Origin of the sequence: Streptomyces mesophilus, assembly GCF_040300965.1 — a bacterium.
GTDB lineage: Bacteria > Actinomycetota > Actinomycetes > Streptomycetales > Streptomycetaceae > Streptomyces > Streptomyces mesophilus_A.
Genome location: NZ_JBEPEW010000006.1, coordinates 55,769 through 113,439, shown reverse-complemented (window position 1 = coordinate 113,439; position 57,671 = coordinate 55,769). Strand labels below are relative to the sequence as shown.

45 protein-coding genes (2 of these 45 running past the window's edge) are annotated in these 57,671 nt (G+C 70.6%); 18 read left to right on the top strand and 27 right to left on the bottom strand.

The features are described from left to right. Positions 1–339, top strand: the 3' portion of a protein-coding gene (locus ABT367_RS04290; RefSeq protein WP_352249446.1) for an autotransporter. Its footprint begins 1,770 nt before the window's first position; 339 of the gene's 2,109 nt are visible here — the last part of the coding sequence; its start codon lies beyond the left edge, outside the window; its stop codon occupies positions 337–339. A gap of 138 nt (positions 340–477) precedes the next feature. Here the strand turns inward: ABT367_RS04290 and ABT367_RS04285 are convergent, their stop codons facing one another. Further along, the gene (locus ABT367_RS04285) at positions 478–2,301 is read right to left on the bottom strand and encodes a helix-turn-helix domain-containing protein (protein ID WP_352249411.1); all 1,824 of its coding nucleotides are present in this window, start codon (positions 2,299–2,301) and stop codon (positions 478–480) included. Positions 2,302–2,619: 318 nt separating this feature from the next. Here ABT367_RS04285 and ABT367_RS04280 point away from each other — a divergent pair, with 318 nt between their 5' ends. The 3 genes from ABT367_RS04280 (at position 2,620) to ABT367_RS04270 (ending at position 6,046) form a co-directional block, all read left to right on the top strand. Continuing rightward, positions 2,620–4,080, top strand: a complete 1,461-nt coding sequence (locus ABT367_RS04280; protein ID WP_352249409.1) for a long-chain-fatty-acid--CoA ligase — start codon at positions 2,620–2,622, stop codon at positions 4,078–4,080. Further along, positions 4,077–5,108, top strand: coding sequence for an extracellular catalytic domain type 2 short-chain-length polyhydroxyalkanoate depolymerase (locus ABT367_RS04275; RefSeq protein ID WP_352249408.1), 1,032 nt, complete (start codon positions 4,077–4,079; stop codon positions 5,106–5,108). The genes ABT367_RS04280 and ABT367_RS04275 overlap by 4 nt, the downstream gene beginning before the upstream one ends. 62 nt (positions 5,109–5,170) lie before the next feature. Then, a complete protein-coding gene (locus ABT367_RS04270) occupies positions 5,171–6,046 on the top strand; it encodes an alpha/beta hydrolase (RefSeq protein WP_352249406.1) in 876 nt (291 codons plus the stop codon). Between the two features lie 303 nt (positions 6,047–6,349). Here the strand turns inward: ABT367_RS04270 and ABT367_RS04265 are convergent, their stop codons facing one another. Continuing rightward, positions 6,350–6,961 (bottom strand): class I SAM-dependent DNA methyltransferase, encoded by a 612-nt coding sequence (locus ABT367_RS04265; RefSeq protein ID WP_352249404.1) that lies wholly within the window; start codon positions 6,959–6,961, stop codon positions 6,350–6,352. An 86-nt stretch (positions 6,962–7,047) separates the two neighbouring features. After that, positions 7,048–7,770 (bottom strand): TetR/AcrR family transcriptional regulator, encoded by a 723-nt coding sequence (locus tag ABT367_RS04260; protein ID WP_352249402.1) that lies wholly within the window; start codon positions 7,768–7,770, stop codon positions 7,048–7,050. A 154-nt stretch (positions 7,771–7,924) separates the two neighbouring features. Here ABT367_RS04260 and ABT367_RS04255 point away from each other — a divergent pair, with 154 nt between their 5' ends. Beyond that, positions 7,925–9,241: a saccharopine dehydrogenase family protein gene (locus ABT367_RS04255; protein ID WP_352249400.1), complete on the top strand. Its 1,317-nt coding sequence runs from the start codon at positions 7,925–7,927 to the stop codon at positions 9,239–9,241. A 159-nt stretch (positions 9,242–9,400) separates the two neighbouring features. Here the strand turns inward: ABT367_RS04255 and ABT367_RS04250 are convergent, their stop codons facing one another. From ABT367_RS04250 to ABT367_RS04220, 7 genes are all read right to left on the bottom strand, one after another. Continuing rightward, complete coding sequence (locus tag ABT367_RS04250; protein ID WP_352249398.1) at positions 9,401–10,102, bottom strand: winged helix-turn-helix transcriptional regulator; 702 nt, start codon at positions 10,100–10,102, stop codon at positions 9,401–9,403. Between the two features lie 145 nt (positions 10,103–10,247). Then, the gene (pstB, locus tag ABT367_RS04245; protein ID WP_352249396.1) at positions 10,248–11,096 is read right to left on the bottom strand and encodes a phosphate ABC transporter ATP-binding protein PstB; all 849 of its coding nucleotides are present in this window, start codon (positions 11,094–11,096) and stop codon (positions 10,248–10,250) included. Positions 11,097–11,131: 35 nt separating this feature from the next. Next, positions 11,132–12,034, bottom strand: a complete 903-nt coding sequence (gene pstA, locus ABT367_RS04240; RefSeq protein ID WP_352249394.1) for a phosphate ABC transporter permease PstA — start codon at positions 12,032–12,034, stop codon at positions 11,132–11,134. After that, entirely contained in the window at positions 12,034–12,984 is a 951-nt protein-coding gene (pstC, locus tag ABT367_RS04235; RefSeq protein ID WP_352249392.1) for a phosphate ABC transporter permease subunit PstC, read from the bottom strand. Before pstC ends, pstA begins: the two co-directional genes overlap by 1 nt. After that, positions 12,981–13,967, bottom strand: coding sequence for a PstS family phosphate ABC transporter substrate-binding protein (locus tag ABT367_RS04230; protein ID WP_352249390.1), 987 nt, complete (start codon positions 13,965–13,967; stop codon positions 12,981–12,983). The genes pstC and ABT367_RS04230 overlap by 4 nt, the downstream gene beginning before the upstream one ends. A 273-nt stretch (positions 13,968–14,240) precedes the next feature. Next, positions 14,241–14,456 carry an EF-hand domain-containing protein gene (locus tag ABT367_RS04225; protein WP_352249388.1) on the bottom strand — a complete coding sequence of 72 codons (216 nt, stop codon included), beginning with the start codon at positions 14,454–14,456 and terminating at the stop codon, positions 14,241–14,243. A gap of 65 nt (positions 14,457–14,521) precedes the next feature. Continuing rightward, on the bottom strand, positions 14,522–15,436 hold the full coding sequence (locus ABT367_RS04220; protein ID WP_352249386.1) for a MerR family transcriptional regulator: 915 nt from the start codon (positions 15,434–15,436) through the stop codon (positions 14,522–14,524). Between the two features lie 81 nt (positions 15,437–15,517). Between ABT367_RS04220 and ABT367_RS04215 the strand changes: the two genes are divergently transcribed. Beyond that, positions 15,518–16,159 carry a GNAT family N-acetyltransferase gene (locus ABT367_RS04215; RefSeq protein WP_352249384.1) on the top strand — a complete coding sequence of 214 codons (642 nt, stop codon included), beginning with the start codon at positions 15,518–15,520 and terminating at the stop codon, positions 16,157–16,159. Positions 16,160–16,256: 97 nt separating this feature from the next. Here the strand turns inward: ABT367_RS04215 and ABT367_RS04210 are convergent, their stop codons facing one another. The 7 genes from ABT367_RS04210 to ABT367_RS04180 all read right to left on the bottom strand — a co-directional run bounded on the left by ABT367_RS04210 (position 16,257) and on the right by ABT367_RS04180 (position 24,747). Beyond that, on the bottom strand, positions 16,257–17,456 hold the full coding sequence (locus ABT367_RS04210; RefSeq protein ID WP_352249382.1) for a YncE family protein: 1,200 nt from the start codon (positions 17,454–17,456) through the stop codon (positions 16,257–16,259). Then, on the bottom strand, positions 17,453–18,217 hold the full coding sequence (locus ABT367_RS04205; protein ID WP_434975396.1) for a polysaccharide deacetylase family protein: 765 nt from the start codon (positions 18,215–18,217) through the stop codon (positions 17,453–17,455). Before ABT367_RS04205 ends, ABT367_RS04210 begins: the two co-directional genes overlap by 4 nt. Before the next feature lie 396 nt (positions 18,218–18,613). Next, positions 18,614–20,158 (bottom strand): choice-of-anchor I family protein, encoded by a 1,545-nt coding sequence (locus ABT367_RS04200; protein ID WP_352249378.1) that lies wholly within the window; start codon positions 20,156–20,158, stop codon positions 18,614–18,616. Positions 20,159–20,297: 139 nt separating this feature from the next. Next, positions 20,298–20,801, bottom strand: coding sequence for an ATP-binding protein (locus ABT367_RS04195; RefSeq protein WP_352249376.1), 504 nt, complete (start codon positions 20,799–20,801; stop codon positions 20,298–20,300). A 290-nt stretch (positions 20,802–21,091) separates the two neighbouring features. Next, positions 21,092–21,859 carry an enoyl-CoA hydratase/isomerase family protein gene (locus ABT367_RS04190; RefSeq protein ID WP_352249373.1) on the bottom strand — a complete coding sequence of 256 codons (768 nt, stop codon included), beginning with the start codon at positions 21,857–21,859 and terminating at the stop codon, positions 21,092–21,094. A gap of 97 nt (positions 21,860–21,956) precedes the next feature. Beyond that, entirely contained in the window at positions 21,957–23,213 is a 1,257-nt protein-coding gene (locus tag ABT367_RS04185) for a L,D-transpeptidase (RefSeq protein WP_352249371.1), read from the bottom strand. Positions 23,214–23,505: 292 nt separating this feature from the next. Next, complete coding sequence (locus tag ABT367_RS04180) at positions 23,506–24,747, bottom strand: L,D-transpeptidase (protein WP_352249369.1); 1,242 nt, start codon at positions 24,745–24,747, stop codon at positions 23,506–23,508. Between the two features lie 169 nt (positions 24,748–24,916). Between ABT367_RS04180 and glgX the strand changes: the two genes are divergently transcribed. Next, positions 24,917–27,229, top strand: coding sequence for a glycogen debranching protein GlgX (glgX, locus tag ABT367_RS04175; RefSeq protein WP_434975395.1), 2,313 nt, complete (start codon positions 24,917–24,919; stop codon positions 27,227–27,229). A 7-nt stretch (positions 27,230–27,236) separates the two neighbouring features. On the opposite strand, the gene ABT367_RS04170 is transcribed toward glgX, so the two are convergent. The 4 genes from ABT367_RS04170 to ABT367_RS04155 all read right to left on the bottom strand — a co-directional run bounded on the left by ABT367_RS04170 (position 27,237) and on the right by ABT367_RS04155 (position 31,039). Further along, a complete protein-coding gene (locus tag ABT367_RS04170) occupies positions 27,237–27,887 on the bottom strand; it encodes a response regulator transcription factor (protein WP_352249367.1) in 651 nt (216 codons plus the stop codon). Beyond that, a complete protein-coding gene (locus ABT367_RS04165; RefSeq protein ID WP_352249365.1) occupies positions 27,874–29,256 on the bottom strand; it encodes a sensor histidine kinase in 1,383 nt (460 codons plus the stop codon). The genes ABT367_RS04170 and ABT367_RS04165 overlap by 14 nt, the downstream gene beginning before the upstream one ends. A gap of 83 nt (positions 29,257–29,339) precedes the next feature. After that, the gene (locus ABT367_RS04160; protein WP_352249363.1) at positions 29,340–30,098 is read right to left on the bottom strand and encodes an ABC transporter permease; all 759 of its coding nucleotides are present in this window, start codon (positions 30,096–30,098) and stop codon (positions 29,340–29,342) included. Then, a complete protein-coding gene (locus ABT367_RS04155) occupies positions 30,095–31,039 on the bottom strand; it encodes an ABC transporter ATP-binding protein (protein ID WP_352249361.1) in 945 nt (314 codons plus the stop codon). Before ABT367_RS04155 ends, ABT367_RS04160 begins: the two co-directional genes overlap by 4 nt. A 199-nt stretch (positions 31,040–31,238) precedes the next feature. Here ABT367_RS04155 and ABT367_RS04150 point away from each other — a divergent pair, with 199 nt between their 5' ends. The 4 genes from ABT367_RS04150 to ABT367_RS04135 all read left to right on the top strand — a co-directional run bounded on the left by ABT367_RS04150 (position 31,239) and on the right by ABT367_RS04135 (position 38,279). Next, positions 31,239–33,095: an ABC transporter ATP-binding protein gene (locus tag ABT367_RS04150; RefSeq protein WP_352249360.1), complete on the top strand. Its 1,857-nt coding sequence runs from the start codon at positions 31,239–31,241 to the stop codon at positions 33,093–33,095. Further along, positions 33,092–34,933, top strand: a complete 1,842-nt coding sequence (locus ABT367_RS04145; RefSeq protein WP_352249358.1) for an ABC transporter ATP-binding protein — start codon at positions 33,092–33,094, stop codon at positions 34,931–34,933. The genes ABT367_RS04150 and ABT367_RS04145 overlap by 4 nt, the downstream gene beginning before the upstream one ends. Positions 34,934–35,273: 340 nt before the next feature. Then, entirely contained in the window at positions 35,274–37,298 is a 2,025-nt protein-coding gene (locus ABT367_RS04140; RefSeq protein WP_434975394.1) for a M4 family metallopeptidase, read from the top strand. A 189-nt stretch (positions 37,299–37,487) separates the two neighbouring features. Next, a complete protein-coding gene (locus tag ABT367_RS04135) occupies positions 37,488–38,279 on the top strand; it encodes a hypothetical protein (RefSeq protein WP_352249354.1) in 792 nt (263 codons plus the stop codon). Between the two features lie 241 nt (positions 38,280–38,520). Here the strand turns inward: ABT367_RS04135 and glgP are convergent, their stop codons facing one another. Next, positions 38,521–41,133, bottom strand: coding sequence for an alpha-glucan family phosphorylase (gene glgP, locus ABT367_RS04130; RefSeq protein ID WP_352249352.1), 2,613 nt, complete (start codon positions 41,131–41,133; stop codon positions 38,521–38,523). A 353-nt stretch (positions 41,134–41,486) separates the two neighbouring features. Between glgP and ABT367_RS04125 the strand changes: the two genes are divergently transcribed. The 5 genes from ABT367_RS04125 (at position 41,487) to glgB (ending at position 50,813) form a co-directional block, all read left to right on the top strand. Next, positions 41,487–42,689, top strand: a complete 1,203-nt coding sequence (locus ABT367_RS04125) for a S8 family peptidase (protein WP_352249349.1) — start codon at positions 41,487–41,489, stop codon at positions 42,687–42,689. 280 nt (positions 42,690–42,969) lie between these two features. Further along, a complete protein-coding gene (locus ABT367_RS04120; RefSeq protein WP_352249442.1) occupies positions 42,970–44,994 on the top strand; it encodes an alpha-1,4-glucan--maltose-1-phosphate maltosyltransferase in 2,025 nt (674 codons plus the stop codon). A gap of 19 nt (positions 44,995–45,013) precedes the next feature. After that, complete coding sequence (gene treS / locus ABT367_RS04115; RefSeq protein WP_352249347.1) at positions 45,014–46,714, top strand: maltose alpha-D-glucosyltransferase; 1,701 nt, start codon at positions 45,014–45,016, stop codon at positions 46,712–46,714. A gap of 122 nt (positions 46,715–46,836) precedes the next feature. Then, positions 46,837–48,246, top strand: coding sequence for a maltokinase N-terminal cap-like domain-containing protein (locus ABT367_RS04110; RefSeq protein ID WP_352249345.1), 1,410 nt, complete (start codon positions 46,837–46,839; stop codon positions 48,244–48,246). Between the two features lie 47 nt (positions 48,247–48,293). Then, the gene (glgB, locus tag ABT367_RS04105; RefSeq protein ID WP_434975393.1) at positions 48,294–50,813 is read left to right on the top strand and encodes a 1,4-alpha-glucan branching enzyme; all 2,520 of its coding nucleotides are present in this window, start codon (positions 48,294–48,296) and stop codon (positions 50,811–50,813) included. A 75-nt stretch (positions 50,814–50,888) separates the two neighbouring features. On the opposite strand, the gene ABT367_RS04100 is transcribed toward glgB, so the two are convergent. The 3 genes from ABT367_RS04100 to ABT367_RS04090 form a co-directional block, all read right to left on the bottom strand. Beyond that, positions 50,889–52,202 carry an SUKH-4 family immunity protein gene (locus ABT367_RS04100; RefSeq protein WP_352249343.1) on the bottom strand — a complete coding sequence of 438 codons (1,314 nt, stop codon included), beginning with the start codon at positions 52,200–52,202 and terminating at the stop codon, positions 50,889–50,891. A 68-nt stretch (positions 52,203–52,270) separates the two neighbouring features. Further along, a complete protein-coding gene (locus ABT367_RS04095; protein WP_352249438.1) occupies positions 52,271–54,526 on the bottom strand; it encodes a HelD family protein in 2,256 nt (751 codons plus the stop codon). Positions 54,527–54,688: 162 nt separating this feature from the next. Further along, positions 54,689–55,468, bottom strand: a complete 780-nt coding sequence (locus ABT367_RS04090; RefSeq protein WP_352249341.1) for an NAD(P)H-dependent oxidoreductase — start codon at positions 55,466–55,468, stop codon at positions 54,689–54,691. A gap of 202 nt (positions 55,469–55,670) precedes the next feature. On the opposite strand from ABT367_RS04090, the gene ABT367_RS04085 reads away from it, so the two are divergent. Further along, complete coding sequence (locus ABT367_RS04085; protein ID WP_352249339.1) at positions 55,671–56,561, top strand: helix-turn-helix transcriptional regulator; 891 nt, start codon at positions 55,671–55,673, stop codon at positions 56,559–56,561. 43 nt (positions 56,562–56,604) lie between these two features. Here ABT367_RS04085 and trxA read toward each other — a convergent pair whose 3' ends face one another. Next, a complete protein-coding gene (gene trxA, locus ABT367_RS04080) occupies positions 56,605–56,937 on the bottom strand; it encodes a thioredoxin (protein WP_352249337.1) in 333 nt (110 codons plus the stop codon). A gap of 5 nt (positions 56,938–56,942) precedes the next feature. Further along, on the bottom strand, positions 56,943–57,410 hold the full coding sequence (locus ABT367_RS04075) for a MerR family transcriptional regulator (RefSeq protein WP_352249335.1): 468 nt from the start codon (positions 57,408–57,410) through the stop codon (positions 56,943–56,945). A 167-nt stretch (positions 57,411–57,577) separates the two neighbouring features. On the opposite strand from ABT367_RS04075, the gene ABT367_RS04070 reads away from it, so the two are divergent. Further along, on the top strand, positions 57,578–57,671 hold the start of the coding sequence (locus ABT367_RS04070; RefSeq protein ID WP_352249333.1) for a hypothetical protein. 275 nt of this gene lie beyond the right edge of the window; the window shows 94 of its 369 coding nt (coding positions 1–94); its start codon is at positions 57,578–57,580; its stop codon lies beyond the right edge, outside the window.

The following is a 57,671-nucleotide window of genomic DNA, read 5'->3' as shown; positions in this document are numbered from 1 at the left end:
CTGGACATCACGGGCAAGCACCGCGCCACCGGCACCTTCAGCGGACTGCGGGAGGGGTCCCGTATCACCGTCGCGTCGACGCGATACCGCCTCACCTACCAGGGCGGCGACGGGAACGACGTCGCGCTCGTACGGGACTCAAGCAACGGAAAGCCGGAGGGCGGCGCGCACTCGGCCGCCTCGGGGAGCGGCCCCGCCCGCGCCGGCGACGGAACCGGTCCGTGGGTCTGGGCGGCGGGAGGTGTAGTGGCGACAGCAGCCCTGGCCTTCGCGGTCCTGCGCCGCCGACGCCGCGCCGGCGACGGGGCGCTGGCGCCGGGGCGGCACCGGGCAGGCTGAGCGGTCAACGCCGGTGCGCATACGGGGCGTTCGCCCGGTCCCGGGAAACTGCCCAACGCATGCAGGGAGTTCGGCCACCCCGCGGGCACCTGCTCACCCCTGCGTATACGGGAGTTCGGCCGCTCCTCGGGCCACTCCTCACCCCGACGTCCGATGCGTCTTGAGCGCCAAGTGCACCTGAAGCGCCTGGTCCCCGTGGCGCCACTGCGGGCCGAGGAGCGCCGAGATGCGGTCGATGCGCTGGTAGAGGGTGTTGACGTGGACGTACAGGTACGCGGCCGTGCGCGTGAGGCTGCCGTCGCAGGTGAAGTACGCGAGGGCCGTACCGGTGAGGTCGCTGCCGCGGGACGCGTCGTGGTCGAGCAGCGGACCGATGGTGCGGCGCACGAAACGGTCGAGCTCGCCGCGGTCGGCCCGGCCGATCAACAGGCCGTGGATACCGAGGTCGTCACGGCAGGCACCCTCGCCCACCCGGTCGAGCGCCACGAGGGCGTCCACGCAGCGGGCCGCGTCCCGGTGGGCGCCCGCCACGCCTGCGGCGCCCGGAGCGGCGCTCTCGGCGCCGACCGTCACCGCCCCCGAGGCCCCCGCACCCAGCGCTCCGGCGAGGTGGCGGGCGGCTTCGCCGGGCCCCGTACCGGCCTCGGCGCCTGGTGCCGGGGCCGGGGCCGGATCCCGCTCCACCGGCAGCACCACCACCGCATCGCCCCCGGCCTCCCCCGCGATCCCTCCCCTGCGCAGGGCATACGCGCCCGCCAGATCGGCTATCCGGCGCCGCCGCCCGGTGTCCTCGGCCCGTGCCACCAGGACGACATGGGGGCGGTGCAGATCGAGCCCGACAAGGGCGGCGCGGCGGGTGAGGCCCTCGGGGTCGCGGTGCGGGGCGCCGAGGAGTTCGTCGAGGAGTTCGCCGCGCAGGCGCTGTTCCGCCGCCGCGACCGAGCGCTCGTGCAGGAGCATCAACGCGACGGCCTGGGCGGCGCGTTCGAGCGCGTGCACATCGGAGGCGTCGAGACCGCCCCGTACGAACAACAGCGTGCCGAGGTGTTCGTCGGCGGCGATGACCGGGGTGGCGCACGCCGTACCCCGGGTCGCCGAGGCGCGCCGGGCGCGTGCCGTCGCCAACTCCCGTACGAACTCGTCTGGTCGGGGTGGATCGACACCCGCGCCCGCCAGGGGACGTCCCTCCGCGTCCAGTACGGAGACAGTCCCCCGCAGCACCTCGGCCAGCGCTCGGGCGAGTTCCGCAGGTCCGCCGCCGTCGAGAGCGACCGCGGTGAGGCGCTCATGGACGGTGGCCGCCTTGCGTACCTCCTCGAAGAGCGTCGCGTTCTCGATGGCGAGCGCCGCGTGGTTGGCGAGGGAGATCAGAAGCTCGACCTCGTCGGGCGAGAAGGGGCGTACGCGGCGGTTGGCGGCGAACAGCACGCCGTAGACCTGGTCCCCGAACTTCAGCGGCACCCCCTGGATGGCGACCAGGCCCTCGGCGCCGATGACCGAGTCCACGTAGTCGGAGTGCGCGAAGCGTTCGTCGTTGGGGTAGTCGGCAGTGTGGTACGGCTGGGCGGTCTCGGCGACGAGGCCGCCGAGACCCGTACCGACCGCGAGCCGCCCGGTCTTGAAGGCCTCCGTGGTGATCCCCTCGGTGACGTGGACATAGGTGTCGCCCTGCTCCTGGTCGTACAGGAGCAGATACGCGACATCCGTACCGACCAGGGTGCGGGCGCGGCGGACGATGGCCTGGAGCACGTCCTGCAGAGCGCGCAGGGACGCGAGGTCCCCGGCGGTCTCGTACAGCGCGGCGAGCGCGGCCTCGCGGCTGCGGTGGGCGGCGAGCCGGGCGCGTATCTCCAGGGCGTCGCCGACCAGGGAGTCCTCGGCGCCGCTCGCGCGCAAGGCGTCCTCGCCGGCCTCCTCGCACAGGAGCCGCAGGAGCGCGCCGTCGCCGGGTGGGGTGGTCACCCGGCCAGTGATACCGCACCGGCCGGGCTCCGATGCGGCGGTGTGGCGACCGTCACGCGACGTGGAGGATCTCCACTCATGGCCCCGGTGCGGTGTGGCCATCCTCCATGGCGGCGGACGCCGCGTCCCGAGACCGTTGCTTGCGCAGCACCTTGTGTCCGTCCTGTCCACCGCCGCCGTGTCTGCCGTCGCGCCTCGACTCCCGCCGCCCGTCTTCCGCCGCCCGTCTTCCGCCGCCCGTCTTCCGCCCATCCCGTCTTCCGCCCCACCTCGACTCCCGCCGGCTCTCGGCGTTCCACCCTCGTTCCTGGAGCCCCCGTGAACCTCGTCCGACTCCTCACCGACACCGCCGCCCGCCACCCGGACCGTCCCGCCCTGCGGCTCGGCGGCAAGGTGGTCACGTATGCCCGGCTCGCCCGGGACTCCGCCCGCGCCGCCTCGTATCTCCTCTCGTACGGTCTCGAGCCCGGCGACCGCGTCGGCCTGAGCCTGCCCAACGTGCCCGAGTTCGCCGTCCTCTACTACGGCATCCTGCGTGCGGGCGGAGTCGTCGTCCCGATGAATCCGCTGCTCAAGGAGCGTGAGCGGGAGCATCTGGTGGCGGACTCGAGGGCGTTGATCACTCTGGACGCCGACCGCGACTGGGGAGCGGAGCTCGCCGCGCACACGCCCCTGGAGATCGTCGCCGAGCGTGCGGCCGACGACACCGCGGTGCTGATCTACACCTCGGGCACGACGGGCCGGCCCAAGGGCGCCGAGCTGACGCACGCCAACCTGCTGCGCAACGTCGAGGCCACCAACTCCTCGCTGCTCCATCTCACCGAGCACGACGTGCTGTTCGGCGGTCTGCCGCTGTTCCACTCGTTCGGTCAGACCTGCGTCCTGAACACCGCGGTCGCGGCGGGCGCGAGCGTCACCCTGCTGCCGCGGTTCGATGCGGGTGAGGCGCTGGATCTGCTCGTACGGGACGCGGTGACCGTATGGGCCGGAGTACCGACGATGTTCGGCGCCCTGCTCGGGCATCCGTCGCTCGGGCCCGCACACCGGGGGCGGCTGCGGCTCGCGGCCTCCGGTGGGGCGGCGCTTCCCGTGGAGGTCCTGCACGCCTTCGAAGAGGCCTTCGGCTGCCCGCTTCTGGAGGGGTACGGCCTGTCGGAGACCTCTCCGGTCGCCTCGTTCAACCGGCTCGAAGGACCCCGGCGGCCGGGCACGATCGGGCTGCCGATCGACGGCGTGCGGATCCGCATCCAGGACGAGTCGGGGCGTGAACTGCCCGACGGGCGCACCGGCGAGGTGGCGGTCAGCGGCCACAACGTGATGAAGGGCTACTGGAACCGGCCCGCGGACACCGCCGAGGTGCTGCACGACGGCTGGCTGCGCACCGGCGATCTCGGAGTGCGCGAGGCGGACGGCCTCTTCCGGATCGTCGGGCGGAAGAAGGAGCTGATCATCCGCGGCGGGTTCAACGTCTATCCACGGGAGATCGAGGAGGTGCTGTACGAGCATCCGGCCGTCGCCGAGGCGGCCGTACTCGGCACTCCGCACCCGGAGTTGGGCGAGGAGGTCACCGCCGTCGTCGCCCTCAAGTCCGGTCGTGCCGTCGCCACTGCGCCCGACGAACTGCTCGCGTTCGTCAAGGCGCGCGTCGCCCCGTACAAGTACCCGCGCGTCGTGGCGATCGCCGACGCACTGCCCAAGGGACCGACCGGGAAGATCCTCAAGCGGGAGATCACTCCGCCGGTCCTGACGCCCCGAGGCCTGAAGGAGACCGTCCGATGAGATTCCCCAGTCCCATGCGCTGGGCCATCCTCGCCCGCAGTGCCCTGACCGCGGCCCTCGCCCTGGTGGCCGTGACGGCCGCGCCGACCCCCGCCGGGGCAGCCTTCGAACCGCCGCTGCCCGCCCTCGACATCACCGACACCTACGTCACCGGCATCTCGTCCGGCGGCTTCATGGCCTCGCAGCTGCAGATCGCCAACTCGGCCACCTTCAAGGGCGCGGCGGTGTTCGCGGCGGGCCCGTACTACTGCGGTCAGGGCAGCATCCTGCACGGCCTCGCCGAGTGCACCGGGCTCGCGTCCACCGATCCGGCGGGGATCGTGGCGACCGCGCGGCGCTGGTCGGAGCAGGGGAAGATCGACCCGGTGGCGAACCTCGCGGGCAAGCCGGTCTACACGTACCACGGCACGAAGGACCCGCTGGTCGGCGAGCGGGTGGGCGACGAAGGCGTCGAGGTCCACCGGCAGTTGGGGGCGCGGATCGCGTACCACGACACCGATCCCGCCGGGCACGGCTGGCCGCGGCCGGATGGTGCGCTGCCGTGCGGGACGACCTTCTACCCGTTCCTGATCGACTGCGGCAACGACCCGCAGGGCGAACTGCTCACCCACTGGCTGGGCTCGGTCCGCCCGCCGGCCGCCACACAGACCGGCACGCTGAGCGAGCACGACCAGGACCGCTACACCCCGGGCGGCTGGGCGCAGTTCTACAGCCTGGGGAGCAAGAGCTTCCTGTACACGCCCGACTCCTGCGCCGCCGGGAAGCCCTGCAAGCTGGTGGTCGCGCTGCACGGCTGTCTGAGCGACAACAAGTTCGTCGGCGACCGCTTCGCCCGCGAGTCCTACCTCAACGAGTACGCGGACACCAACGACCTGGTGATCCTCTACCCGCAGACCGACATCAGCGTCGCGCGCGGCAATCCGCAGGGCTGCTGGGACTGGTGGGGATACACCGGCAGCGACTATGCACAGAAGTCCGCACCCCAGATGCGCATGATCATGAACGAGGTGCGGGCGCTCAAGCGCTGAATCTCTCGCCGCCGAGCAGCCTCCAAGCAGCCCAACCGCCCTTCACAGCATGGGAGTCACGCATGAACAAGCCGGTCGAGCTCGACCTCCCCGTCGACGGCGGCACCCTGCGGGTGCTCCGCTTCGGCGACGGGCCGCGGGTCGCCGTCGCCGCACACGGGATCACCGCGTCGGGGATGTCGTTCAGCGGGGTCGCCCGTCATCTGCCGGACGACTGGTCGCTGTTCGCGGTGGATCTGCGGGGGCGCGGCGGCAGCACCGGTACGCCGGGTCCGTACGGGATCGAGCAGCACGCCGCCGATGTGTGCGCGGCGGCCGAACGCTGGGGCGGCGGGCGCGAGGTGGCGCTCACGGGGCAGTCCATGGGGGCGTACGTGGCGCTGCGGGCGGCGGTCCGCCGGCCCGGGCTCTTCTCGCGGCTGCTCCTGATCGACGGCGGACTGCCGCTGCCCTTCCCCGAGGGCGCCGACCCGGACGCGGTGCTCGACGCGACCCTCGGGCCGGCGATCGCCCGGCTCGCGATGACCTACCCGGACGAGGCGGCGTACGTGGACTTCTTCCAGGCGCATCCGGCGCTCGGACCGTACTGGAGCGAGGACATCGAGGCGTATGTGCGCTACGACCTCATGGGTCCTGCGGGCGAGCTGCGCTCGCGGGCGCGTGAGGAGGCGGTGCGCCAGGACGGGCGTGAACTGCTTACGCTGAACGCCGAGTTCGCGAAGAACGTGACGGAGCTGACGGTGCCGGCCCATCTGCTGTACGCGCCGAGGGGGCTGTTCGACGCCGCGCCCGGGATGCTGCCGGAGCCGCTGGTGCGGCAGTTCGCGGGGCATCTCACCGTGGAGGAGGTGCCGGACTGCAACCACTACACGATCCTGATGGGCGGGGCGGCGGGGGTGGTGGCGGAGCGGTTGGGGGGCTGGGTGGTTGGGGGCTGAGGGGCTCGGTGGCTGGGTGGCTCGGTGGCTGGGTGGCTCGGTGGCTGGGTGGCTCGGTGGCTGGGTGGCTGAGCCAGTTGGCCAGCTCGCGGTCGAGCGGCTGGGTGGCTCGGTGGCCCAGTGGCTCAGCCACTCACCCAACCCATGGCCGAGCGGGTCGGTGGCTCGGTGGCTCGATGGCCCAGTGGCTCAGCCACTCACCCAACCCACGGCCGAGCGACTCGGTGGCTCGATGGCTCGGTGGCCCAGTGGCTCAGCCACTCACCCACCCGGCGGCTCACCGCCCCCACCCGCGAAGCCGTTTCAGCCGTCGGCCCGGTGGACGCTGACGGCATATCCGCCGCCCTCGTAGGGGTCGCCGTCCCAGGTGGCGAACCGGCCGACGAGGGTGAGGCCGGCCGCGGCGCAGTGCGCGTCGTACTGCGCCGTCGTGAGCCCGGGCGGCACCGGCAGATGGGCGGCGTCCAGGCCGAAGCCCGCGACCAGGAGCCCGCCCGGGCGCAGCGCCGCGGCCAGGCGCGCGACCACCGTCGCCTCGGTCCCGGCGGCGAGCAGCGGGAAGACATTGCCCGCGGCGACCACGAGGTCGAAGTCCGCGGCGATGCCGAGCAGGGCCGGGTCGAACTCGGCGAGATCGGTCCGCGCCCACGTCAGCTCCGGCGCCTGCGTCCGCGCCACGTCGAGCATCGAGGAGTCGAGATCGATCCCGACGCAGTCGTATCCGAGTTCCGCCAGCCGGATCGCGACGCGGCCCGTCCCGCACCCGGCATCGAGGACCCGCGCCCCGACGGGCACCAGGGCGGAGCAGAAGCGCGCCTCGCCATGCACGTCCTTTCCGCTCCGGGCCAACGCCTCGAAGCGTGCGGCGTACTCGTCCCCGGACGTGCCTCCGGTCAGCTCCTGCCAACGATTCATGAGAGCGACCGTACGCGTTCGGCGTCCTCGGCGTCCGCCCGCCCGGTCACGGACCTGCTCGAGCGACTCTGCCCGGTACGGACGGTTCACCCGGTACGGCCGCGGCGGCGCGTCCCCGCGAGTCGCGCCGCCGCGCCGTCGAGCAGCGTCTCCAGGACGGTCGCGTAGGCGCTGCGGTTCATGCGCTCGGCCAGCAGGGGCGCGGTCGCGGCGATATGCGGATGGGTCGCGCCGGGCAGGCGCGCATACGTCGAGGTCCACATCTGCTCGTCCCTCTCGCGGGCCTCGTCCTTCAGGGCAAGCGCGCCCGCGTCGAGCGCGGCGAAGGCGAGGGCCAGGTCGATGAACGCGTGGTAGACCGCGACGGCGTCGGTGTCCGCGAAGCCGGCGCCGCGCAGGATGCCTAGGATCGTCTCGTCCACCTCGATCTCACGGGGGCGGCCCGTGACCCGGCTCGCCGTGAGGACGGCCGCCTGTGGATGGGCGAGGTAGGAGGCGTGGATCGCGAGGCCCAGAGCGCGCAGGTCCGTGCGCCAGTCCCCCGTGGCCGTCCAGGCGTCCAGGGCCCGCCCCATCAGTTCCTCGCCGATCGCCCGGGTCAGACCGTCGAGGCCGGCGAAGTAGCGGTACACGGTGCTGGGATCGGCGCCGAGCGCGGCGCCCAGGCGGCGTGCGGTCAGGCCCGCACTGCCGTGCTCGTGCAGCATCCGCAGTGCCGTCTCGACGATGAGCGTCTCCGAGAGCACCTGGCCCCGACGGGTCGGGCGCCGTCTGCGCCGCTCCGCCTCGGGGACCACCTTCTTCGCCATCACGCGCTCCTCCCGCAGGCCACCCGCCGAGCACCCGCAGGCAGCCGCCCTCAGCCCTTATGCCAACGACGTTGACCTTAAGACATCCCGTGCCGTTGCATCGGGGCACCCCGGGCGACCGCCAAGGGGTGAGCTTTCGTCGAGAGGCAAGGTCATGCGTGTACTCCTCGTGGGCGCGGGCGGCGTGGGCACCGCCGTCACCCGTATCGCGGCCCGGCGCGACTTCCTGACCCACATGGTGGTGGCGGACTACGACCTGTCCCGCGCCGAAGCGGCCGTCGCCGCCCTCGGCGAGGAGGAGAGGCAGGGGCAGGGGCAGGCGCAGGCGCAGGGGCAGGGGCAGGGGCAGGGGCAGGGGCAGGGGCAGGGGCAGGGGCAGGGGCAGGAGCAGAAGGGCCGGTTCAGTGCACGCCGTCTCGACGCCTCGGATCAGGAAGCCGTACGACAGGTCCTCGCCGATGAGCGCTGCGACGTACTCCTGAACGCGACCGACCCGCGCTTCGTGATGCCGTTGTTCGACGCGGCGCTCGCCGCGGGCGCGCACTACATGGACATGGCCATGTCCCTGTCCGCTCCGCACGCCACCACCCCGTACGAGGACTGCGGGGTGAAGCTCGGCGACGAGCAGTTCGCGAAGGCCGCCGAGTGGGAGGCCGCAGGACGCCTCGCGCTGGTCGGCATGGGCGTGGAGCCGGGTTTGTCGGATGTGTTCGCCCGGTACGCGGCGGATCAGCTCTTCGACGAGATCGAGGAGATCGGCGTACGCGACGGCGCGAACCTGACCGTCGAGGGCTATGACTTCGCCCCGTCCTTCAGCATCTGGACCACGATCGAGGAGTGCCTGAACCCGCCGGTCGTCTACGAGAAGGGCCGCGGCTGGCACACCACCGCGCCGTTCAGCGAGCCGGAGGTGTTCGAGTTCCCCGAGGGCATCGGCCCGGTGGAGTGCGTGAACGTCGAGCACGAGGAGGTGCTCCTGATCCCCCGCTGGATCGACGCGCGCCGCGTGACGTTCAAGTACGGGCTGGGCGACGAGTTCATCGCCAAGCTGAAGACCCTGCACGAGCTGGGCCTCGACGCCACCGCGAAGGTGACCGTGCCGGGCCCGGACGGTCCGGTCGCGGTCTCCCCGCGCGATGTCGTGGCGGCCTGTCTGCCGGACCCGGCGACTCTGGGCGACCGTATGAAGGGCAAGACCTGCGCGGGTACTTGGGTCAAGGGCACGAAGGGCGGGGCGGCTCGCGAGGTGTACCTGTACCACGTCGTGGACAACGAGTGGTCGATGCGGGAGTACGGCTCACAGGCCGTGGTCTGGCAGACCGCCGTCAACCCGGTCATCGCCCTCGAACTGCTCGCCGGCGGCGTGTGGAAGGGCGCTGGGGTGCTCGGCCCCGAAGCCCTGCCGCCGCGGCCGTTCCTCGACCTCCTCGATGCGTACGGTTCGCCGTGGGGCCTGCGCGAGGAGCGCTGAACGGCGCGGCGCGACGGGGAGCGCTGAACGACGCGGCGCGACGGGAGCGCTGAACGGCACCATCGACGGGGAGCGCCGAGCGCCGCCGCGCCACGGGACTGCTGAGCGACACCACGCGACGGGAGCGCTGAGCGGCACCACGCGAGACCGGCCGCCCGCTCACCGGCTGACCCGCGCCGCGTCGAGGCGGTACCCCATCCCCCGTATCGCGTCGATCGTGCAGGACCCGCCCGCCTCCTGGATCTTGTTGCGCACCCGGCGGACATGGACCGTGAGCGTGTTGCTGTCGAGGGTGTCGGTGCCCCACAGGGCGCGGGTCAGTTCGGTGCGCGGGACGACCCGGCCCACATGCTCCATCAGATACCGCAGGACCATGAACTCCCGTACGGGCAGCTTGAGTTGGCGACCGCGCACGTGGACGTGGAAGCCCATCGGGTCCAACTCGATGTCACCGACCACCAGCGGGCGCCGCGGGGCCGCGCGTCCGCCGGTGAGCAGCGGGACGATCTCCTCGGTGCGGTACGGGCGCGCCACGTACGCCAGCGCGCCCGCCGCGAGCGCCGCCGTGGCCTCCGCCGTACCGTCCGGTCCCGCCGCGACCACCACGGGGACCGGGTGCAGCCGGGCAAGCAGCTCCGTGACCCGCGCGCAGTCCACCACCGGCAGGGGTGCGCCGAGCAGCAAGGCGTGGGGGCGGTGGGCCCCGGCCTGGAGCAGGGCCTCGGCGCCGTCATGGCAGACCACGGTCGCCACCCCCGCCTCCTCGAAGCGGGCGGCGGCCGCGGCGGCGAGCGCGGGGTCCGGGTCGGCGAGCAGCAGATCGGGCCGCCGGCTGCCGCTGCCGTGCGCGTCAGGGGTCACGCGTGGTCCTCCTTCGGACGGGCCACGTACCGTGCTGTGTACGGGAGTTGCGCGGTCACCTCGGTCGAGCGCGCCGGCACGGGCACCCGGCAGGACGACCGCCCGCCCCGGAACGGACACAGGACGACCGCCCGCCCCGGACGCCTCAGCCGAACCGGCCGGAGATGTAGTCCTCCGTGCGGTTGTCCGAGGGGTTGGAGAAGATCCGGGAGGTCTCGTCGTACTCGATGAGCCTGCCGTGCCGCTCACCCTTGTCGTCGACGTCGGCGGTGAAGAAGGCCGTGCGGTGCGAGACGCGCGCCGCCTGCTGCATGTTGTGCGTGACGACGATGATCGTGAACTCCTCGGCGAGCTTCTCCATCAGGTCCTCGATCTTCGCCGTGGCGATGGGGTCGAGGGCCGAGCAGGGCTCGTCCATCAGGATCACCTCCGGCTGCACCGCGATGGTGCGGGCGATGCACAGGCGCTGCTGCTGGCCGCCGGAGAGCGCGAGCGCCGAGGTCTTCAGCTTGTCCTTGACCTCGTCCCACAGGGCCGCGTGCGTGAGGGTCTCCTCGACGAGGTCGTCGAGGTTCCCCTTGAAGCCGCCCACGCGGGGACCGTAGGCGATGTTGTCGTAGATGGACTTGGGGAACGGGTTGGGCTTCTGGAAGACCATGCCGATACGCCGGCGCACCTCGATGGGGTCGACCTCGCGGCCGTACAGATCCTCGCTGTGGTAGTGGATCTTGCCGGACACACGGGCGTGCGGGATGAGGTCGTTCATCCGGTTGAAGCAGCGCAGGACGGTGGACTTGCCGCAGCCGGACGGGCCGATCATCGCGGTGATCTGGCGGTGTCCGATGGAGAGGTTGACGTCGCGCACCGCCTCGTGGTCGCCGTAGAAGACCGACAGACCGCCCACCTCGAAGACCGCTCCGGCGAGCGAGCGGGCCTGGCGGTAGGAGACCTGCGGGGTGCGGGTGCCGCCCGGAGGGTCGGAGGGAGGGGTCATGTCGGACTCCAGGAAGGGCGTAGGAGACAAAGCGCTCACCACCGGCGGGCGTAGCGGTTGCGCAGCCAGATGGCCAGGGAGTTCATGGCGAGCAGGATGACCAGGAGGATCACGATCGCGGCGGAGGCGAGGGAGACGAACTCGGCGCGCGACTGGCTGATCCAGTTGAAGATCTGGATCGGCAGGACCGTGAACTGGCTCTGGATCCCGGTGGGGTTGAAGGTGATGAAGGTCAGCCCGCCGAGCAGCAGCAGGGGTGCCGCCTCACCGATCGCCCGCGACAGGGCCAGGATCGAGCCCGTGGCCATGCCGGGCACGGCGGCGGGCAGCACTTGGCGCCGGATCGTCTGCCACTGGGTGGCGCCGAGCGCGAGGGAGGCCTGGCGGATGGACTGCGGTACGGCCCGGATCGCCTCACGCGAGGCGATGATCACGATGGGCAGGACGAGCAGCGAGAGCGTCAGGGACGCGGTGAGGACGGTCTGGCCGAAGCCCAACCCCCGGGAGATCACGCCGAGTCCGAGGATTCCGTAGACGATCGACGGTACGGCGGCGAGGTTCTGGATGTTGATCTCGATGAGCTTGTTCCACCAGCGCTCCGGATCGGCGTACTCCTCGAGGTAGATCGCCGCGAGGATGCCGGTGGGCAGGCAGTAGAGCGCGGTGAACGCGATCACCCAGATCGTGCCCATGATGGCCGACTGGGCACCGGCGTTGGTGGGGTCGATGATGTCGGGGAAGTTCGTCCAGATACGGGAGTCGAGGCGCGGCCACGCCTCGTACACCACGTAGATCAGCAGGCCCGCGAGGAAGACCACGCCGACCGCGAGCGAGGCCCACAGGCTGAGCCGGAAGAACCGTTCGCGCCATGGTGTGCCGCGGCCCTTGAGGCGCGGGACCCCCGGCGGGGCGTCGTGCTCGAGGACGGAGGAGGCCATCACTCGTACACCTCCCGGTACTTGCGTACGAGACGGATGCTGATCAGGTTCATCACCAGCGTCATCACGAAGAGCAGCGAGCCCACCGCGAAGATGGTCTTGTAGCCGGTGGAGCCGACCGGGACGTCGCCGATGCCGGCGGCCGCGATGAAGGCGGTCATGGTCTGCATGCCTTCGAGGGGGTTCCAGGAGAGCTGGGGCCGCAGTCCCGCGGCGATCGCGACGATCATCGTCTCGCCGATGGCGCGCGAGATCCCGAGGACGACCGCCGCCACGATCCCGGACAGGGCCGCCGGGAAGACGACCCGCGTGGAGACCTGCATCCGGGAGGAGCCGAGCGCGAAGGCGCCGTCGCGCAGGGCGTGGGGCACGGCGGCCATGGCGTCCTCGGAGAGCGAGGCGACCGTCGGGATGATCATGATGCCCATGACGAAGCCGGCCGAGAGGGCGTTGAAGATCTGCGGGGGCTGGTCGAACCACCAGTTGTCGCGCAGGAAGGGGGTGATCGCCTTCAGCGCGAAGAAGCCGTAGACGACGGTCGGGATGCCGGCGAGCACTTCGAGTACCGGCTTGAAGACCGTACGGGTGCGGGAACTCGCGTACTCACTGAGGTAGATCGCCGCGCCGAGCCCCAGCGGCACGGCCACGACCAGCGCGATCAGGGTGATGAGCAGGGTCGCCCCGACCAGCGGGAGCACCCCGAACTCTGGCGGGTTGAACAGGGCCGACCACTCGGTGCCGGTGAGGAACTCACCGATGCCGATCTCGCTGAAGAAGTCGCTGGTCGGCGGTACGAGCGCGATCACGATCCCGACGGTGGTCAGGACCGAGACGAGCGCGGCGGCCACCAGGAGGACCTTGATGGCCTTTTCGCCGTAGCGCGGCTGGGACCGCTTCAGGAAGCCGGGGCTTCCCGAAGCGGGCCGGGGCCTCTGCTGAGGGACGCTCATGACTTCTGCTGGTCACGCAGCTTGTCGAGCGCCGCCTTCAGCTGGGTCTCCTGTTCTGTGTTCAGCGGGACGAAGAGGGCCTTCTCGGCGATCTCGGCGTGCTTCTCGACGTAGAACTCGACGAAGGCCTCGACCTCCGGCTTGTCGAGCGCGCTGGCCTTCGGGTAGATGAACAGCGGCCGGGAGAGCGGCTTGTACGTGCCGTCCTGAACCGTCTCGGTGGTGGGTTCGACACAGCCGTCGCCGCCGTCGATCTTCACCAGCTTCAGCTTGTCCTTGTTCTCCTCGTAGTAGGAGAGACCGAAGTAGCCGAGGCCGCCCTTGGAGCCGGAGACGCCCTGGATGATGACGTTGTCGTCCTCGCTCGGCGAGTAGTCGGTGCGCGAGGCGCCTTCCTCGCCGTTGACGGCATCGGTGAAGTAGTCGAAGGTGCCCGAGTCCGTGCCGGGGCCGAAGAGTTCGAGCTTCTCGTCGGGGAACTTCGGGTCGATCTGGTTCCAGTTGTTCACCTTCGACTTGGGCTCCCACATCTTCTTGAGCTGGTCGACGGTGAGGCATTCGGCCCAGTCGTTCTCCTTGCTGACGACGACGGAGAGGCCGTCGTTGGCGACCTGGAACTCCTCGAACGCGATCTTCTTGCCCTCGCAGGCGGACTTCTCCTCGTCCTTGATCGGACGGGAGGCGTCGGAGATATCGGTCTCGCCGGCGCAGAACTTCTCGAAGCCGCCACCGGTGCCGGAGGTACCGACGGTGACCTTGACCCCGGAGTTCTCGGCCTGGAAGAGCTGGGCGGCGGCGGAGGACAGCGGGGCGACGGTGGACGAGCCGTCGATCCGGATGTTGCCCTTCAGTGCGCCGTCCTTGCCGTCGCCGCCGCCACCGCCTCCGGCGTCCTCTCCGCCACAGGCGGTCGCGGCGAGCAGTACGGCGGCGGTGAGGGCCAGCGGAGTCCTGGCCCGGCGCAGCACAGTGGAAGTGTTCACGAGTAACGACCCTCGCGTCGGCCGGGAAACAGCCCGGCGGCGTGGACCGGCGCCCCTGTGGGGGTGGGCTCGCGGTCAGGACACCATGGATGGAAGTCCTCGGCGGTGAACGCATGGTGTACGCGGACGCGGAAGGATATGAACGCCGCCGCTCCAATGGCGAGCTGGATCTCGACGGCGTGAACTGGCGGGAAATACGGTGGAGTTGAGACCTCGGAGGCGAACGGCGAGCGCGCCGGTGCACCCCCGCGGGGCACCGGCGCGCGAGAGGCCTCAGGCCTTGTTGAGGTGGCCCCAGAACTCGTCGAACGAGAGCTTCTTGTCGCCGTCGAGGTCCTTGGCGTTGATGACGGCCTGGGCGACCGACTCGGTGACGTTCCAGTCGCCGCCCTGGGCGAGAGCCTTCTTGAACTCCGCAGCGGTGATCAGACCGTCACCATCGATGTCGATCCGGTCGAACTGCGCGCGTGCCGTCTCGATGTCGGCCATGTCTTCCACCCCTTCTTGGTGCTGAACTGACCCGGCCAGATTAACTACCCGGCCGCATGCACCTGTCAGCGGGACAGCTCGGCCTCGAGGGCGGCCACGACCCAGGTGAACTCCTCCTGGTAGTGCTGCGCCGCCCCCATCCCGCGCACCTGGGCGATCAGCTCCCTGAGCCGGGGCACCCCGGCCGCGCCCGCCGACCGGATCCGCACAAGGACAGCGGCCCGGTCCGCGTCCCCGAGCAGCTCACCGAGCACCTCGCGCGCCTCGGCCGAGTCGGGTGCCACGCCACGGCCGCGGGCCTCGCCCGCGAGGTGGATGAGCCGGCTCATGAACCACAGCGACGTGCCGGGCGGCGTCTCGGGCGTGCGCCCCGCCGCGTTGAACTCGATCATCTTGCGCATCGCGACCCGGAACTCCGGGTCCTGCAGCAGCTCCGCCATCTCCACCCAGGCGTCGACCTGCTCGGCCGTGGGATCGTCCGGCAGATCGGGGATGCCGAACTGCAGCCGCGTACGGATGTCGGGGTCGGTGGTGTCGAGTCCGCCGAACACCTCGGCGGTGAACTCGTCGACGATGCGCGCCCGCTCGGCGGCGCTCAGTCGGGCCAGCTTGTTCATCAGGGTCATCTCCTCCGCGGTCGAACCGCGCTTGGCGACGGTCGTGAGGACGGCCCGGGTCACCTTGAGGCTCTGGATCTGCGCGTCGAGCGCGCTCACATGCCGTGCCGCCACCTGGGCCACGGTGATCTCGCCGGCGACCACGGCGCGTACGTCGTCCAGACCGAGGCCCAGGTCGCGCAGCGTGCGGATGAGTTCGAGGCGGGCCACGGACTCGGCGTCGTAGAGCCGGTAGTTGCCCGAAGTGCGGTCAACCACCGGCAGCGCGCCGACGTCCGACCAGTAGCGGATGGTGCGCACCGGGAGTCCGGTGCGGCGGGCGAGCCGCCCGATGGTGAGCAGCTCAGGGCCGTCATGGATCATGAAGAGGAGTCTGTGCCTTCCAGTGGGTGGAGACTCAAGGGTTTGCTTCGACAGGGTTTGCTTCGACGTGGGGGTACGAAGATGAGCAGCGCACTTGCCGAGGTGCTCGCCGCCGCGGCGGCCGGCCGGTTTCCCGCACCGGACGGCACGACCACGATCCTGCCGCAGCCGAACCCGCGGGACGCGGGGGTCCTCGCGTTCACGGCGCACTCGGTGGTGTTCACCGACGAGGACCCGGACTGGGTGCGCGAGACGCTCGCGGCCATGGACTGCGACGCCCTCGCGGCCACGATGAACCCGGGCTTCCTCGCGGCGTTCATGGAGCGGACGGGCCGGCGCACGGACACCATCGATCTGATGACGGTGGCGACGCCGCTGAGCGGTGAACCCCCGCTCCCGCTGCGGGAGATCGAGGACCAGGACCATCCGCGGGTCGCGTACGCCCGCAAGCGCCGCGACGACGTACGCGTGTGGACGGCCGACGGCGGTCTGCTGGCGCTCGGGCGCGGTCTCGCGGGGCGCTGGGAGGTGTCGGTGGAGGTCGACGAGGACGTACGCCACCGAGGGCTCGGGCGGCAGCTGGCGGTCGCGGCGCGTCATCTCGTACCGGCGGACGCGGTGCTGTGGGCGCAGCAGTCGCCGGGCAACGCGCGCAGTGTGCGGACGTTCCAGGCGGCGGGGTACAAGGCGGTGGCCTCGGAGGTGCTGTTCTTCGCACCCTGATGACCCCGTACAAAGCCCTGTGACAGAACCGGGCGCGGGCGCCTCCGAGTAGCGCCCGCGCCCGGTGGTTCCGGGACCTTCAATGGTCAACCGAGGGTCAGCGGAAGATTCCGGTGTGGCCGAGGGAGTAGCGGCCCGGCTGCGGGTAGACCGCGAGGCCGTGCGGACCGCCGCCGACCGGGATACGGGCCAGCTGGACGCCGCTGTGCGTGTCGATGGCGTAGACCTCGTTGTCGTAACGGCCCGACAGCCACAGGACGTTGCCGTCCGCCGAGACACCGCCCATGTCCGGGGAGCCGCCGTCGGGCAGCCACCACTTCTTGGTGAGCTTGTTCTTGGCGAAGTCGAAGACCGAGATCGAGCCCTCACCGCGGTTGGGGACGTACATCTCCTTGGAGTCGCGGGAGATGTAGAGACCGTGGCAGCCCTTGCCGGTGGGCAGCAGCTTCGGCGTCGTGAACTTCTCGCCGTCCAGGACCCACATGCCGTGGGCCATCATGTCGGCGATGTAGAAGGTCTTGCCGTCCGGGGAGATCTTCACGTCCTGCGGCATCGCGCCCTCGAAGGGCAGCTTCATCTGGCCGACGACCTTCATCTTCTCGGTGTCGACCTTGAGGAGTTCGGCGGAGAACTCGCAGGACACGATGAAGTAGCGGCCGTCCAGCGAGAAGTCGGCGTGGTTCACGCCGTAGCAGCTCACCGGCTCGGTGTGCTGGCGCTTCATCGTCTGCGGATCGCGGAAGACGATCTCGCGGTCGAGCGAGGCCATCACGATGGCGCTCTTGCCATTCGGCGTGAAGTAGAGGTTGTACGGGTCGTGCACCTCGACGTCTGGCGCCTTGCGCTTGGCGGTCAGCGGGTCGAGCGGGGTGAGCGTGTGGCCGCGGTTGTTGTTGACCCAGAGGGTCTTCATGTCCCAGGAGGGCACCACGTGCTGCGGCTGGGTGCCGGTCTCGATGGTGTCGACGACCTGGAAGGAGGCGGGGTCGATGACCGAGACGGTGTTGGAGTTGGTGTTCGGGACGTAGATCCGTTCCTTGACCGTCTTCATGAACGGCGAGAGGTTGCCCGCCCGGTTGGCCGCGTAGATGTCCTTGGGGTTCTCCACCGGCGGCATCCCGGGCAGCCCGTAGACCGGCTTGGGCCCGGCCGGCTTCAGCGCGGCCTGCTGCGCGGCGGACTTCTCGTGGACGGACTGCTCGGGCGAGCCGCAGGCCGCGAGGACCACGGAGGCGGCGAGCACACCGCAGGCCAGCAGTCGGGTCCTCTTCGTGAGGGGTCGGGCGAAGGGTTTCATGAGGTCAGCAGCTCCGTGGTGGTCACCGCGGTCAGTCCGCGGCGGGCGAGTTCTTCCAGGACGGCCGGGAGCGCGGCGACCGTGTCCGCGTACCCGAAGTGCAGACTCACCACGGATCCGCCGCGCACCGTGGAGGTGCTGTTGCGGACCACGGCCTGGGCGCCGGGCGAGGTGAAGTCCAGGGAGTCCGTGTCGTACGACAGGACGTGCGGGTAGCCGGCCCTGCGGGCCAGCTTCTGTACGAGCGGGCTCGCGTGCTGCGTACGGGAGGGCCGGAACCAGCTGCCGATCGAACCGGTCAGACGGCGCAGGCGGTCCGCGCAGCCGGTGATCTCGGCGAACGCCTCGGCCTCGGAGAGCTGGTTGATGTCGAGGTGGCGCAGGGTGTGGTTGCCCAGTTCATGGCCGCCGTCGAGGATGCGGCGGGCGAGCTCCGGATAGCGGTCGAGCCAGCTGCCGACGGCGAGCACGGTGACGCGGGCGCCGGCCTTCTCGGCCTGGGTGAGCAGCTGCCGGGCGATCTGCGGGTCGCCTTGACCGTGGAAGGTGAGCGCGACGCGGGGCTTGGTCCGTGGGCCGTGCTCGATCTGCGCGGGCAGGCCCGGGAAGCGGCGCGGTCCGGGCGCCGGGGGCGGGGCCGAGGGCCGGGGCTCGGGCGCCCGTGCGCGGTCCGGCCCGTCGGCCGAGCAGGCGGTGGCGAGCGGGCCGGCGAGGGCGAGCAGGGCGGCGGCGCGCAGAGCACCGCGGCGGTCGGTGGTCACGGCGCCCATTTAAAGGGGCTATCGCATAAAAGGTAATGATTGACCCAATTCGGGACTGTCGCGGGTCGCCGCTCCCGGGACCCTCGCCCACCCTCCCTCGCCGCCGAAGCGTTTGCACAGCGCTTATTTAGCCGCTGTTTACAAGGTCAGTGCTCCAGATCACCAAAGATTAATCTTCGAATCGTTCATGTTTGGCAGAGATTGTCCGAGTAAGGACCTTTGGCTTGGAGACCGCCCGTCTGCCATAGTCGGAGACACGCGATGCCCATTGACCCGAGCAATCGCCATACGACCGCGGATCACACCCCCCGAAGATCCGCGGTGCACGCAGAAGCCCCCTAGAAGCCGTCACCCCCGGCGCGATGGGGGCTTCTGCATGTCCGCGTGCTGCTGGTGTCAGCGGATCTCGTACGTCGAGGTCGTCTGGCTGCCCTCGTTCGCGACGAGCAGCAGCGGCTCACGGGTGGGCGAGGCGGCCGCGGGGACGAAGCCGACGCCCTCGGGCGAGGCGTCGCCCGCGGTTCGGGTCCAGCCCTTGAAGCGCGGCGCGCGCGGGTCCGTGATGTCGAAGGTCATCACTCCACCGGTGCGCTCCAGGAGGACGAAGGCGTACGTACGGCCGTCGATCTCGCCGACCGTCAGACCCTCGGGCTCGGGGCCCTTGTTGTCGCTGCGCTTGTCCCAGTCGCCCTCGCCCTCGGCGTTGAAGTTCGCCGGGTCGATCTTCGCGGTGAGCTGCTCGAGGAGATCGCCGCTGTCCCAGACGAGACGGCCTTCGGTGTCACGGATCGAGAACGAGCGTCCGCCGGGCGCGTAGAGCGGGCCGCCGGGCTTGGCGGGCGTGGAGTTGAGGACGTCGAGGCGGCCCATCTCCTTGTCGTCGAGCAGTGCGGGATCGAAGCCCTCGGGCAGCAGCGCCGGGTCGAGGTCGGCGAGGCGGGTGAGGTCTTCGTAATCGCCGTACTCGCGCGCGTCGCCCTCGTTCGCGACCACGTAGTACGTACGGCCGTGGCGCTCGAACGTGGCGGCCGCGTCCGGCATGTAGACGCCGAGCAGCGGGCGCGTGGCGATGTTGATCGCGCCGTCCTTGTCACTGGTGTCCAGGCCGCTGCCGGGCGCGGAGTGGTCCTTGTGGCCGAGGCCCGCGAGGTCGGTGACCTTGCCGGTGCGCAGGTCGACGGTGGCGACGGCGTTGTTCTCCTGGAGCGTCACGTACGCCTTGCGGGAGTGCTTGTCGACGGTGATGTACTCCGGCTCCAGGTCCTGCGCCACGCTCGCGCCGGGCCCGCTGATGCGCACGCTCGGGTCGAGGCGGCGGTGGTTGTACGCGCGGAAGCCGGCGGTCTTCGTGCTCGCCCGCGACCAGCCGCGCGAGACGTCGACCAGGGTGATACTGCCTTCGGGGTCGGTGTCGCCGGGTGCGTAGCCGCCGGGCTCGCCCTCGTTGGCCACCAGGACGGCGTCGCCGTCCTTGCTGAACGTGACCATGTCGGGGCCGTGACCCGCGGGCAGGGCGCGCAGCACCTCTCCGTCGGGGCTCATCAGGACGACCTTGCCGCGTTCGGCGGCTGCGGCGGTCTCGACGGCGACGGCTATCAGCCCGTCGTACGCGGCGACGCTGGTGACCGCGCCGTCCCCGTACGCGGAGAGGTCGACGGTCCGCACCCGGCGCGGGGCTTCGGGGGCGCGGACGTCGACGATGTCGAGCGTGAGGGTGTCGGCGCCGGTGACGAAGGCGCGCCGCGAGTTCTTGTCGTACGCGACGATCTCGGCGGCCGCCGAGGTGAACGTCGACAGATGGCGGAGCTCGATGTCCTGGCCGTGTCCGCGATCGCTGTGCCCCGTGGACGGGGCGGACGTGGCGGGGGCCGCCACGGCGGTGAGGGACGAGACGAGAAGGGCGGCCAGGGAGACGCGGGCCGCGCGCCGGGTGATTCGCATGGGCGCATCGTGCAGGCGATGGCTGAACCTGGGGGGAACTGCGGGTTATGCCCAGGGGGTTGGCCGGTGGTTGATCGAATGTCGGCCGGGTTGACCCGCGGTCGATCCGCCGTTGCCCGTCGGCCGGACGGAAGGCTGGTCAGCGGTCCGCGATGCGCATTTCGAACCAGGTGGTCTTGCCGCGCGGCAGCAGATCCACGCCCCAGCGGTCGGAGAGCTTGTCGACAAGGAAGAGACCGCGGCCGCTGGTGTCCATCTCATGGACGGGCATCAGACAGGGCAGTCCGCGCGAGGGATCGCGGACCTCGATCCGGATCCAGCCGCGCCGGCGCAGCATGCGTAAGCCGAACACCCGGGCTCCGGTGTGCCGTACGGCATTTCCGACGAGTTCGGAGACGAGCAGCACGACCGCCTCGGCCACCTGAGGGGAAAGGCCCCAGTGGCGCAGGACGACGATCTGGGCGAGCCGGCGTGCGGTGCCGGCGGACTCGGGCCGGGAGGGCAGCGGGACTTCGTCCTCCGTCGGGTTCCCGAACAACTCCAGTGCTTTCAGGGCCCGTTCGTCCTCTACGGCAGGAGACCACCGGGACACGGTCGCGCTGCCGTGTCGCCGTGTCTGTTCGCTGCTCTCCAGCCCCGCCATGCCCCCATCATGGCCTCAGGCGGGGCCTGTTGGAGCCCTTACGCGAGAAGTCACACCGCGGAATGGTTGGTTCCGCAGGGCGCATTCGGCATATGCCTACGGCACTTAAGGTGCGATGGCGACGGGTGTGACCTGCGATGACACCCTGCTCCTAAGAGATCACCCAGAGTTCTGGCCAAGGCAGCCTTAAGGCGCTCTTAAGGTTGACATAAGCCGGGCGTGAGGGTGAGCGGCGGTCACCGCTCACCCTCCTGTGCGTCAACTCAGCGCGCCCCGCGGTGACTTGACGCTCAGACGAACTTCGCCTTGCCCGGCCCCTCCTCGACGAAGCTGCGCATCCCGCGCTCGCGGTCCTCGGTGGCGAACAGGGCCGCGAACCAGGTGCGCTCGATGGCGAGACCCGTGTCGATGTCGGCCTCCAGGCCGCGGTCGACCGACTCCTTCGCCGCGCGCAGCGCGATGGCCGGTCCCTGGGCGAGCTTCGCGGCCCAGGTGTGCGCCTGCTCGTAGACCTCGGCGGCGGGCACCACGCGGTCGACCAGGCCGAGTTGGAGCGCCTCGTCCGACTTGACCATACGGCCCGTGAAGATCAGGTCCTTGGCGCGGGACGGGCCGATCAGGCGGGAGAGGCGCTGGGTGCCGCCGGCGCCCGGGATCAGGCCGAGCAGGATCTCGGGCTGGCCGAGCTTGGCGTTGTCGGCGGCGATGCGGTAGTCGGCGCACAGGGCCAGCTCGCAGCCGCCACCGAGGGCATAGCCGGTGACGGCGGCGACGACGGGCTTGGGGATACGGGCGACGGCGGTGAACGCGTCCTGCAGATCGCGGGCGCGCAGGACCATCGCGGCGTGGTCCATCGCCTGCATCTCCTTGATGTCCGCACCGGCCGCGAACACCTTCTCGCCGCCGTAGATCACGACGGCCCGTACGTCGTCACGGGCGGTGGCCTCGTCGGCGAGCTCCTTGAGCCGGTCCTGGGTGGCGACGTCGAGAGCGTTCATCGGCGGGCGGTCCAGACGGATGGTGCCCACACCTGCGGTGACTTCGAGAGAGACGGTCATGTACGGAGGTTAGCGGCCGTTCACGCACGTGGGCCCGGTGCTGTTGGTCACAGCACCGGGCCCACGGTCACGTCAGGGGCGGGAGACTATTCGAGGTCTACTTCTCCCACTTGTCCCACGCCAGGTTCCAGGCGTTGAGGCCGTTGAACCACTCGATGGTGTCGTCCTTGGAGTTCTTGATGGTGACCACGTCGCCGATCATCGACTGGTCGTAGAACCAGGCGGCGGGCGTCTTGCCGTCGTAGCCGCCGCGGACGTCACGCAGACCGACGCAGCCGTGGCTGACGTTGGCGGAGCCGAAGGTGGAGGAGCTCGCCCAGTAGTTGCCGTGGATGAACGTGCCCGAGGACGACAGACGCATCGCGTGCGGCACGTCCTTGATGTCGTACTCGCCCTCGCCCTCGCTGTCGGTGAAGCCGACCGTGGCGCCGTTCATGCGGGTCACCTTGTGCTTCTCGGTGATGACCATCTGGCCGTTCCACGAGGGGGTGGCCGGGGCGCCGGTGGTGATCGGGATGGTCTTGATGACCTTGCCGTCCCGCTCGACCGTCATCTTCTTGGACTTGGCGTCGACCGTGGAGACCTGCGAGCGCCCGATGGTGAAGGTGATGGACTTGACCTGCGAGCCGTAGACGTCCGGCCGGCCTTCCACGCCGTCGAGGTTGAGCTTGACGGTGACCTTGGTACCGGGCTTCCAGTACTCCTCGGGGCGGAAGTCGAGGCGGTCGTTGCCGTACCACTTGTGCCGGATCTCGACGGCGGGTTCGGCGGTGACCTCGATGGCGTCCTCGACGGCGTCGGGCTTGGTGATGCCGCGCGTGAAGTTCAGCGAGACCGGCATGCCCACGCCGACCTTGTCGCCGTTCTCGGGCGTGAAGTGACCCACGAAGGTGTTCTTCGGGGTGAGGGTCGTGAAGCTGATGTCCTTCGCGGACGCACGGCCTTCGGAGTCCTTGGCCGTGGCGTGCACCTTGTACTTCGTGGAGGCGGCGAGGTGGCTCTCCGGCTTCCAGCTGGCGCCGTCCTTGGCTATCTCGCCGGGGATCTCCCTGCCCTTGGTGTCCTCGACCTTGACGTCGGTGAGCTTGCCCTTGTCGGCGGTGATCTTCAGGGCGCCGCTCGTGGCGACGTCCTTGGCACCGTCCTTGGGGGCTATGTCGACCACGGCGACGGAGGGCGTGTTGGCCTTCGCCTTGTCCGAGCCCGCCTTGTTCTTGTCCTTGTCGCCGCCGTCGTCTCCGCCGCCGCAGGCGGTGACCGCGAGCAGCAGCGCGCCCGTGATCAGGGCCAGCCGGCCCCTGCCGCGGTGTCGCCGTGCATCAACCGATGCCCCCGATATCGGTCGCCCGTTCACCTGTCGTTCTCCCCTCGCACGGCCTGGTCAGGCCCGCACCCCATGGTTGCGCGCGCGCTCGTCGCGCACCTATGCGCAAGGGTTATCACACGGGCTTGTGGGGTGGCTCACTCGGGTTGTCACTGTTCCGTCCCAACTGGCGGGGCGGGGTGGGGATTTCTTTCCCCCACCCCGCCCCTTCCCGAAACCGGGGCTTCGCCCCGGACCCCGGCATCCGAACTTCGATCGGATCTCCTCAAACGCCGGAGAGGCTGAAAGATCTGCTCAAGCGCCGCAGGGGCTGAAAGTGGGGCTACTTCAACGCCGAGCCCTTCTTCCAGTTCGCCCACGACATGTTCCAGCCGCCCAACCCGTTGTCCGGTGCGACCGTCTTGTCCTTCGAGCCAGTGACCTCGACGACGTCGCCGATCAGGGAGCGGTCGAAGAACCAGCCCGCCGGGGTCTCCTCGCTGCCGCCCTTGACGTCGCGCAGGCCGACGCAGCCGTGGCTGACGTTGTCCCGGCCGAAGGTGGAGGACGAGGCCCAGTAGTTGCCGTGCAGGAAGGTGCCGGAGGTGGTGAGGCGGATGGCGTGCGGGACGTCCTTGATGTCGTACTCGCCCTTGCCGTCGGAGTCCGTGAAGCCCACGGTCGCGCCGTTCATGCGGGTCACCTCGAGCATCTCGGTGATGACCATTTTCCCGTTGTACGTGGTGGTCTTGGGCGCCCCGGCCGTGATCGGCACCTTGGACAGGAGCTCTCCGTCCCTGCGTACCTCCATCGTGTGCTCCTCGGCGTCCACCAGGGAGACCTGGCTGCGGCCGACCGTGAAGGCGAAGGTCTTGTGCTGGAGCCCGTAGATGCCGGGCGCCGCCTCGACGTCGCGCAGATGCAGATCGACCGTGACCTTCGTACCCGGTTTCCAGTAGTCGCGGGGACGGAAGTCCAGGCGGTCGGTGCCGAACCAGTGGCCGACGATCTCGGTGGGCGGCTGGGCCGTCACCTTCACCGCGCGCTCGACGGCCGCCCGGTTCTCCACCTCGCGGTTGAAGTCGAGCGACACGATCATGCCGGTGCCGACGGTGGAACGGTTCTCCGGCTTCACGTACGCGACGAAGCGTTCGTCGGGGACGTATGTGGTGAAGGTCGTGTGCCGGGCCGAGCGGCGGCCGTGGCCGTCCAGGGCCACCGCGTCCACCTCGTACTTCGCGGCGAGCGCGAGCCGGGGGTCGTCCGGGGTCCAGCGCAGGCCGTCCTCGGAGATCCGGCCGGGCACCGGGAACTCCTGTGCGTCCTGGTACTTGACCACCTTCACGGTCTCCAGGCGCCCGCTGGGCACCTTGACCTCGATGCCCTCTTCGGGCCGTACTCCTCGCTCACCGTGCTGCGGGCTCACCCGGATCGGTTCGGTCTCGCCCTTGCCGAGCATCTCGTCGAGCCGGAAACCGTCCGCCGAGCACCCGGCGAGCAGACCGATGCTGATCACGGCGGCGGTCAGGGCCTGCACCGCGCGCCGGGCCCGGCCGGCGCCGGCGCCCCTGTCGTTTTGTCTCACGTTGTCCCCAACGACGCGCCCCCTCCTGGGGAAACGTGAGTGCGGGGCCGGTTGGGGGCACAACTGGGGGGAGACAGCGAGGACTGTACGGACGGAACCGCGGCCGGGACGCCGTGCGACCGTCGGGTGGCCTCGCCCTGAGTACCGCTGAGCCGCGGGAGGCTGACAGGTGTCGAGGGCACCCGAGCAAGAGGCACGGCAAGGGGCACGACAAGGACCGCGTCAGGAATCAGCGGAGAGGGTGACACGGGCGGACGAACTGCTGGGCGGCACCGGCGTACGCGGGACCGCGCGGCGCGGACGGGAGAGCCCGCTGCCCACACGGCCGGTCTGGCCGGGGGCGCCGACGCCGCTCGGCGCACGCTTCCGGACCGGTCCCGACGGTGTGACAGGCACCAACTTCGCGCTGTGGGCAGGCGGCGCGGAGGCGGTGGAGCTGTGTCTCTTCGACGAGCAGGGGCGCGAGACGAGGTGTCCGCTGACCGAGCTGACCCATGAGATCTGGCACGGGTTCGTGCCCGGGGTCGAGCCGGGGCAGCGCTACGGCTACCGCGTGGACGGACGCTGGGATCCATGGACGGGCGCACGCTGGAATCCGGCGAAGCTGCTGCTCGATCCGTACGCGCGGGCGGTGGACGGCGATTACGGCACCTACGGCAGGGCGGCCGAGGTGTACGGGCATATGCGGGACTGGCCGGAGCAGCACGTCGCGGACACCGTGCGCGACGACCGTGATTCGGCGCCTTTCGTGCCCAAGGGAATCGTTGTCCATGACGACGGGCCCGACGAATGGGCCGAGGACCGGCGGCCGAAGACGCCCTGGGCGGATTCGGTGATCTACGAATTGCACGTGAAAGGGTTCACGAAGCGGCATCCCGGGATTCCGGAGGAATTGCGCGGTACGTATGCGGGGCTCGGGCATCCGGCGGCGATCGACCATCTCGTACGGCTCGGCGTGACGGCGGTCGAGTTGCTGCCGGTGCACCAGTTCGCACATGAGGACCATCTGCTGAAGCGGGACCTCAGGAATTACTGGGGTTACAACTCGATCGGGTATTTCGCGCCGCACGCGGGATATGCGGCCGGTGCGACGACCGGTGCGCAGGTGGGCGAGTTCAAGGACATGGTGCGGTCGCTGCACGACGCCGGGATCGAGGTCATCCTCGACGTGGTCTACAACCACACGGCGGAAGCGGGCGAGTTGGGGCCGACGCTTTCGCTGCGCGGGATCGACAACCGGGGCTATTACCGGCTGCAGGGCGATCCGCGCCGGTACGCGGACTACACGGGCTGCGGGAACACCCTGCATGTGGTGCAGCCGCATGTGCTGCGGCTGATCACCGATTCCCTGCGGTACTGGGTGACGGAAATGGGCGTGGACGGTTTCCGTTTCGATCTGGCCGCCGCGCTCGCGCGTTCCTTTCACGATGTCGACATGCTGTCGCCTTTCCTCGCGGTGATCGCCCAGGACCCGGTGCTTCGGCGGGTGAAGCTGATCGCCGAGCCGTGGGATGTGGGGTCCGGTGGCTATCAGGTGGGGTCCTTTCCGCCGCTGTGGACGGAGTGGAACGACCGTTACCGGGGTGCCGTACGGGATTTCTGGCGGGGTGCGCTGCCGGACGTGCGGGATCTCGGCTACCGGCTCTCCGGGTCGAGTGATCTGTACGCGTGGGGCGGGCGCAGGCCGTACGCGTCGGTCAACTTCATCACCGCGCACGACGGGTTCACGCTGCGGGATCTCGTGAGCTACGAGCGCAAGCACAACGAGGCCAACGGTGAGGGCAACCGGGACGGCACGGACGACAACCGGTCCTGGAACTGCGGGGCCGAGGGCGAGAGCGACGAGGAGCGGATCCAGGCGCTGCGGCGCAGGCAGCTGCGGAATCTGCTGACGACGCTGCTGCTCTCGACCGGGGTGCCGATGCTGGTCGCGGGCGATGAGCTGGGGCGTACGCAGGGCGGGAACAACAACGCGTACTGCCAGGACAACGAGACCAGCTGGGTGGACTGGTCACTGCTCGAACAGCCCGGCTGGAAGGCCCTGTTCGAGCTGACCTCGCGGCTGATCCGGCTGCGGCACGAGCACCCGGTGCTCCGTCGCCGCTCGTTCTTCTCGGGGCGGGCGCACTCGGCGGACGGGCTGCGGGATCTGGCCTGGTTCACGGCGCACGGCGCGGAGATGACGGAGCGGGACTGGTACGCGCCGGCCGCGACGCTCGGGATGTATCTGTCCGGGCGCGACATACCCGGGCGCGATGTGCGCGGGGCGCCGGTGACGGACGACAGTTTCCTGGTGGTCCTGCACGCCGGGGACCGTCCGGTGAGCTTCACGCTGCCGGGTCCGCCGTGGGCCACCGCGTACGAACTGGTCCTGGACACCAACAGCGAGGACCAGGCGGAGGCCCCCGGCACGCTCCACGAGGCGGGGACGGTGGTGACGGTGCCGCCCCGCTGCGTGCTGCTCTACCGGGTGGCGGACTGAGTGGCGGTCATCCCAGGATGCCCCGGTCGTAACCCGCCGCGACCGCGGCCGCGCGGTCCTTGACGCCCAACTTGGCGTACAGATGGGTGAGATGGGTCTTGACCGTGGCCTCGCTGATGAACAGCTCGCGGGCGATCTCCCGGTTGGAGGTGCCGCGCGCGACCAGGACCAGGACCTCGCGCTCGCGGGCGCTGAGCGGGGTCTCGCCGGGTGTCGGGGCGGGGGTGCGCACCCGGGAGACCAGGCGGGAGGCGACCGCGGGCGAGAGGACCGTGCGGCCCTCGGCGGCGGCGCGCACCGCCGTGAACAGCTCGTCGCGCGGGGCGTCCTTGAGGAGATAGCCGGTCGCGCCCGCCTCGATCGCGGGGAGCGTGTCGGAGTCGGTGTCGTACGTGGTGAGGACCAGGACCTTGGCGCGGGCGCCGGTCCGTGCGAGCTCGGCGATCGCCGCCACTCCCCCGCCGCCCGGCATCCGCAGGTCCATCAGGACCACGTCCGGGTCGAGTCGGCCGGTCAGCGTGACGGCCTCCTCGCCGGTCGACGCCTCGCCGAGCACCTCGAACCCGGGCGCCGAGTGGAACATGCCGCGCAGGCCGTCCCGTACGACGGGGTGGTCGTCCACGATGAGCAGCGTGATCGTCGCGTCAGTCCTTGTCATGGTGGCCCAACGCTACGGGACGATCTTCCTTGCGTACGAGGGGTACGCGCGCCGAGACCGCCGTGCCGAATCCCGGCTCGGACTCGATCTCCACGGTGCCGGCGACCCGTTCGGCCCGGGCCCGCATCCCGTCGACGCCGAAGCCGCCCGCGCCGGAACGCTGCGGAAGGGTGAGGGGATCGAAGCCGGCGCCGTCGTCGCGTACGTCCAGGGCCACCTCGTCGTCCATGTACGAGAGCGTGACGCCGATCCGGGTCGCGGCCGCGTGCCGGGCCGTGTTGGACAGGGCCTCCTGGGCGATCCGCACGAGGGTGCCCTCGATCTCGTCGTGCAGCGGCTCGGCGGTGCCCGTGACGGTGAACTCCGCGCGTACGCCCGTACGTGCGGACCACTCCGCCACCGTCTGCTTCAGGGCTTCCGCAAGGCCCTGGTCCTGCAAGGCGGCGGGTCCGAGGTTGTGCACCGAGCGGCGGGCCTCGCCGAGGCTGGAGCGGGCGAGGTCGGCGGCGCGGCCGAGGTGTTCGTGCGCCAGGGCCCGGTCGTCGGTGTTCGCGACGACCTGGAGCTGGGCGATGATGCCGGTCAGGCCCTGCGCGATGGTGTCGTGGATCTCGGCGGCGAGCCGGCGGCGCTCGTCGGCGACGCCCGCTTCCCTTGCCTGGACGAGGAGTTGGGCGTGCAGCGCGGCGTTCTCGTCGAGGGCCTGCTGGAGCCTGGCGTTGGTGCGCTCCAGTTCGGCGATGGTGGCGCGCTGCACCTCCGTGCGCTGCACCTCGTACGTGTTGAGCTTGGCGAAGACCCAGAAGAGCGCGACATGCACCGCGAGGATCGCGCCGAACAGCAGCCAGCGGGCGCCGTTCGGCGGCGGGAAACCGCCGGACTGCGAACCGGCGATGGTGACCGCGCTGGCGAACAGGCCCACGGTGACCCAGCGGCGCGGCAGCAGCCGTTCCGCGCCGAAGTAGCCGAGCGCCGCGTAGAAGGCCGCGAACGGGTTCAGCCAGGACAGCGCGAAGGCGATCGCCCAGCGGATCGCGTAGTACACGGCGCTTGTCGCGGTGGGCGCCTTGTGACCGCGGCCCGCACGGGACCACCACAGTTCGAGCAGCAGGGCGACGGCGCACAGGGCCCCGGCCGCCCAGCGCTCGGCGGCCGAGGGCAGGAGCTGGGCCGCGCTGCCGAAGGTGAGGAGCACGGAGACGCCGAGCAGGACGAACGGGCCCCAGCGCAGGAGGTGCTCCCAGCGCTCCTCGACCCGGTCGTGCGCGGCGGCCGCGTCCAAGGAGGTCGGCGAAGGGACCGGCTCTCTCGGGGAGCGCCGGGTGATCGCCTCGTACCAGGTGCCGCGCATGTCCTCAGTCTCGTGCACGAGCCCGCATCCTTCCCGGCCGCCCGGTCGTTCCCGGCGGATCATCGCCGCCCGGTCGTTCCCAGCGGATCATCGCCGCCCGCTCATTCCCAGCGGAACCAGCGGGCCGCCGCGGCCGTGAGCAGCACCGACCACAGGGCGAGCACGCCCAGGTGGGACCAGCTCGGCCAGTCGCCGGCCGCGGCCTCGCCGAGCGCCTGGGCGGCCGCGCCGAACGGGAGCAGCTCCATGATCCGGGCGAGGACGTCGGGCATGGTCTGCACCGGCATCCACAGGCCCGCGCTGAACATCATCGGGAAGAAGGCGGCGGCGCCCACCGCGTTGGCGGCCTTGGACGTACGGGAGACGGCCGAGAGCAGGGCCCCGAGGGAGAGTGCCGCCGTGACGGAGAGGCCGAGGGCCACCGCGTATCCGAAGAACTGCTGTGGGAGCGCCACGTCGAAGACGAGCTTGCCCACGAGCACCGAGAGGACGGCGGAGACCAGGGCCGCGACGCCGTGCAGCGCCATCTGCGCGGTGAGCACGGACGCGGGGCGTACGGGGGTGGTGGACATCCGGCGCAGGATGCCGCGCTCGCGGTAACCGGTGATCACCGGGGGCATGGCCTGGAGGCAGGCCATCAGCAGGGCGGTGAGGATCGCGATCGGTACGTAGACGTCGACGAGCCTGAGGCCCGGGATGGCCTCGCCGACCTCGCGGAAGGTGGGGATGGAGCCGAGAACCATGAACAGGGCGGTCGGGAAGACCATGATCCAGAAGATGGAGCCGGGTTCACGGCGGAAGAGGGTGAACTCCGCCTTGAGCACGGCGCCGGTGGCCGGGGAGAGGGTGAGGGCGCTCATGCGGAGGCTCCCTTCAGGTCGGTGCCGGACGGTGCGCTGTCCGTTTCGGTGAGGTCCAGGAACGCATCGTCCAACGTGGCGTCGGACACGCGCAGTTGGTGGGCGGTGATGTGGTGGCGGGCGAGCAGGGTGATCACGGCGTTGACGGTCGCGTCGGTGCCGTTCACCGTGAGCCGGCCGTCGCGTGCGTCGGTGCTGATCGAGGCGGTGCCCGGGAGCCCGGCCAGGTCGGCGGGGTCGAGGGCGCGCGACGGCGTGAAGGAGATGACCGTCGAGCCCGAGGCGCGGCGGATCAGCCCCGAGGGGGTGTCGAGGGCCGCGACCCGGCCCCGGTCGATCACGGCGATCCGGTCGCAGAGGCGCTGGGCCTCCTCCATGAAGTGGGTGACGAGCAGGACCGTGACGCCGGAGGCGCGGATCTCCTCGATCAGCTGCCAGGTGTCGCGCCGGGCGCGCGGGTCGAGTCCGGTGGTCAGCTCGTCGAGGACCACGACCCTTGGGCTGCCGATGAGCGCGAGCGCGATGGACAGGCGCTGCTTCTGGCCGCCGCTGAGCTTGGCGAAGCGGGTGGTGAGCTTCTCGGTGAGGCCGAGGCGTTCCGCGAGCGCACGCCAGTCGGCCGGGCGCTCGTAGAAGGCGCTGTAGAGCTCGAGGACCTCGCGCACGGTGAGCTTGGCCTGCAGCTCGCTCTCCTGGAGCTGGGCGCCGAGGATCCGGGTGACCTTGTCGTGGTCGGCGATCGGGTCGAGGCCCGCGACGCGTACCCGGCCGGAGTCGGGCACGCGCAGGCCCTCGACGCATTCGACGGTGGTGGTCTTGCCCGCGCCGTTGGGCCCGAGGATGCCGAAGATCTCGCCCTCCTCGACGGTGAAACTCACACCGTCGACGGCGGGGCGGCCTCCGTAGGCCTTGCGCAGGTCTGCGACTTCGATGAGGGGCATGGCTCCACGGTCCCCCTACGGGGCCTTCGCGGACATCGCCTGTCGCGCTCGAGCCGGCATCAGCCGATCGGTTGATGGGGGTCGTCCGACCGGTCTCGCAGGGGCCCGCGGCACGAGGTGGCCGACCGGGTCCTGCTCCCGGTCGTACGACTAAAAACCGATAGGGGAATGTCAGGGGTGAAGCCTAGGCTCGGTACTGATGCCCACTACACCTGCCGCCACCGAAGCCGCCACCGCCGATCCCCCCGAACGCTCCGCCGTCCGCTCCCTGCTGAGACTGTGGCCGTATGTCCGGCCGATCCGAACTCGGCTGTTCTCCGCGGCTTTTGTGGCGATCGTGGCGTCCTGTGTGGGCCTTGTCATCCCGCTCGTCCTGAAATGGATGGTGGACGGTCCGGTCGCCGACCGCGACCCGGGCGGGGTGTGGCTCGGCGCGCTGTATCTGCTGCTGCTCGGGCTCGCCGAGGCGGGGCTCTTCGGGCTGCGGCGCTGGCTGGTGGCGCGTCCGCTGGCGAGCGTCGAGGCGTCGATGCGGGCGGATCTGTTCCGGCATCTGCAACGGCTTCCGATCGCCTTCCACGACAAGTGGGCCTCGGGGCAGCTGCTTTCGCGCGGTACGACGGATCTGATGCTGCTGCGGATGTTCCTGGCGTTCCCCCTGACCTTCCTGCTGGTCAACGGGGTGACGATCCTCGTCGGCATGATCATTCTGCTCGCGCAGGAGTGGACGCTCGGGCTCGTGCTGCTCGCGCCCGTGGTGCCGATGGTGATCGTCTGCTCGATGTTCGAGCGGCGGTACGCGGCCGTGGCCCGGCGTGCGCAGGACCAGGTGGGCGATCTGACCACGGTGGTCGAGGAGAGCGTGCTCGGCGTCCGGATCATCAAGGGCTTCGGGCGGCACCGTTCGCAGGCGAAGGCCTTCACCGACCTGGCGCACACCCTGCGCGGCACCGAGCTGGGCAAGGCCCGGCTGCTCGCCGCGATCTGGGCCGTGATCGTGCTCCTTCCCGAGCTGACGATCGGGGCGGCTCTGGTGCTCGGCACGGTGCAGGTCGCGGACGGCGGGCTCTCGGCCGGGACGCTGGTGCTGTTCCTGTCGACCGCGCTCGCGCTGCGCTGGCCGGTGGAGTCGATCGGCTTCCTGCTCGCGATGAGCCAGGAGGCGGCGACGGCGACCGAGCGGTACTTCGAGGTGCTCGACGCGGAGCCGGAGTCCCTGGATGCGGACGCCGACGTGGACGTGGCCGTGGCCGTCCCGGGCAGTTCCCCGGACAAGGGAATCCGTTTCGAGGACGTCGAGTTCAGGTATCCGGACGCCGCGCCCGATGCGCCGCCCGCGCTCGACCGTATCGATCTGCACATCCGCCCCGGCGAGACCATGGCGCTCGTCGGGGCGACCGGCAGCGGCAAGACCACGCTCACCGCGCTCGTGCCGCGGCTGCACGAAGCGACCGGCGGGCGGATCACCCTGGACGGCGAGGACATCACCGCGATGCCGCGCGAGCGGCTGCGGGAGCTGGTGGCCGTGGCCTTCGAGGAGCCGACCCTGTTCTCGGCGAGCGTCGGCGACAACGTCCTGATGGGCGCCGAGCACGCCACGGCCGACGATCTGCGCCGCGCACTCGCCGTCGCCCAGGCCGACTTCGTGCACCGGCTGCCGCACGGCGTGGACACCCAGGTCGGCGAGCAGGGCCTGAGCCTGTCCGGCGGTCAGCGCCAACGCCTCGCGCTGGCACGGGCGGTGGTGGGCCGGCCCCGCTTCCTCGTCCTCGACGACCCGCTGTCCGCGCTCGACGTGCACACCGAGGCGCTGGTCGAGGCGGCGCTGCGCGAGGTGCTCGCCGAGACGACCGCCCTGGTCGTCGCCCACCGCCCGTCGACCGTGCTGCTCGCGGACCGGGTGGCGCTCCTGTCCGGCGGGCGGATCACCGCGGTGGGCACGCATCAGGAACTGCTGCGGGACAGCGCGGAGTACGCGTGGCTGATGTCGGGGGCCGACGAGAGCGCCGACTCGGCGTTCGCCGAGGATCTTTCGTACGTCAAGGGGGACCGTTGACCACCACCGTCGACAAGCCGGCCGCTGCCGCCGCACCGCCGGCGGACGATCCCTTCGCGCAGGACGCCCTGCCCGCACCCGAGGGTGCGACGGGAGCGCTGCTGCGCTCGCTGCTCGCGCCGCTCAGGGGGCGGGTGGCGTTCACCGCCGTGCTGCTGCTGCTCCAGCAGGCGGCGGTGCAGGCGGGCCCGCTGCTCGTGGCCTTCGCCATCGACCGGGGCGTACCGGCCCTGCGCCGAGGCGACCACGGTCCGCTGATCGCGATCGCCGCCGCGTACGCCGTGTGCTCGCTCGGCTCGGCGGCGCTGCAGTACGCCTTCATCCGCTCCTCGGCGCGGGTGAACCAGGACGTGCTGCTCGATCTGCGCGGCCGCATCTTCCGCCACGCGCAGGCCCTTTCGGTCGACTTCCACGAGCGCTACACGTCCGGCCGGCTCATCTCGCGCTCGACCACCGACGTCGAGTCCCTGCGCGAACTGCTCAGCGAGGGCCTGCAGGAGCTCGTCACGGTCATCCTGTCCTTCGTCTACATCGCGGCGATGCTGCTCTGGCTCGACCTGGGGCTCGGCGGTGTGGCGGTGGCGTCGTTCGTGCCGCTGTACCTGCTCATCCGGCTCTACCAGCGGCGGGCGGGGCGGATCTTCCGCCGCCGGTCGACCACGATCGCGGCGGTGATCGTGAAGTTCGCGGAGACGATGAACGGGATCCGGCCGGTCCGTGCGTTCCGCCGCGAGCAGGCCAACGACAACGAGTTCGCGGTCCTCAACCACCGCCATGAGCGCACCAACGGCGACGCCCTGCTCGAGATGGCGCGCTATGTGGTCGGCTCCCGCCTCGTCGCCAACACGGCGGTCGCGGGCATCGTCCTGTGGGGCGCGTACCGGGTGGCGGGCGGCGGGCTCGCGCTCGGTGTCCTGGCGGCCTGCGTGCTGTATCTGCGCCGCCTGTACGACCCGATCGACCGGCTCGGGATGTTCCTCAACTCCTATCAGTCGGCGGCCGCGTCCCTGGAGAAGATCGCCGGTCTGCTCGCCCAGACGCCCTCCGTACCCGAGCCCGCGAAGCCGCGGACGCTGCCGCCGCTGGAGTCCGAACACCCCGGCCGTACGGTCGCGTTCGAGGCGGTGGCCTTCCGCTACCGCACCGGCGGCGAGGTCCTCCCGCGCTTCGACCTCACGCTGCCCGCCGGGCAGACGGTCGCGGTCGTCGGCTCGACCGGCGCCGGCAAGTCCACGCTCGCGAAGCTGCTCGCCCGGTTCTACGACCCCTCGCAGGGCCGGGTGCTCCTGGACGGCGTCGACCTGCGCGAGCTCGCGGTCCCCGAGCTGCGCCGCGGCGTCGTGATGGTCACGCAGGAGGCCTTCCTGTTCTCCGGCACGATCGCCGAGAACATCGCGATCGGCCGCCCCGAAGCCACCCGCGAGGAGATCGAGCAGGCGGCGAAGGCGATCGGCGCGCATGAGTTCATCACGGCGCTCCCCGACGGCTACGACACGGATGTACGCAAGCGGGGCGGCCGGATCTCCGCAGGTCAGCGCCAACTGGTGGCGTTCGCCCGGGCGTTGCTCGCGGACCCGGCGGTCCTGATCCTCGACGAGGCGACCAGCTCGCTCGACGTGCCGGGCGAGCGGGCCGTCCAGGAGGCGATGCGGACGGTCCTGCACGGCCGTACGGCGGTCGTGATCGCCCACCGCCTGTCGACGGTCGCGATCGCGGACCGGGTGCTCGTGATGGAATCCGGCCGCGTGGTGGAGGACGGCCCGCCGGCCGAACTCATCGCGGGAACGGGCCGGTTCTCCGATCTGCACCGGGCCTGGCGGGACAGCCTCGTCGGCTGAGCAAACGCTTCCCCCTGGGAACGACGGCGGTACGCGGCTGCGTACCGCCGTCTTCGCGTCCGCGCACCGCACCGCCCGTACGCCTTCCGTATTCCGAACAGCCACCCCCGGACAACGAACTGTTTCCGGCCAACCTGTTGAGGCGCTCCTGACAACAAGTCAACGCGCCTGCCACTCTTCACCTCGATCGGCACGCGATGCCCCACGCGGCACTCGGGTACCGGTCATGCCACCCCCCACGCACCTCACGCACCTCGCTCTGCTGTTCTGCCTGTTCTGACCGGCCGGCCACCCCGCCGTCCGGTGGTCCGGCCGTGACCACGGCCCGCAGAAGGAGTCAGTGTTGAGACCCACCTCCCACACCACCCGTCGTCGTGCGACCGCCGTCGGCGCCCTGCTCTCCGCCGCCGCGCTGCTCACCGTCGGCATCCAGTCCGGCGCCGCCAGCGCCGACGCCCCGGCCGCCCCCGTCGCCGGGAAGGCCGATCCGGGCGCCCTGCCCGCGAAGCTGTCGCCCGCCCAGCGCGCCGAGCTGCTTCGCGAGGCGAACGCGACCAAGGCCGAGACCGCGAAGGACCTCGGGCTCGGCGCCAAGGAGAAGCTGGTCGTCCGTGATGTCGTCCAGGACCGGGACGGCACCACGCACACCCGCTACGAGCGCACGTACGACGGACTGCCCGTGCTCGGCGGCGACTTGGTGGTCGCCGCGAAGTCGGGCGAGACCGAGGCCGTGACCAAGGCGTCGAACGCGAAGCTGACCGGCGTGGACACCACCGCCGAGGTCGCCGCGTCCGCCGCCGAGGAGCAGGCGGTGGACGCCGCGCAGGCGGAGGGGTCGAAGAAGACCGCCGCCGAGCGGGCGCCGCGCAAGGTCATCTGGATGGCGAAGGGCTCCCCCACCCTCGCGTACGAGACCGTGGTCGGCGGGCTCCAGCACGACGGGACGCCCAACGAGCTGCACGTCGTCACGGACGCGGCGAGCGGCGAGAAGCTGTACGAGTGGCAGGCCGTGCAGAACGAGGGCACGGGCAACACCCAGTACGGCGGCCAAGTCCCCCTGGGCACCTCGCAGTCGGGCAGCAACTACACGCTCAACGACGCGGCACGCGGCAGCCACAAGACGTACAACCTCAACCGCGGCACCTCCGGCACCGGCACCCTCTTCTCGGGCCCGGACGACGTCTGGGGCGACGGCACCCCGCAGAACCTGGAGACCGCCGGCGCCGACGCGCACTACGGCGCCGCGCTGACCTGGGACTACTACAAGAACGTGCACGGCCGCAGCGGTATACGCGGCGACGGTGTGGCGGCCTACTCGCGGGTCCACTACGGCAACGCCTACGTCAACGCGTTCTGGCAGGACAGCTGCTTCTGCATGACGTACGGCGACGGCACCGCCAACGCCAAGCCGCTCACCTCGATCGACGTGGCCGCGCACGAGATGACGCACGGTGTCACCTCCAACACCGCGGGCCTGGTCTACAGCGGGGAGTCCGGCGGGCTCAACGAGGCGACCAGCGACATCATGGCGGCGGCCGTGGAGTTCAACGCCAACAACGCCACGGACAAGGGCGATTACCTCGTCGGCGAGAAGATCGACATCCGGGGCAACGGAACACCGCTGCGCTACATGGACAAGCCCAGCAAGGACGGCTCGTCCAAGGACGCCTGGTATTCGGGCATCGGCTCGATCGACGTGCACTACTCCTCGGGTCCGGCCAACCACTTCTTCTACCTCCTGTCCGAGGGCAGCGGCGCGAAGACGGTCAACGGCGTCAGCTACGACTCGCCGACCTCCGACGGGCTTCCGGTCACCGGCATCGGCCGCGAGAAGGCCGCGCTGATCTGGTACAAGGCGCTGACCACCAAGTTCGGCTCGAACACCAACTACGCGGGGGCGCGCACCGGCACGCTCGCGGTCGCGGGTGAGCTGTACGGGACGTCCAGCGCCGAGTACAAGGCGGTGCAGGACGCGTGGGCCGGGGTCAACGTGGGCGCCCGCTCCGGCGGCGGTGGCGGCGGCACCTCGTACGAGAGCACGACGGTCGTGGCCATCCCGGACAACGGCGCGGCCGTGACCTCCTCGATCGCCGTGGACAAGACCGGCCAGGCGCCGGCCGCTCTCCAGGTCGCCGTGAACATCACGCACACCTGGCGCGGTGACCTCGTGGTGGACCTGGTGGCGCCCGACGGCACGGTCTACAACCTGAAGCCGTTCAGCTCCTCGGACTCCGCGGACAACGTCATCGCGACGTACAGCGTGAACGCCTCGTCCGAAGTGGCCGCCGGCACCTGGAAGTTGCGGGTGCAGGACAAGGCGGCGCAGGACACAGGGAAGATCAACGGCTGGAAGCTGACGTTCTAGTCGCCGATGCCGGCTGACACCCGAGTCGCCGTCACCGGCTGACGTTCCGGCCGCTGTCGGCGGCGGCCGGATCCGGGGCCCCGGGCACTCCTCTCACGGAGGCCCGGGGCCTCCCATGTGCGCCAACTGTCGTACGCCTCACAGTGATCGCCACGGGCACGTGCATCGCCCGTCGTGCACCATGCAGGGATGACCTCCTCCGAGACCGAGACCGAGACCGAGCCCCGGACCGAGACCTGGACCGAGACCCCCCTCACGCTCCCCGCCCACGTCACCGGCTACCCGGGCGTCGCCTTCGGCGGCTACGTCGCGGGTCTGCTCGCCGCGCGGACCGGTGCCGAGCAGGTGCGGGTGGACTTCCGGGCCGCCGTGCCCGTGGCGACCGGGGTCGGGCTCGCGGACGGGCCGGACGGCGCGGCGGAGATACGGGACCGTACGGGCGCGCTCCTGGCGGCGGCGGCCCCCGCCGAGCTCACCCTCGAGGCGCCCGAGCCGCCCTCCTGGGCCGAGGCGGAGGCGGGCGCCGCGCAACAGCTCCGCTCGCTGCGCCGCAACCCTCCCCCGATCGCCGACTGTTACGGATGCAGTCCGGATGTCCCACCCGGACGGGGCCTGAAGCTGCTGCCGGGACGCGTCGAGGCCCGCCCCGAGCTGCTCGCCGGCGCGTGGGTGCCCGACCGGGAACTGGCGGGCCCCGACGGCACGCTCCCGCCCGAGATCGTCTGGGCCGCGCTCGACTGCCCCGGCGGCTGGACGGGCATACGGATCGGGCGGATGCCGGAGGGCGGGGTGACGGCACGCCTCACGGGCACGCAGCTGCTTCCCGTACGCGCGGCAGAGCGCCACGTCTCGTACGCCTGGCTGCTGCACCGCGAAGGCCGCAAGACCACCGTCGGTGTGGCGCTCGCGACGGCGGAGGGTGAACTGTGCGCGCTGGGCGAGGCGTTGTGGATCACTCCGAAGGAGCCGGCTACGGACTGAGGGTGCATACGGCACCCATGTGCACCGGGTAGCGGACGCGACGCTTCGCGCAACGGACGAAATCCGGCCAACCGGCGACCAGGCGTACTGGCATGGACCCGTCACCGCTGCCACGCTGCCAACGCGCGCAGCAGCCAAGCACCCGCAGCGTCGCACTTCCCCGAAGCCCGGGCGGTCCCCCATGCCGCCCGGGCTTCATCGAACGGTCGCCGGGCGGCGCCTCCGCCACCCGGCTCATTCCTCAGCGCATCAGCACCCCCGCCCCCTCCCCCGTCAGCTCCGACGGCAGCGCCACGAGTCCGAGTTCACGGGCCGAGGCGAGCAGGCGGTGGGAGGGCAGGATGCGGACGGTGTAGCCGAAGGGCCCGGTGCGGTCGAGGGCGAGTGGGCCCTCGTAGATCCAGCGGCCCTCCAGGTCGGGGCCTCCCGCCGGCTTCAACGGGGTCGCGACCGCATCCGTGAGGGTGTCGTCCGAGTCGACGCGGCCCGTGACGGACTGGACCTCGACGTCGTCCGGCTGGAGTTCGCCGAGCTGGACGCGGACGCGCAGTGCGACGGTCGCGCCGAGTTCAGCCGTCGAGCCGACCGTCGCGGCCTCGACATGATCGACCGCGACATGGGGCCAGGCCGAACGGATCCGGCCTTTCCACACGGCGAGTTCGCGCGCGGCCGCGAAGTCCAGGCCCCGCTGGGACTGGGCCGCGGGCGCGTACAGCTTCACCACGTAGTCGCGCACCATGCGCCCGGCGAGCACCCGCGGGCCGAGCGAGGTGAGCGTACGGCGGACCATCTCGATCCAGCGGTCGGGCAGCCCCTCGGGCCCGCGCTCGTAGAAGCGGGGCGCGATCCGCTGCTCCAGCAGGTCGTACAGCGCACCCGCTTCGAGCGCGTCACGCCGGTCGTCGTCGGTGGCCGCGCCGTCCGCGGTCGGGATGGCCCAGCCGAAGTCCGGCTCGTACCATTCGTCCCACCAGCCGTCCAGGACGGACAGGTTGAGGCAGCCGTTGAGCGCCGCCTTCATCCCGCTCGTGCCACAGGCCTCCAGCGGGCGAAGGGGGTTGTTCAGCCAGACGTCGCAGCCCGGGTAGAGCTTCTGCGCCATCGCCATGCCGTAGTCGGGCAGGAAGACGATCCGGTGCCGTACGCGGGGGTCGTCGGCGAACCGGACCAGCTCCTGGATCAGCCGCTTGCCGCCGTCGTCCGCCGGATGCGCCTTGCCCGCCACGACGATCTGGATCGGCCGCTCGGGGTGCGTGAGCAGGTCCATCAGACGGTCGCGGTCGCGGAGCATCAGCGTCAGGCGCTTGTACGAGGGGACGCGGCGCGCGAAGCCGATGGTGAGGACGTCGGGGTCCAACACCTGGTCGATCCAGCCGAGTTCGGCGGTCCCGGCACCCCGCTGACGCCAGGCGGCCCGCAGCCGGGCGCGGACCTCGTCCACCAGATGCGAGCGCAGCACCCGCCGCAGCTCCCAGATCTTGTCGTCCGGGATGTCGGCCACCGCGTCCCAGCGCTCCGAACCGCCCACCGTGAACGCGTCCTCCGTGCGCTGCGCCCCGATCTGCTGCGCACCGAGCCGGAACACCTCGGGTGCCACCCAGGTCGGCGCGTGCACCCCGTTGGTCACCGAGGTGATCGGCACCTCCTCGGGGTCGAACCCCGGCCAGAGCCCCGAGAACATCTCCCGGCTGACCTTGCCGTGCAGCGTGGAGACCCCGTTGGCGCGGGCCGCGAGCCGCAGGCCCATGACGGCCATGTTGAACAGGTTGGGCTCCCCGCCGGGGTACGTCTCCATGCCGAGGCTGAGGATCTGCTGCACATCGATGCCGGGCAGCTCGGCCTGCGGCCCGAAGTGCTGGGCGACCAGCTCCCGGTCGAAGCGGTCGATGCCGGCCGGTACGGGCGTGTGGGTGGTGAACACGGTGCCGGCGCGTACGGCTTCGAGTGCCGCGTCGAAGTCGAGGCCCTGCTCGGCCAGTTCGGCGATCCGCTCCAGACCGAGGAAGCCCGCGTGCCCCTCGTTGGTGTGGAACACCTCGGGCTCGGCATGACCGGTCAACCGGCAGTACGTGCGTACGGCCCGCACCCCGCCGATCCCGAGCAGCATCTCCTGGAGCAGCCGGTGCTCGCTGCCGCCGCCGTAGAGCCGGTCGGTGACATCGCGCTCACCCAGATCGTTCTCCTCGACATCGGAGTCGAGGAGCAGCAGCGGTACGCGGCCGACCTGGGCCTGCCAGATGTGGGCCCGCAACTGCCGGCCGTGCGGCAGGGCGAGCGCCACCTGACTCGGTGTGCCGTCGGGCTCCTTGAGCAGGGTGAGCGGCAGCTCGTTGGGGTCGAGCACAGGGTAGTGCTCCTGCTGCCAGCCGTCGCGCGACAGCGACTGCCGGAAGTAGCCGTGCCGGTACAGGAGCCCGACGCCGATCAGCGGGACGCCGAGATCGCTCGCGGCCTTGAGGTGGTCGCCGGCGAGGATGCCGAGGCCGCCCGAGTACTGCGGCAGTGCGGCCGTGATCCCGAACTCCGGTGAGAAATAGGCGATCCCGGCCGGCAGCCCCGCCTCGGACTGCCCCTGGTACCAGCGCTCCCCGCCCACGTACTCCCGCAGGTCGTCGGCGGCCAGCCGCAGCCGCTCCAGAAAGCCCTCGTCGGCGGCGAGCTCGTCGAGCCGCGACGGGGGCACCGTGCCGAGCAGCTGCACCGGGTCGCCGTCCCACCGCCCGGGGTCGACGGACTCGAAGAGTTCTCTGGTGCCGGCGTGCCAGGACCAGCGCAGATTGCGGGCGAGTTCGGTGAGCGGACGGAGCGGTTCGGGCAGTACGGGACGCACGGTGAATCGACGAATAGCCTTCACGGTTCCACCTTCGCAGGGGCATGCGTGCTTCAGGGGACCTACGCCCTCGTACGTCCCCGCCGTCCCTCACGACGGTAGTGGCGGCGCGCCCTGTGAGCTACGGCGCGCGGGGCGCGACGGGTGCAGCACCGGCCGCGTTCCGAACATGTCCGGAATACAACGCAACCCATCCACATTGTTTACATCTCACACACGGCCGATATGGCCGATTCCGCCCACAGGTACGGGTTGTTCCACTCCACAGCAAGCGGGAGGCTGCCAGCAAGTCGCCGGGTCCTGAACGGGGAGCGGGCTGTCGACCAGGCTCGCAACTCCTCCTGCGCGACGCCGAGTCGAGGAGGGGAACCATCGGCATGGACATAGGGAACAAGCGCTTGCGCTGGGTGGCAGGCCTGACCGCCGCCGCCACCGCCGTGGTGGTTTCGGCCATCACCGCGCCCGCGCAGGCCGCCCCGCAGGAGGGGCGGATACTCGGTGCCGGGCAGGCCGGCGCCATCGGCAACAGCTATATCGTCACGCTCGACGGCGACACCGACTCCGGCTCCAGGGCCGGCAAGGGTCTCGCCGAGAAGTACGGGGCGAAAATCAGCCACACCTACGATGAAGCGCTCAACGGGTACGCGGTGAAGCTGAGTGCCGCACAGGCCAAGAAGTTCGCGGCCGATCCGCAGGTGGTGGCCGTGGCCCAGGACACCGAGGTGACCACGCAGCACACGCAGCCCGACCCGCCGTCCTGGGGCCTCGACCGGGTCGACCAGACGGATCTGCCGCTCGACGCCTCGTACACCTGGCCGGAATCCGCGGGCGCCGGCGTGAAGGTGTACGTGCTCGACACCGGCGTGCGCATCTCGCACGAGGACTTCGGCGGACGGGCGCACAACGGCTGGGACTTCATCGACGACGACCCCGTAGCCGAGGACGGTTTCGGGCACGGCACTCATGTGGCCGGGACGATCGCCGGTGAGAAGCACGGCGTCGCCAAGCAGGCCGAGATCGTGGCGGTGCGGGTGCTCGACGACGAGGGCGGGGGCACCACGGCCGGCATCCTCGCGGGCATCGACTGGGTGGTGCAGAACGCCGAGGGCCCCGCGGTCGTCAACATGAGCCTGGGCGGCCGGGCCGACCCCGTGCTCGACGCCGCCGTGCAGACGGCGATCGCGGCCGGGATCACCTTCACCGTCGCGGCGGGCAACGAGGCGCAGCCCGCCTCGCTCGTCTCCCCGGCCCGGGTACCGGAGGCGATCACGGTCGGCTCGACCGAGGCGGACGACACCCGCTCGGCGTTCTCCAACTGGGGGCCGTCCGTGGACCTGTTCGCACCCGGCGGCGAGATCACCTCGCTGTCCCACACGAGCGACACGGCCGTGGCCACCGAGTCCGGTACGTCGATGGCGGCGCCGCACGCGGCGGGCGCGGCCGCGCTGTACCTGGCCGACCACCAAGGCGCACCCCCGGCCGAGGTGAGCCAGGCGCTGCAGCAGAAGGCGGCGCAGGGCAAGGTCACCGGCGAGCTCCCAGGGTCACCGAACCTTTTGCTCCAGGTCAACAACCCGTAAAGCAACGCCAGTTACGACGGTCTGTCCCGCGATCCGGTGGGGCAGGCCGTCTTGCGTTCACGCCACAAGTCGACTTGTGTGCGCAACGGGGTACTCGATTGCCCGTACGCCCCCGGTCGAACTGTCTGCACTCATACGCGCCAGTAGTTAACAAAGCCCCGGATTGCCCACCCCATACGCGTGGAAGGCTCCCCCGGTACCAGCCCGTACCGGCTCCTCGCAGCACCTCCGCCGCCCGACCACCCCACCCCCAGGTGATGTCGTGAACTCAAGCGTGAGCATGCCCACCGGAACCCCCGGAACGTCCGGACCCCCCGGCCCACCCGGACCCCCGGGGACCATCGGACGCATCCCCGTCCTGGACGTCCAGCCCCTGGTCGACTGCGGCCGGCGCCCCGCCAAATCCGTGGCGGGCGAGACCTTCCAGGTCAGCGCCACCGTCTTCCGCGAGGGCCATGACGCCGTGGCCGCCAATGTGGTCCTCGTGGACCCGGACGGCCGGGAAGGCCCCTGGACCCCGATGCGCGAACTGGCCCCCGGCACCGACCGCTGGGGCGCCGAGGTCACCGCGGACCGCGAGGGCACCTGGACGTACCGGGTGGAGGCCTGGGGCGATCCAGTCTCGACCTGGCGGCACCACGCGGGCATCAAGATTCCGGCCGGGATCGACACGGAACTCGTCCTGGAGGAGGGCGCGTTGCTCCATGAGCGCGCGGCCGACGCCATACCCAAGCCCCTCAAGGACACCGTCCTCGAGGCGGCCGACGCCCTGCGCGACACCCGGCGCCCGCCGAGCGCCCGGCTCGCGGCGGCGCTGACCCCGCAGGTCAGCGAGGCGCTCGCCGGCCGACCGCTGCGGGAGTTCGTCAGCGCGTCCGCCGACCTGCCCCTCCTCGTGGAGCGCCCGCGGGCCCTCTTCGGCTCGTGGTACGAGTTCTTCCCGCGCTCCGAGGGCGTCCGCGAGAACCCGGACGGCACCTACACCGGCGGCACCTTCGCCACCGCCGCCGAGCGGCTGCCCGCGATCGCCGCGATGGGTTTCGACGTGGTCTATCTGCCGCCGGTACACCCCATCGGCACCACCTTCCGCAAGGGCCGCAACAACACCCTCTCGCCCGAGCCGGACGACGTGGGCGTCCCGTGGGCGATCGGCTCGCCCGACGGCGGCCACGACGCGATCCATCCGGATCTCGGCACGATCGAGGACTTCGACGCCTTCGTCGACAGGGCCCGCGAGCTGCGGCTCGAGATCGCCCTCGACTTCGCGCTCCAGTGCTCCCCCGACCACCCCTGGGTCGACAAGCATCCGGACTGGTTCCACCACCGTTCGGACGGCACGATCGCGTACGCCGAGAATCCGCCGAAGAAGTACCAGGACATCTATCCGATCGCCTTCGACAAGGACATGCCCGGTCTCGTCAAGGAGACGCTGCGCATCCTGCGGCACTGGATGGACCACGGTGTACGGATCTTCCGCGTCGACAATCCGCATACGAAGCCGGTGGTGTTCTGGGAGCAGGTGCTCGGCGAGATCCGGCGCACCGACCCCGATGTGATCTTCCTGGCCGAGGCGTTCACCCGGCCCGCGATGATGCGCACCCTGGCCGCGATCGGCTTCCAGCAGTCGTACACCTACTTCACCTGGCGTAATGAGAAGCGCGAACTCGCCGAGTACGCCCAGGAGTTGGCACGCGAGACGGCGCACTACATGCGCCCGAACTTCTTCGTGAACACGCCGGACATCCTGCACGCGTATCTGCAGGAGGGCGGCCGCCCCGCCTTCGAGACGCGGGCCGTGCTCGCCGCCACCCTGTCCCCCACCTGGGGCGTCTACAGCGGCTATGAGCTGTGCGAAAACGTTCCGGTGCGGCCGGGCAGCGAGGAGTATCTGCACTCCGAGAAGTACCAGCTCAAACCGCGCGACTGGACGGCGGCCGAGCGCGAGGGACGGACCATCGCGCCCCTCATCACCCGCCTCAACAGCATCCGCCGCACCAGCCCGGCCCTGCGCCAGCTGCGGCGGATCCACTTCCACGACGTGGACAACGACCAGATCCTCGCGTACTCGAAAACCCATGGCCCGAACACGGTTGTGGTGGTCGTGAACCTGGACCCGCACCACACCCAGGAGGCCACCGTCTCGTTGGACATGCCGCAACTGGGCCTCGACTGGCACGAGTTCACCGAAGTACGCGATGAACTGACCGGCGAGGTCTACCACTGGGGCAGGGCCAACTACGTGCGTCTGGAGCCGGGCCGATCGCCCGCTCACATCCTCACCGTCCTGCGACCGTCCTCCCCGTGAATCGGAGGGTCACCCACACATGATCGTCAATGAGCCCGTCCCGGACACCTTCGAGGACACCCCTGCGAGGGACCGGGACCCCGACTGGTTCAAGCGCGCCGTCTTCTACGAGGTACTCGTCAGGTCCTTCCAGGACAGCAACGGCGACGGCATCGGCGACCTCAAGGGCATCACCGCCAAGCTGGACTACCTCCAGTGGCTCGGCGTGGACTGCCTCTGGCTGCCGCCGTTCTTCGCCTCGCCGCTGCGCGACGGCGGCTACGACGTCTCCGACTACACCGCCGTCCTGCCGGACTTCGGGGATCTCGCGGACTTCGTCGAGTTCGTGGACGCCGCCCACCAGCGCGGCATGCGCGTGATCATCGACTTCGTCATGAACCACACGAGCGACCAGCATCCGTGGTTCCAGGAGTCGCGCTCCAACCCCGATGGGCCGTACGGCGATTACTACGTCTGGGCGGACGACGACAAGCAGTACCAGGACGCGAGGATCATCTTCGTCGACACCGAGACCTCCAACTGGACCTTCGACCCGGTCCGCAAGCAGTACTTCTGGCACCGCTTCTTCTCCCACCAGCCGGACCTCAACTTCGAGAACCCTGCGGTCCAGGAGGAGATCGTCTCCGCGCTGAGGTTCTGGCTGGACCTCGGCATCGACGGCTTCCGGCTCGACGCGGTGCCCTATCTGTTCGCGGAGGAGGGCACCAACTGCGAGAACCTGCCGCGTACGCACGAGCTGCTCAAACGGGTCCGCAAGGAGATCGACGCGCACTACCCGGACACCGTGCTGCTCGCCGAGGCGAACCAGTGGCCCGAGGACGTCGTCGACTACTTCGGCTCCTTCGAGGAGGGCGGCGACGAATGCCATATGGCCTTCCACTTCCCGGTGATGCCGCGGATCTTCATGGCCGTACGGCGTGAGTCGCGCTATCCGGTCTCGGAGATCCTCGCCAAGACCCCGGCGATCCCGGCCGGCTGCCAGTGGGGCATCTTCCTGCGCAACCACGACGAGCTCACGCTCGAGATGGTCACGGACGAAGAGCGCGACTACATGTACGCGGAGTACGCCAAGGACCCGCGGATGCGCGCCAACATCGGCATCCGGCGGCGGCTCGCGCCCCTCCTGGACAACGACCGCAACCAGATCGAGCTGTTCACCGCCCTGCTCCTGTCGCTGCCGGGGTCGCCGATCCTGTACTACGGCGACGAGATCGGGATGGGCGACAACATCTGGCTCGGCGACCGGGACGCCGTACGCACGCCGATGCAGTGGACCCCGGACCGCAACGCGGGCTTCTCGTCCTGCGATCCGGGCCGGCTCTTCCTGCCCACGATCATGGACCCGGTCTACGGCTACCAGGTGACGAACGTCGAGGCCTCCATGTCCTCGCCGTCCTCGCTCCTGCACTGGACGCGCCGGATGATCGAGATCCGTAAGCAGAACCCGGCGTTCGGCCTCGGCTCGTACACCGAACTGCCCTCGTCCAACCCGGCCGTGCTGGCCTTCCTGCGCGAGCACGGCGACGATCTCGTCCTGTGCGTGCACAATTTCTCGCGCTTCCCGCAGCCCACCGAGCTCGACCTGCAGGCCTTCAACGGGCGGCATCCCGTGGAGCTGATCGGTGGCGTGCGCTTCCCCGCGATCGGTGAGCTGCCGTATCTGCTCACCCTTGCGGGGCACGGGTTCTACTGGTTCCGGCTGCGGACCGATCCCGCGTAGTTTGGGTGTCCGGGACGGGTTTGGCATCGCCCGTCCCGGTCACCGGGAAACGGTGGCCTCCCGGTCCGCGAGGCCGTCTCCAGGCACAGCTCCCCCACCCGTACGGGGAAAGGAAGCACGCCATGTCGGAAGCCGTCATCCGCCCGGCCGCCGGGTACGAGAGCGCCCGGACCGATCTGCTCGCCTCGCTCGATCCCCTGCTGCGCGCCTGGCTGCCGCGGCAGCGCTGGTTCGCGGGCAAGGGGCGGCCGGTCACGGGGTTCTCGCTGGTGGCGTCGACCGAACTCCTGCCCTCCGGTCTGCTGCATCTGCTCGTACGGGCGCAGCAGCCGACCGTGCCCGCACAAGGAGAGTCCACCCCGGGGCCCGGCGACTGCTATCAGCTGCTGCTCGGGATCCGCCGCACACTGCCACCGCATCTCGCCCCGGCCCTGATCGGCCACCCCGAGCACGGGCCGCTCGCCGGGTACGCGGTGTACGAGGGGCTGCACGACCCGCGGGTCGCCACGCTGCTCCTCGAACGGTTACGGACACCCGGCCGCAGCGGAGTCCTCCGGTTCGAGCAGGCACCCGGCGTCGCGATACCGGAGGGCCTGGCGCCCCGGATGCTCGGCACCGAGCAGTCCAACTCCTCGCTGGTATACGGCGAAAGGTTCATCCTGAAGCTCCTGCGCCGGGTGGTCCCCGGCGTCAACCCCGACCTGGAACTCCCCCTGCTGCTGGCCCGCGAAGGCTGCTCCCGGGTGCCGGCGCCGGCCGCCTGGTGCACCGCGGAGCTCGAAGGCACGGAGCCGCTGACGCTCGGGGTGCTCCAGCCGTTTCTCGCCGGGGCCGAGGACGGCTGGGAGCTGGCGTTGCGGACCCTGGCCAAGGGCGACGACTTCCGTACGGAAGCGCATGCGCTCGGCCGGGCGACCGCGGAGGTGCACGCGGCGCTCGCGAGCGCCGCGCCGACGGTCTCGCTCGGTCCCCCGCAGCGGGCGCAGATCGCGGACGCGATGCTGGAACGGCTGCGGGCCACGGCCCAGGACGTACCGATGCTGCGGCCCTACGTCTCCTCGCTCGGGACCGCGTTCGAGGAACTGCGGGAACTCCCGGACACCGACGACCTGTTCGCCCAGCGGGTGCACGGCGATCTGCATCTCGGCCAGTGCCTGCGGACGGCCGACGGCTCCTGGAACCTGATCGATTTCGAGGGCGAACCGGCCCGGCCGCTGGCCGAGCGGCGCAAACCCCAGCCCGCGGTGCGGGATGTGGCGGGCATGCTGCGGTCCTTCGACTACGCGGCGCGCTCGCACCAGCCCTGGGCCCCCGGCTGGGCCGAGGACTGCCGTGCGGCGTACTGCGCCGGGTACGCGGCCGGCGGGGGCGGCGATCCGTACGCGTATCCCGCCCTCCTCCGCGCCTTCGAGACCGACAAGGCCGTGTACGAGCTCCTGTACGAAGCCCGCCACCGGCCCGACTGGCTGCCGGTCCCGATGGCGGCGATCCGACGGCTGGCGGATACGTCCGTCGGCCCGCCCCACCGCTGAACTCCCCCGTACGACACGTCCGTAAGCCCCCCGAGGAGGCCTCACCCGTGAGTACGCGCCCACCCGAGCCCCAGCCCCCCGAGAAGCCCGTCCGGTCCGCGAAGAGGGGCGCAGGGAAGGCCGCGCCGGACGAGGCGGCCGTCCCCCGGCAGTCGAAGAAGGCGGCGACGAAGAAGGCGGCGACGACGGGGAAGCCGTCCGTGGGGAAGAAGGCGGTGGCGAAGAAGGCCGCCGCGAAGAAGGCCGCCACCAAGCAGACCGCCACCAAGCAGACCGTGACGGCGAAATCCCCGGGCAAGAAGCCCGTCGCGAAGCTGCCCGCCGCGAGGAAGCCCCTGTCCGCCGCGTCCGGGCCGATCGCACCCGAACCGCCGCCCCAGGCGCCCTCGGCGCTGCCCTTCACCGACCGCGACCGCCTCCTCGCGGGCACCCATCACGATCCGCACTCCGTGCTCGGCGCGCATCCGCACCCCGACGGTGTGGTGTTCCGTGTGCTGCGTCCGTACGCCCGGCAGGTGACGGTGGTCACCGAGGGGCTGCGGGCCCAACTGGACGACGACGGCGGCGGGTTCTTCTCCGGAGTCCTGCCCCTGCGGTCCGTCCCCGACTACCGCCTGGTCGTCTCGTACGAGGACAACGACTTCGAGACCCCCGACCCGTACGGCTTCCTGCCCGCGATCGGCGAGTTCGATCTGCACCTGATCGGCGAGGGCCGCCACGAGGAGCTGTGGAAGGTGCTCGGCGCCGAGCCGATGACCCACCAGGACGTGGCCGGGACCCGCTTCACCGTATGGGCGCCCAACGCGCAGGGGGTGCGGGTCGTCGGGAACTTCAACTACTGGGACGGCACCGGCTTCCCGCTCAGGTCCCTCGGCTCGTCGGGGATCTGGGAACTGTTCGTACCGGGAATCGGCGAGGGCGAGCTCTACAAGTTCCAGATCACCCGGCCCGACGGCTCGATGACCTTCCGCGCCGACCCGATGGCCCGGCGCACGGAGGTGCCCCCGGCCAACTCCTCGGTCATCCACCGCTCGCACCACGCGTGGGACGACGAGGAGTGGATCACGCGCCGGACCGAGCGGGCCGCGCACGAAAGCCCGTTCTCCGTGTACGAGGTGCACCTGGCCTCGTGGCGCCCGGGACTCACGTACCGCCAGCTCGCCGAGCAACTCCCGGCGTACGTGCAGGACTTGGGCTTCACCCATGTCGAGCTGATGCCGGTCGCCGAGCACCCGTTCGGCGGCTCCTGGGGTTACCAGGTCACCGGCTTCTACGCGCCGACCGCGCGGCTCGGCACCCCGGACGACTTCAAGTACCTGGTCGACGCGCTGCACCGGGCCGGTATCGGCGTCCTGATGGACTGGGTGCCCGCGCACTTCCCGCGCGACGACTGGGCGCTCGCGGAGTTCGACGGCCGTCCGCTGTACGAGCACGAGGACCCGCTCCGCGCCGCGCACCCCGACTGGGGCACCCTGGAGTTCGACTACGGCCGCAACGAGGTCCGCAACTTCCTGGTGGCCAACGCCCTGTACTGGTGCGAGGAGTTCCACATCGACGGCCTGCGCGTGGACGCGGTCGCCTCGATGCTCTACCTCGACTACTCCCGCGAACAGGGCCAGTGGACACCGAACGTGCACGGCGGCCGGGAGAACCTTGACGCGGTGGCCTTCCTCCAGGAGATGAACGCGACCCTCTACCGCCGCGTACCGGGCGTGGTCACGATCGCCGAGGAGTCCACGGCCTGGGACGGCGTGACCCGCGCGACCCACCACCAGGGCCCCGGCGGCTTCGGCGGCCTCGGCTTCGGCCTGAAGTGGAACATGGGCTGGATGCACGACTCGCTCGGCTACGTCCAGCACGAGCCGGTCCACCGCAAGCACCACCACAACGAGATGACCTTCTCGATGGTGTACGCGTACAGCGAGAACTACGTGCTGCCGATCTCGCACGACGAGGTCGTGCACGGCAAGCGTTCACTCGTCTCGAAGATGCCCGGCGACTGGTGGCAGCAGCGCGCCACCCACCGTGCGTATCTCGGCTTCATGTGGGCGCACCCCGGCAAGCAACTCCTTTTCATGGGCCAGGAGTTCGCCCAGGGCGCCGAGTGGTCGGAGGCGCACGGGCCCGACTGGTGGCTGCTCGATCCCGGGTACGGGGCCGAACCGGACCACCGCGGGGTACGGGACCTGGTCCGCGACCTCAACTCGGTGTACCGCACGACACCGGCCCTGTGGCAGCGCGACACCGATCCCGGGGGCTTCGCCTGGGTGGAGGGCGATGCGGCCGAGGACAACGTCTTCGCGTTCCTGCGCTACGACACCGAGGGCTCACCGCTGCTCGCCGTGTCCAACTTCTCGCCCGTCGTCCGGCACGACTACCGGCTCGGCGTGCCCGAGGAAGTGCCCGCCTGGCAGGAGGTCCTGAACACCGACGCGGCCGCGTACGGCGGCGGCGGCGTGGCCACCCCCGGATCCCTGAAGCCCGACCCGGTGGGCGCGCACGGCCGCCCGGCGAGCCTGCGGCTCGTCCTGCCACCGCTGTCGACGGTGTGGCTGCGGCCGGCGTGAGACGGAGGAGCCGCTCTCTGAAGGAGACGGAGGGACTGCGGGCCCGGCTACCGGGCCCGCACCACCCCACATGGCTCAGAACCCGTCCTCGCTCAACTCGGTGATCCCCGCGTACAGCCAGCTCCACAGCTCGCCGCTCGGGGTGCCCGGCTCGAAGAGGCCGGGGGCCAGCTCCTCCATCTCCGCCAAGTACACCTGGGCCAGATCCTCCTGGTCGCCTTCATCGGGATACGGGTGCCAACAGGCGTTGCGGTAACGGTGGACCGCCTCCAGGCAGCGGGTGAAGACGTCCAGGCCGGGCGCGATCCGGATCAGGAAGTGACCGCCCACTCCTCCCGGCCTGGTGGTGTTGGTCCAGATGTGGACGGAGCCTTCGCGGCGGTGCAGATACACCTTGCCGTAGTCGGTCCCGGCGAAGACCAGAAGATCATCGGCCGCCATGCCCTCCGGCAGCCCGTCCTGTGCCAGGGCGCCCTCGGCGGGCGACTCCCAGGCGTCGGGCGGGAGCAGCTCGAACTCCGCGCCGTGGCAGGCCCAGTACGCGGGGACGCCGACGTCCCGCAGAAAGGCCCGGCTCGCCGCGTGCTCGACGGCATCGGGCAGCTCCGCCTCGGGAACCCGGAGCACCTTCTGCTCGCCGAAGGCCTCGACGAGGCGGGCCGTGGTGAGCGGGCCCGTGGGCCGCACCGGCCGGGGCTCGGGCCCGGGCGAGCCCTCCTCGGCCGACGACCAGTCGATCTCGCCGCGCGGCCAGTCACCGAGCACCTTCGGGTCCGTCTCGATCATCGCGAGGCCGTGCACGCTCTCGACGAGATGGCGCGTGCGGCCGTCCACGACCGTGACGGTCGCCGCGTTCTCCCAGCATTCGGGGGCGGTGAGCGCCAGGTCGGCCAGATCGGGGACGTCGTCCGCGGGATCCACCGAGGACGCGGAACTCAGTGCGGCGGGGTCCGGTACGGGGACCGGGCGGCCCGTCGCCTCGTCCAGCCAGATCCGCACCTGGCCGAAGTCCGTACGGACTTCGATGAGCTCCCGGTCCCCGTGCCGGTGGCGTCGTTCGTATCCGTCGTAGCCGGTCAGACTCGGCTGCGCCACGAACCCGTTCACCGGGCGCCACCAGGCCCAGACCGTCCGCCACGGCATCCCCGGCTCGGCGGCGGCGATCCGCTCTGCGTACGCGTGCTCGCCGAGCATCTTCGCGGCGAAGTGCAGCCAGGCGGCGAACTCGGCGCGCGGCACGTCCGCGCCACCGAATACCGCCTCGGCCTGGAGGAAGACCTCGCGCCCCGTCCCGTCGGCCCCCTCCTCCAGGTGCGCGCGCACGGCCGCGCGCCCGGCGTCCAGCAACTGCCGTGGATCTTCCAGAAGTTCGTCCAGCTGTTCGGTCATACCCGCATGCTGCCACCCGGCTGTGACAACGCATCCGGCTCCGGCCTCCGCCCAAACCGGGCATCCGTCTAGGACATCGCCCGCAGCCCGTCCGGCAGTTCGGCGCTGTGCAGGACCCCGAGCGTCTGCGTGGCCCGGGTGAGCGCCACGTACAGATCCGAGGCGTGCAGGGCCCCCGGCTCGACCACGAGGACGGAGTCGAACTCCAGGCCCTTCGACTGCCGTGCGTCGAGCAGCACCACGCGGTGCGTCAGGTCCGGGTCACCGCCGGGTGTCACCCCCGGCAGATGCGCGGCCAGCTCCTCGTGGAGCTCGCGCGGGGCGATGACCGCGAGGCGGCCCTCGTCGGGCAGGAACTCGGACACCAACTGACCTGCACGCGAGGCGAGTTCCGACGCCGATACGGGGACGAAGCGCGGCGCCACACCCGTCGACCGCACGGAACGCGGCGGTTCGAGGCCCGGGTGGATGCTGCGAAGGACGGCCGCGGCGAGGTCCATCACCTCTGACGGAGTGCGGTAGTTGACGCGCAGCCGTACATGCTCGAAGCGGTCGCCCACGTACGGCGCGAGGATCGACGACCATGAGCCGAGCGCCGCGGCGTCCCCGGTCTGCGCCGGATCGCCCACCAGCGTCATCGACTTGGTGGGCGAGCGGCGCATCAGGAGCCGCCACGCCATCGCCGACAGCTCCTGCGCCTCGTCCACGATGATGTGCCCGAAGGCCCAGGTCCGGTCCGCCGCGGCCCGCTCCGCGGCGCTGCGCAGATCGGCCTCCTCCTGGCGCTCGGCCATCCGCTCGGCGTCGATGATGTCGTGCGCGGAGAGCACCTCGGCGGCATCCTCGTCGAGCTCCTCCTTGTCCTCGAACTCATAGGTACGCGAGGCGAACGAGAGGTCGAGGACGCCCTGCGCGTATTCGATGCGGCGCTGGCGTTCGGCCTCCTGGCGGGCGCGCTCGGCCGAGTCGTCGACGCCGAGCAGTTCCGCGGCCTCGTCCAGGAGCGGGATGTCGGCGGAGGTCCACGGCCCGCCCTGGCGCCGGATCGACTCGGCGTCGGCGTCCGGGAGATAACCGACCGGATCGGCGAGGAACTCACGCACCAGCCGCTGCGGGGTGAGCTCCGGCCAGAGGTCCGCGATCGCACCGTGTACCGCGGCGCTGGTCGCGACGTCCTTGCCGAGCTGGGCGATGTCGTCCGGGCCGAGCAGGTTCGGACCGCCGAAGGGGTCCGCGCCGATGCGCTCGACGAGCTGCTCCGTCAGGGCGTCGATGATCCGGAACGCGAAGTACGGCCGGGCCAGATTGTGCGGCAACTGCATCTCGCGCGCCGCCGTCCTCGCCTCCTCGGCCATCGCACGGTCGACGAGCAGCGTGCCGTGGTCCTCGTGGTCGACCTCGAGGACCGTGTCGGGCACTGACTGGTGATCGCGTACGTACGAAGCGAGCACCTCCGCCATCGAGGCCCGGCCCTTCACCTCGGCCGCATCCTGGGTGTCCTCGCCGGTTGCCTTCACTCCGGGAAAGAGCTCACCGACCGTCGCGAGCAGCACCCCGGTCTCGCCGAGCGAGGGCAGCACTTCGCCGATGTAGCCGAGGAAGGCGGGGTTGGGTCCGACGATCAACACGGCGCGCTTGGCGAGCAGTTCACGCTGCGCATAGAGCAGATACGCGGCCCGGTGCAGCGCGACCGCCGTCTTGCCGGTGCCGGGCCCGCCCTCCACGACCAGGACGCCCTGGTGCGGTGCGCGGATGATCCGGTCCTGCTCGGCCTGGATCGTCTGCACGATGTCGCCCATACGCCCCGTACGTGCGGCGTTGAGGGCGGCGAGCAGCACGGCGTCGCCGTTGGGGTCCTCGAAGCCGGTGCGCTCCTCGTCGCTCAGATCGAGGATCTCGTCGTGCAGTGCGACAACCTCATGCCCCTGCATGGTGATGTGCCGGCGGCGGCGCAGACCCATCGGCACATGGCTGGTCGCGAGATAGAAAGGCCGTGCGACATCGGCACGCCAGTCGATCAGAATCGGGGTCCGCTCCGCGTCGTCGGCTCGGATTCCGATACGGCCGATGTGAAAGTTGTCCCGTTCCTCGACCAGATTGTCGGGGTGATTGAGATCAATGCGTCCGAAGACCAGACCGTTCTCCACACCGTTCAGCTCGGCGACCAGACGGCCCTTCTCGATGACCGCGACATCGCGCTCGAGCCGCGCCTGCCGCCCGGTCCCGACCTGCGCAAGCGCCGACTCGGCGGACTGTTCGGCCGCCGCCTGGAGCTGCCCGAGACGCGCATAGACGCGGGCGACGAATTCCTGCTCGCTTCGCAGCTCTTCGGACGTTGACAATTCGACTCCTCGCGCGATATGGTGTGTTCGTTGGGCCTCCAGGAGAGGCCCTTTTCTGTGCGCACAGAAACACTCAATATACGCGCGGAAATACCCCGGCTGCAAACAGTCCGGGGCTTTTTGTTTCCGCTCATGCCCTTCCGCTCAGCCCCGCACGTGGAGCCCGAACCCCGTGCGGCCCGCGGGTTCCAGGCCCTCCTTCAGCTGCAGGGACGGCAGCTCGTAGTCGCCGAAGTTCTGCCGGCGGAACGGGATCGGCTCGGTGGACTCCAGAGTGAGCAGCCGCTCCTTCCAGGCCTTGGCCACGTCCCCGAACTCGTCGTCGGTCATCCGGTCGGTGCCGTACAGAACGAAGGGCGGCAGCGACTCGATGCCCGGGTAGTAGAGGATCCCGTGCTGGATCGGGAACAGCAGATCGTCGATGGGTCCGTTGATGCCGCGCGGGCCGTAGTGCGCTTCCGGGCCGCCGATGGTCACCGACAGCAGGGCCCGCTTGCCCGCGAGGGTGCCTTCGCCGTACCGCTCGCCGTACTTGGTCTCGCTGTGCTCGCCGACGCCGTACGCGAAGCGGTAGGTGAACACCCGGTCCACCCAGCCCTTGAGGATGGCCGGCATCGAGTACCACCACAGCGGGAACTGGAAGATGACCGTGTCCGCCCACAGCAGCTTCTCCTGCTCGGCGCGTACGTCTTCGGCGAGCGTGCCGTTCTCGAAGGCGCGGCCCGAGTCGGCGGCCACCTTCAGGCGGCTCGTCGCGTCGAGGCCGTAGTCCTCGGCGTCCACGGCCGCCTTCCAGTCCATCGCGTACAGGTCGCTGACCCGCACCTCGTGCCCGGCGCCCTCGAGGGTGGACACGGCGAGGTCCTTCAGCGAGCTGTTGAGGGACCGCGGCTCGGGGTGGGCGTGGACGATCAGCGTCTTCATGGGAACTCCCTGGCTTCGAACGCATCGGATGCTGTGGATCGGCCGCTGCAGTTCAGATGCGGCGGATCGGTGCGGTGGATCGGATGCTTCGATCCTGGACGCCGCGGCGCCCGGTGTTCAGGGACGCCTTTTCCGTAGGACGGGAGTTCCTGGTACTGGCAGGGCCACCTTCAAGCGCAGCGGTGAGCCCATACTCGAAGGCATGGACGATCACGCGGGACTTGGAGCGGCGGAGGATCTGGCGGGCTTTCTGCGGACGCGGCGCTCCCGGGTCGACCCGGCGGCCGTCGGCATCCCCACGGACAGCCGCCGGCGGGTCGCCGGGCTGCGCCGCGAGGAGGTCGCGCACCTGTCGGGAGTGAGCGTCGACTACTACGTACGCCTGGAGCAGGGGCGCGCCACGCAGCCCTCCGAGCAGGTGCTCGACGCGCTCGCCCGCGTGCTCGGCCTGGACGAGACCGAGCGCGAGCACCTCGACCGGCTGGCGCGACAGCGCCGCCGCCGTGCGAAGGCGCCGGCCGGACGGATCCGTCCGGAGCTCCTTCGCGTGCTCGGTCTGGTCGCCGACGCACCTGCGCTGATCATGGACCACCGCATGGACGTGCGGGCGGGGAACCGGCTGGCCGAGCTGCTCTACGGGCGGCCGGCGGAGGGCCTGAACACCGCCCGGCACATCTTCCTGGAGGAGGCCGAGCGCGGTCTGTACGCGGACTGGGAGCAGTGCACCCTCGACGTGGTCGGACATCTGCGTCTGTCCGCCGGCCAGTATCCGGACGACCCCCGGCTCGCCTCGCTGATCGGCGAGTTGGCGATGGGCAGCGAGCGGTTCCGCCGCCTGTGGGCGCGGGCGGACGTGCGCGCCCGCACCCATGGCCGCAAGGCGTACCGGCATCCGCTGGTCGGACTGCTCGAACTGCACCAGGAGAACTTCGCGCTGCCCGACGCGTCGGGCATGGAGCTCATCGTGCTCTCCGCACCTCCGGGCAGCCCCACCGAGGACGGACTGCGGCTGCTCGCGGGGCTGAGTGCGGACGGCGGCGAGATGCGGCCGGCACGGCCGGCCGCCAACGACCGCCGGGCCGCCGGAAGTTGAGCGGCGCGGGGCGCGGCGCGCGCCGGGCCCCGGCCCTCAGCGGTCAGACCACGTCCGCCAGCTCGGCGAGCAGTTTGCGCTTGGGGCGTGCGCCGACCACCTGCCACACCGGCGCACCGCTCTTGAACACCATCAGCGTGGGCATCGACAGGACGCCGTACGCCGTCGTCGTACCGGGGTTGGCGTCCACATCCAGCTGCACCACCTTCAGCCGCTCGCCCTCCTCGCGGGCGATCTCACTGAGCACGGGCGCCAGCTGACGGCAGGGTCCGCACCAGGAGGCCGTGTACTCCACGAGCACGGGCAGCTCGGCCTTCAGCACCTCCTGCTCGAAATCCGCGTCGGTCACCTCGGGTACACCTTCGGCCTTCACCACGGTCCTCACCCCTTGTTCCCTGTCATGGTCGTCTTGTTCCGTGCGGATGGCGTCGCATCGGCGAGCTCGCACAGCGGATCCGGACCGCCGGGCGTCTGAGCCTCGGCCGCGAGCCGGGCCCGCGCCCCCTCGGCGCGCTCCAGCTGGCCGCGCACCTTCGTCCGTACGGACTCGAGCTCGCCGATCAGCGCTTCGAGCTCGTCGAGCTTGCGCCGGTAGACCGCGAGCGAGGCGGGGCAGGAGTCGCCCTCCGGGTGCCCGGCCCGCAGACACTCCACGAACGGCCGGGTCTCCTCGAGACCGAACCCGAAGTCCTGCAGCACCTTGATCTGCTCGACCAGACGCAGATCGCTCTCGTCGTACGCCCGGTACCCGTTACTGCCCCGCCGCGCGGGCAGCAGCCCCCGTGACTCGTAGTACCTGAGCGTGCGCGTGGTGGTCCCGGCCCGCTCGGCCAGCTCGCCGATTCGCATACGTACGACGGTAATCCTTGACCCCGGCGTCAAGGAAAGCGTCCGCCGCGGGTGCGCCCGCGGGCTCCATGATCGGATCGTCAACAAAGCCTGGCCAAGGGGTAGTTGACCTGGCACAGTGATCTCCGGCCCCACCCCCCAGCTCCCCTCAGTGGAGGCCTTTCCGCATGTCAAGCACCATCAAGCGCCGCATCGCCGCGGCCGGCACCCTCCTCGTCGCACTCGGCGCACTGGGCGCGGGCACGGCCAGTGCGCAGGGCG

Coding starts and splice junctions, on each gene's coding strand:
- ABT367_RS04265 (WP_352249404.1), bottom strand. CDS start 6,961: ATGAATCGTTGGCAGGAGCTGACCGGAGGCACGTCCGGGGACGAGTAC.
- ABT367_RS04220 (WP_352249386.1), bottom strand. CDS start 15,436: ATGATCCATGACGGCCCTGAGCTGCTCACCATCGGGCGGCTCGCCCGC.
- ABT367_RS04155 (WP_352249361.1), bottom strand. CDS start 31,039: ATGCCCCTCATCGAAGTCGCAGACCTGCGCAAGGCCTACGGAGGCCGC.
- ABT367_RS04225 (WP_352249388.1), bottom strand. CDS start 14,456: ATGGCCGACATCGAGACGGCACGCGCGCAGTTCGACCGGATCGACATC.
- ABT367_RS04075 (WP_352249335.1), bottom strand. CDS start 57,410: ATGCGAATCGGCGAGCTGGCCGAGCGGGCCGGGACCACCACGCGCACG.
- pstB (WP_352249396.1), bottom strand. CDS start 11,096: ATGACCCCTCCCTCCGACCCTCCGGGCGGCACCCGCACCCCGCAGGTC.
- ABT367_RS04135 (WP_352249354.1), top strand. CDS start 37,488: ATGACCTCCTCCGAGACCGAGACCGAGACCGAGCCCCGGACCGAGACC.
- ABT367_RS04110 (WP_352249345.1), top strand. CDS start 46,837: ATGTCGGAAGCCGTCATCCGCCCGGCCGCCGGGTACGAGAGCGCCCGG.
- ABT367_RS04260 (WP_352249402.1), bottom strand. CDS start 7,770: ATGGCGAAGAAGGTGGTCCCCGAGGCGGAGCGGCGCAGACGGCGCCCG.
- ABT367_RS04085 (WP_352249339.1), top strand. CDS start 55,671: ATGGACGATCACGCGGGACTTGGAGCGGCGGAGGATCTGGCGGGCTTT.
- ABT367_RS04125 (WP_352249349.1), top strand. CDS start 41,487: ATGGACATAGGGAACAAGCGCTTGCGCTGGGTGGCAGGCCTGACCGCC.
- ABT367_RS04170 (WP_352249367.1), bottom strand. CDS start 27,887: ATGACAAGGACTGACGCGACGATCACGCTGCTCATCGTGGACGACCAC.
- ABT367_RS04275 (WP_352249408.1), top strand. CDS start 4,077: ATGAGATTCCCCAGTCCCATGCGCTGGGCCATCCTCGCCCGCAGTGCC.
- pstA (WP_352249394.1), bottom strand. CDS start 12,034: ATGGCCTCCTCCGTCCTCGAGCACGACGCCCCGCCGGGGGTCCCGCGC.
- ABT367_RS04150 (WP_352249360.1), top strand. CDS start 31,239: ATGCCCACTACACCTGCCGCCACCGAAGCCGCCACCGCCGATCCCCCC.
- ABT367_RS04195 (WP_352249376.1), bottom strand. CDS start 20,801: ATGGCGGGGCTGGAGAGCAGCGAACAGACACGGCGACACGGCAGCGCG.
- ABT367_RS04100 (WP_352249343.1), bottom strand. CDS start 52,202: ATGACCGAACAGCTGGACGAACTTCTGGAAGATCCACGGCAGTTGCTG.
- ABT367_RS04255 (WP_352249400.1), top strand. CDS start 7,925: ATGCGTGTACTCCTCGTGGGCGCGGGCGGCGTGGGCACCGCCGTCACC.
- ABT367_RS04190 (WP_352249373.1), bottom strand. CDS start 21,859: ATGACCGTCTCTCTCGAAGTCACCGCAGGTGTGGGCACCATCCGTCTG.
- pstC (WP_352249392.1), bottom strand. CDS start 12,984: ATGAGCGTCCCTCAGCAGAGGCCCCGGCCCGCTTCGGGAAGCCCCGGC.
- ABT367_RS04120 (WP_352249442.1), top strand. CDS start 42,970: ATGCCCACCGGAACCCCCGGAACGTCCGGACCCCCCGGCCCACCCGGA.
- ABT367_RS04210 (WP_352249382.1), bottom strand. CDS start 17,456: ATGAAACCCTTCGCCCGACCCCTCACGAAGAGGACCCGACTGCTGGCC.
- ABT367_RS04200 (WP_352249378.1), bottom strand. CDS start 20,158: ATGCGAATCACCCGGCGCGCGGCCCGCGTCTCCCTGGCCGCCCTTCTC.
- ABT367_RS04090 (WP_352249341.1), bottom strand. CDS start 55,468: ATGAAGACGCTGATCGTCCACGCCCACCCCGAGCCGCGGTCCCTCAAC.
- treS (WP_352249347.1), top strand. CDS start 45,014: ATGATCGTCAATGAGCCCGTCCCGGACACCTTCGAGGACACCCCTGCG.
- ABT367_RS04270 (WP_352249406.1), top strand. CDS start 5,171: ATGAACAAGCCGGTCGAGCTCGACCTCCCCGTCGACGGCGGCACCCTG.
- ABT367_RS04215 (WP_352249384.1), top strand. CDS start 15,518: ATGAGCAGCGCACTTGCCGAGGTGCTCGCCGCCGCGGCGGCCGGCCGG.
- ABT367_RS04160 (WP_352249363.1), bottom strand. CDS start 30,098: ATGAGCGCCCTCACCCTCTCCCCGGCCACCGGCGCCGTGCTCAAGGCG.